The organism is Paraburkholderia dipogonis (assembly GCF_046027395.1).
Taxonomy (GTDB): domain Bacteria; phylum Pseudomonadota; class Gammaproteobacteria; order Burkholderiales; family Burkholderiaceae; genus Paraburkholderia; species Paraburkholderia dipogonis_A.
The window spans coordinates 56,872-113,201 of record NZ_JAQQEG010000019.1 but is presented as its reverse complement, the minus strand read 5'-3'; the positions used below and the strand labels follow the sequence as shown (position 1 = coordinate 113,201).

At 61.9% G+C, this 56,330-nt stretch carries 55 protein-coding genes and 2 pseudogenes (2 of these 57 only partly in view); 34 read left to right on the top strand and 23 right to left on the bottom strand.

Annotation, left to right across the window (positions count from 1 at the left end):
* On the bottom strand, positions 1–1,041 hold the 5' portion of the coding sequence (locus PQR32_RS20590) for an aminotransferase-like domain-containing protein (protein ID WP_408230896.1). Its footprint begins 294 nt before the window's first position; the window shows 1,041 of its 1,335 coding nt (coding positions 1–1,041); its start codon is at positions 1,039–1,041; the stop codon falls past the left edge of the window.
* A 164-nt stretch (positions 1,042–1,205) separates the two neighbouring features.
* Here PQR32_RS20590 and PQR32_RS20585 point away from each other — a divergent pair, with 164 nt between their 5' ends.
* The 3 genes from PQR32_RS20585 (at position 1,206) to PQR32_RS20575 (ending at position 4,316) form a co-directional block, all read left to right on the top strand.
* Positions 1,206–1,823: a DJ-1/PfpI family protein gene (locus tag PQR32_RS20585; RefSeq protein WP_408230893.1), complete on the top strand. Its 618-nt coding sequence runs from the start codon at positions 1,206–1,208 to the stop codon at positions 1,821–1,823.
* 550 nt (positions 1,824–2,373) lie between these two features.
* Positions 2,374–3,489 carry a glycosyltransferase family 4 protein gene (locus PQR32_RS20580; protein WP_408230891.1) on the top strand — a complete coding sequence of 372 codons (1,116 nt, stop codon included), beginning with the start codon at positions 2,374–2,376 and terminating at the stop codon, positions 3,487–3,489.
* Positions 3,486–4,316, top strand: coding sequence for a polysaccharide deacetylase family protein (locus PQR32_RS20575; RefSeq protein WP_408230888.1), 831 nt, complete (start codon positions 3,486–3,488; stop codon positions 4,314–4,316). Before PQR32_RS20580 ends, PQR32_RS20575 begins: the two co-directional genes overlap by 4 nt.
* On the opposite strand, the gene PQR32_RS20570 is transcribed toward PQR32_RS20575, so the two are convergent.
* The 4 genes from PQR32_RS20570 to ocd form a co-directional block, all read right to left on the bottom strand.
* Positions 4,306–5,076: a PepSY-associated TM helix domain-containing protein gene (locus PQR32_RS20570; RefSeq protein WP_408231056.1), complete on the bottom strand. Its 771-nt coding sequence runs from the start codon at positions 5,074–5,076 to the stop codon at positions 4,306–4,308. The two genes, PQR32_RS20575 and PQR32_RS20570, sit on opposite strands and share 11 nt — an antisense overlap.
* Positions 5,077–5,176: 100 nt before the next feature.
* On the bottom strand, positions 5,177–6,730 hold the full coding sequence (locus PQR32_RS20565) for a phospholipase D family protein (RefSeq protein WP_408230885.1): 1,554 nt from the start codon (positions 6,728–6,730) through the stop codon (positions 5,177–5,179).
* 93 nt (positions 6,731–6,823) lie between these two features.
* Positions 6,824–7,768 carry a citrulline utilization hydrolase CtlX gene (ctlX, locus tag PQR32_RS20560; protein WP_408230882.1) on the bottom strand — a complete coding sequence of 315 codons (945 nt, stop codon included), beginning with the start codon at positions 7,766–7,768 and terminating at the stop codon, positions 6,824–6,826.
* A 52-nt stretch (positions 7,769–7,820) separates the two neighbouring features.
* A complete protein-coding gene (ocd, locus tag PQR32_RS20555; RefSeq protein WP_408230879.1) occupies positions 7,821–8,882 on the bottom strand; it encodes an ornithine cyclodeaminase in 1,062 nt (353 codons plus the stop codon).
* Positions 8,883–9,109: 227 nt separating this feature from the next.
* On the opposite strand from ocd, the gene PQR32_RS20550 reads away from it, so the two are divergent.
* On the top strand, positions 9,110–9,541 hold the full coding sequence (locus tag PQR32_RS20550) for an Lrp/AsnC family transcriptional regulator (RefSeq protein WP_408230876.1): 432 nt from the start codon (positions 9,110–9,112) through the stop codon (positions 9,539–9,541).
* A gap of 75 nt (positions 9,542–9,616) precedes the next feature.
* Positions 9,617–10,930, top strand: a complete 1,314-nt coding sequence (locus PQR32_RS20545) for a replication-associated recombination protein A (protein ID WP_408230873.1) — start codon at positions 9,617–9,619, stop codon at positions 10,928–10,930.
* Positions 10,931–11,025: 95 nt separating this feature from the next.
* Here PQR32_RS20545 and PQR32_RS20540 read toward each other — a convergent pair whose 3' ends face one another.
* The 6 genes from PQR32_RS20540 to PQR32_RS20515 all read right to left on the bottom strand — a co-directional run bounded on the left by PQR32_RS20540 (position 11,026) and on the right by PQR32_RS20515 (position 17,239).
* Positions 11,026–11,973: a TauD/TfdA dioxygenase family protein gene (locus tag PQR32_RS20540; RefSeq protein ID WP_408230870.1), complete on the bottom strand. Its 948-nt coding sequence runs from the start codon at positions 11,971–11,973 to the stop codon at positions 11,026–11,028.
* Positions 11,974–12,034: 61 nt separating this feature from the next.
* Positions 12,035–13,408 (bottom strand): LLM class flavin-dependent oxidoreductase, encoded by a 1,374-nt coding sequence (locus tag PQR32_RS20535; RefSeq protein WP_408230867.1) that lies wholly within the window; start codon positions 13,406–13,408, stop codon positions 12,035–12,037.
* Between the two features lie 43 nt (positions 13,409–13,451).
* Positions 13,452–14,336: an ABC transporter ATP-binding protein gene (locus tag PQR32_RS20530; protein WP_408230864.1), complete on the bottom strand. Its 885-nt coding sequence runs from the start codon at positions 14,334–14,336 to the stop codon at positions 13,452–13,454.
* A 34-nt stretch (positions 14,337–14,370) separates the two neighbouring features.
* Complete coding sequence (locus PQR32_RS20525; protein WP_408230861.1) at positions 14,371–15,249, bottom strand: ABC transporter permease; 879 nt, start codon at positions 15,247–15,249, stop codon at positions 14,371–14,373.
* Positions 15,250–15,292: 43 nt separating this feature from the next.
* On the bottom strand, positions 15,293–16,153 hold the full coding sequence (locus PQR32_RS20520) for an ABC transporter permease (protein ID WP_408230858.1): 861 nt from the start codon (positions 16,151–16,153) through the stop codon (positions 15,293–15,295).
* An 18-nt stretch (positions 16,154–16,171) separates the two neighbouring features.
* Entirely contained in the window at positions 16,172–17,239 is a 1,068-nt protein-coding gene (locus PQR32_RS20515; RefSeq protein ID WP_408230855.1) for an ABC transporter substrate-binding protein, read from the bottom strand.
* A gap of 291 nt (positions 17,240–17,530) precedes the next feature.
* On the opposite strand from PQR32_RS20515, the gene PQR32_RS20510 reads away from it, so the two are divergent.
* The 9 genes from PQR32_RS20510 to PQR32_RS20470 all read left to right on the top strand — a co-directional run bounded on the left by PQR32_RS20510 (position 17,531) and on the right by PQR32_RS20470 (position 27,249).
* Positions 17,531–19,021, top strand: a complete 1,491-nt coding sequence (locus PQR32_RS20510; RefSeq protein ID WP_408230852.1) for an MFS transporter — start codon at positions 17,531–17,533, stop codon at positions 19,019–19,021.
* Complete coding sequence (soxC, locus tag PQR32_RS20505) at positions 19,021–20,298, top strand: sulfite dehydrogenase (protein ID WP_408230849.1); 1,278 nt, start codon at positions 19,021–19,023, stop codon at positions 20,296–20,298. Before PQR32_RS20510 ends, soxC begins: the two co-directional genes overlap by 1 nt.
* Positions 20,291–20,869, top strand: coding sequence for a c-type cytochrome (locus tag PQR32_RS20500; RefSeq protein ID WP_408230846.1), 579 nt, complete (start codon positions 20,291–20,293; stop codon positions 20,867–20,869). Before soxC ends, PQR32_RS20500 begins: the two co-directional genes overlap by 8 nt.
* A gap of 185 nt (positions 20,870–21,054) precedes the next feature.
* Positions 21,055–21,960, top strand: a complete 906-nt coding sequence (locus tag PQR32_RS20495; protein ID WP_408230843.1) for a TauD/TfdA dioxygenase family protein — start codon at positions 21,055–21,057, stop codon at positions 21,958–21,960.
* A 68-nt stretch (positions 21,961–22,028) separates the two neighbouring features.
* Complete coding sequence (locus tag PQR32_RS20490; RefSeq protein WP_408230840.1) at positions 22,029–23,081, top strand: ABC transporter substrate-binding protein; 1,053 nt, start codon at positions 22,029–22,031, stop codon at positions 23,079–23,081.
* 70 nt (positions 23,082–23,151) lie between these two features.
* Complete coding sequence (locus PQR32_RS20485) at positions 23,152–23,982, top strand: ABC transporter ATP-binding protein (RefSeq protein ID WP_408230837.1); 831 nt, start codon at positions 23,152–23,154, stop codon at positions 23,980–23,982.
* A complete protein-coding gene (locus PQR32_RS20480) occupies positions 23,979–24,857 on the top strand; it encodes an ABC transporter permease (protein ID WP_168794034.1) in 879 nt (292 codons plus the stop codon). Before PQR32_RS20485 ends, PQR32_RS20480 begins: the two co-directional genes overlap by 4 nt.
* Positions 24,858–25,165: 308 nt before the next feature.
* On the top strand, positions 25,166–26,572 hold the full coding sequence (locus tag PQR32_RS20475; RefSeq protein ID WP_408230833.1) for a selenium-binding protein SBP56-related protein: 1,407 nt from the start codon (positions 25,166–25,168) through the stop codon (positions 26,570–26,572).
* Positions 26,569–27,249 (top strand): hypothetical protein, encoded by a 681-nt coding sequence (locus PQR32_RS20470; RefSeq protein WP_408230830.1) that lies wholly within the window; start codon positions 26,569–26,571, stop codon positions 27,247–27,249. Before PQR32_RS20475 ends, PQR32_RS20470 begins: the two co-directional genes overlap by 4 nt.
* Positions 27,250–27,319: 70 nt before the next feature.
* Here PQR32_RS20470 and PQR32_RS20465 read toward each other — a convergent pair whose 3' ends face one another.
* Both PQR32_RS20465 and PQR32_RS20460 read right to left on the bottom strand, forming a co-directional pair.
* The gene (locus tag PQR32_RS20465; protein ID WP_408230827.1) at positions 27,320–27,700 is read right to left on the bottom strand and encodes a DUF1090 domain-containing protein; all 381 of its coding nucleotides are present in this window, start codon (positions 27,698–27,700) and stop codon (positions 27,320–27,322) included.
* Between the two features lie 235 nt (positions 27,701–27,935).
* Positions 27,936–28,385 (bottom strand): ester cyclase, encoded by a 450-nt coding sequence (locus PQR32_RS20460; protein WP_408230824.1) that lies wholly within the window; start codon positions 28,383–28,385, stop codon positions 27,936–27,938.
* Positions 28,386–28,815: 430 nt separating this feature from the next.
* Here PQR32_RS20460 and PQR32_RS20455 point away from each other — a divergent pair, with 430 nt between their 5' ends.
* On the top strand, positions 28,816–29,448 hold the full coding sequence (locus tag PQR32_RS20455; protein ID WP_408231053.1) for a superoxide dismutase: 633 nt from the start codon (positions 28,816–28,818) through the stop codon (positions 29,446–29,448).
* Between the two features lie 57 nt (positions 29,449–29,505).
* On the top strand, positions 29,506–30,009 hold the full coding sequence (locus PQR32_RS20450) for a DUF3455 domain-containing protein (RefSeq protein WP_408230821.1): 504 nt from the start codon (positions 29,506–29,508) through the stop codon (positions 30,007–30,009).
* Between the two features lie 44 nt (positions 30,010–30,053).
* Here PQR32_RS20450 and PQR32_RS20445 read toward each other — a convergent pair whose 3' ends face one another.
* The 5 genes from PQR32_RS20445 to PQR32_RS20425 all read right to left on the bottom strand — a co-directional run bounded on the left by PQR32_RS20445 (position 30,054) and on the right by PQR32_RS20425 (position 34,344).
* On the bottom strand, positions 30,054–30,326 hold the full coding sequence (locus tag PQR32_RS20445) for a hypothetical protein (RefSeq protein WP_408230818.1): 273 nt from the start codon (positions 30,324–30,326) through the stop codon (positions 30,054–30,056).
* A 36-nt stretch (positions 30,327–30,362) separates the two neighbouring features.
* Positions 30,363–31,364: an anti-sigma factor family protein gene (locus PQR32_RS20440; protein WP_408230815.1), complete on the bottom strand. Its 1,002-nt coding sequence runs from the start codon at positions 31,362–31,364 to the stop codon at positions 30,363–30,365.
* A 286-nt stretch (positions 31,365–31,650) separates the two neighbouring features.
* Positions 31,651–32,535 (bottom strand): anti-sigma factor family protein, encoded by an 885-nt coding sequence (locus tag PQR32_RS20435; protein WP_408230813.1) that lies wholly within the window; start codon positions 32,533–32,535, stop codon positions 31,651–31,653.
* Positions 32,532–33,077 (bottom strand): RNA polymerase sigma factor, encoded by a 546-nt coding sequence (locus PQR32_RS20430; RefSeq protein ID WP_408230811.1) that lies wholly within the window; start codon positions 33,075–33,077, stop codon positions 32,532–32,534. Before PQR32_RS20430 ends, PQR32_RS20435 begins: the two co-directional genes overlap by 4 nt.
* 193 nt (positions 33,078–33,270) lie before the next feature.
* Entirely contained in the window at positions 33,271–34,344 is a 1,074-nt protein-coding gene (locus tag PQR32_RS20425; RefSeq protein WP_408230808.1) for a catalase family peroxidase, read from the bottom strand.
* 106 nt (positions 34,345–34,450) lie between these two features.
* Between PQR32_RS20425 and PQR32_RS20420 the strand changes: the two genes are divergently transcribed.
* Positions 34,451–35,104: a universal stress protein gene (locus PQR32_RS20420; protein ID WP_408230805.1), complete on the top strand. Its 654-nt coding sequence runs from the start codon at positions 34,451–34,453 to the stop codon at positions 35,102–35,104.
* A gap of 88 nt (positions 35,105–35,192) precedes the next feature.
* Here PQR32_RS20420 and PQR32_RS20415 read toward each other — a convergent pair.
* A pseudogene (locus PQR32_RS20415) lies at positions 35,193–35,616 on the bottom strand (hypothetical protein); the annotation flags it as partial.
* A 420-nt stretch (positions 35,617–36,036) separates the two neighbouring features.
* Between PQR32_RS20415 and PQR32_RS20410 the strand changes: the two are divergent.
* The 11 genes from PQR32_RS20410 to PQR32_RS20360 all read left to right on the top strand — a co-directional run bounded on the left by PQR32_RS20410 (position 36,037) and on the right by PQR32_RS20360 (position 46,204).
* Positions 36,037–36,639, top strand: a complete 603-nt coding sequence (locus tag PQR32_RS20410) for a hypothetical protein (RefSeq protein WP_408230803.1) — start codon at positions 36,037–36,039, stop codon at positions 36,637–36,639.
* Between the two features lie 430 nt (positions 36,640–37,069).
* Positions 37,070–37,879 carry a type 2 periplasmic-binding domain-containing protein gene (locus PQR32_RS20405; RefSeq protein ID WP_408230800.1) on the top strand — a complete coding sequence of 270 codons (810 nt, stop codon included), beginning with the start codon at positions 37,070–37,072 and terminating at the stop codon, positions 37,877–37,879.
* A 262-nt stretch (positions 37,880–38,141) separates the two neighbouring features.
* The gene (locus PQR32_RS20400) at positions 38,142–38,963 is read left to right on the top strand and encodes a type 2 periplasmic-binding domain-containing protein (RefSeq protein WP_408230797.1); all 822 of its coding nucleotides are present in this window, start codon (positions 38,142–38,144) and stop codon (positions 38,961–38,963) included.
* Between the two features lie 15 nt (positions 38,964–38,978).
* On the top strand, positions 38,979–40,127 hold the full coding sequence (locus PQR32_RS20395) for a methionine aminotransferase (protein WP_408230794.1): 1,149 nt from the start codon (positions 38,979–38,981) through the stop codon (positions 40,125–40,127).
* Positions 40,128–40,130: 3 nt separating this feature from the next.
* Entirely contained in the window at positions 40,131–40,796 is a 666-nt protein-coding gene (locus tag PQR32_RS20390; protein WP_408230791.1) for a DUF2848 domain-containing protein, read from the top strand.
* Positions 40,797–40,809: 13 nt separating this feature from the next.
* Positions 40,810–41,223 (top strand): cupin, encoded by a 414-nt coding sequence (locus PQR32_RS20385; RefSeq protein WP_408230788.1) that lies wholly within the window; start codon positions 40,810–40,812, stop codon positions 41,221–41,223.
* Between the two features lie 11 nt (positions 41,224–41,234).
* Positions 41,235–42,503 (top strand): MFS transporter, encoded by a 1,269-nt coding sequence (locus PQR32_RS20380; protein ID WP_408230785.1) that lies wholly within the window; start codon positions 41,235–41,237, stop codon positions 42,501–42,503.
* Between the two features lie 2 nt (positions 42,504–42,505).
* Positions 42,506–42,808 (top strand): YciI family protein, encoded by a 303-nt coding sequence (locus PQR32_RS20375; protein ID WP_408230782.1) that lies wholly within the window; start codon positions 42,506–42,508, stop codon positions 42,806–42,808.
* 110 nt (positions 42,809–42,918) lie between these two features.
* Positions 42,919–45,123 (top strand): diguanylate cyclase domain-containing protein, encoded by a 2,205-nt coding sequence (locus PQR32_RS20370; protein WP_408230779.1) that lies wholly within the window; start codon positions 42,919–42,921, stop codon positions 45,121–45,123.
* A 44-nt stretch (positions 45,124–45,167) separates the two neighbouring features.
* Positions 45,168–45,437 (top strand): hypothetical protein, encoded by a 270-nt coding sequence (locus tag PQR32_RS20365; RefSeq protein WP_408230776.1) that lies wholly within the window; start codon positions 45,168–45,170, stop codon positions 45,435–45,437.
* 35 nt (positions 45,438–45,472) lie between these two features.
* Complete coding sequence (locus PQR32_RS20360; RefSeq protein WP_408230773.1) at positions 45,473–46,204, top strand: autoinducer binding domain-containing protein; 732 nt, start codon at positions 45,473–45,475, stop codon at positions 46,202–46,204.
* Between the two features lie 133 nt (positions 46,205–46,337).
* On the opposite strand, the pseudogene PQR32_RS20355 reads toward PQR32_RS20360, so the two are convergent.
* Together PQR32_RS20355 and PQR32_RS20350 are read right to left on the bottom strand one after the other, a co-directional pair.
* Positions 46,338–46,764, bottom strand: a pseudogene (locus tag PQR32_RS20355) (type VI secretion system ATPase TssH); the annotation flags it as partial.
* 1,001 nt (positions 46,765–47,765) lie between these two features.
* The gene (locus PQR32_RS20350) at positions 47,766–47,972 is read right to left on the bottom strand and encodes a hypothetical protein (RefSeq protein ID WP_408230770.1); all 207 of its coding nucleotides are present in this window, start codon (positions 47,970–47,972) and stop codon (positions 47,766–47,768) included.
* A gap of 348 nt (positions 47,973–48,320) precedes the next feature.
* Here PQR32_RS20350 and PQR32_RS20345 point away from each other — a divergent pair, with 348 nt between their 5' ends.
* Together PQR32_RS20345 and PQR32_RS20340 are read left to right on the top strand one after the other, a co-directional pair.
* Positions 48,321–49,571, top strand: coding sequence for a metal-dependent hydrolase family protein (locus PQR32_RS20345; RefSeq protein WP_408205488.1), 1,251 nt, complete (start codon positions 48,321–48,323; stop codon positions 49,569–49,571).
* A gap of 55 nt (positions 49,572–49,626) precedes the next feature.
* Complete coding sequence (locus tag PQR32_RS20340; protein ID WP_408230766.1) at positions 49,627–50,997, top strand: MFS transporter; 1,371 nt, start codon at positions 49,627–49,629, stop codon at positions 50,995–50,997.
* 120 nt (positions 50,998–51,117) lie between these two features.
* On the opposite strand, the gene PQR32_RS20335 is transcribed toward PQR32_RS20340, so the two are convergent.
* Positions 51,118–52,575, bottom strand: coding sequence for an NCS1 family nucleobase:cation symporter-1 (locus tag PQR32_RS20335; RefSeq protein WP_408230763.1), 1,458 nt, complete (start codon positions 52,573–52,575; stop codon positions 51,118–51,120).
* A 408-nt stretch (positions 52,576–52,983) separates the two neighbouring features.
* Here PQR32_RS20335 and PQR32_RS20330 point away from each other — a divergent pair, with 408 nt between their 5' ends.
* From PQR32_RS20330 to PQR32_RS20315, 4 genes are all read left to right on the top strand, one after another.
* Positions 52,984–53,451, top strand: a complete 468-nt coding sequence (locus tag PQR32_RS20330) for a FecR family protein (protein WP_408230760.1) — start codon at positions 52,984–52,986, stop codon at positions 53,449–53,451.
* A gap of 47 nt (positions 53,452–53,498) precedes the next feature.
* Positions 53,499–54,062, top strand: coding sequence for an OmpA family protein (locus PQR32_RS20325; protein ID WP_408230757.1), 564 nt, complete (start codon positions 53,499–53,501; stop codon positions 54,060–54,062).
* A 38-nt stretch (positions 54,063–54,100) separates the two neighbouring features.
* Positions 54,101–55,576 carry a CHASE2 domain-containing protein gene (locus tag PQR32_RS20320; RefSeq protein ID WP_408230754.1) on the top strand — a complete coding sequence of 492 codons (1,476 nt, stop codon included), beginning with the start codon at positions 54,101–54,103 and terminating at the stop codon, positions 55,574–55,576.
* A 203-nt stretch (positions 55,577–55,779) separates the two neighbouring features.
* On the top strand, positions 55,780–56,223 hold the full coding sequence (locus tag PQR32_RS20315; protein ID WP_408230751.1) for a hypothetical protein: 444 nt from the start codon (positions 55,780–55,782) through the stop codon (positions 56,221–56,223).
* Positions 56,224–56,299: 76 nt separating this feature from the next.
* Here PQR32_RS20315 and PQR32_RS20310 read toward each other — a convergent pair whose 3' ends face one another.
* Positions 56,300–56,330 carry the 3' portion of an NUDIX hydrolase gene (locus PQR32_RS20310; RefSeq protein WP_408230748.1) on the bottom strand. Its footprint extends 398 nt past the window's final position, so only the last 31 of its 429 coding nucleotides appear in the window; its start codon lies off the right edge, out of view; its stop codon occupies positions 56,300–56,302.

Sequence of the window (56,330 nt, the reverse complement as noted above, 5' to 3'; positions counted from 1 at the left end):
CTTCTCTATCTCCAGACGTGTGACGGTGCCATCGTCCAGCCAGCCGCAGGCAATGGCGGTCATCACCGCGGCGGTGTTCCAGGTGGTGGCCCGGATCGCACGCTCGATCGGTGCGACCCAGCGATCGGGCGCGGCAACGAAACCGACCCGCAGGCCGGTGGCGATGCTCTTCGATAGTCCCGAGACGTACACCGTCGTCTCAGGTGCGAGCGCTGCCAACGGGGGCGGCGGGTCTCCCGCCAGGAAGGCATACGCGGCGTCCTCGATGATGAGCAGTCCATGCTTTCTGGCAATCGACACCAACTCGTGCCGAAGATGCGCGTTCATGACCCAGCCTAGCGGGTTATGGAGTGTCGGCATCGTGTAGATGGCACGCACTTTTCTGGTTCGGCACAAGCGTTCGAGCGCGTTCAGGTCGGGGCCCTGGTCGGAAACCGGAAGCGGCGCCAGTTCGAGCCGGATGGTTTCGGCTAGCACCTTGAACCCCGGATAGGTCAATGCGTCGACCGCGACCACATCGCCAGGCTTCAGGAGCGCCAGAACAGTGGCTGTCAGACCATGCTGCGCGCCGTTTACGATCACAACCTGATCGCCTTTGACGGCTAGTCCTCGACACGACAGGTGACGCGCGACGATCTCCCGTTCATGCGTCCGGCCGCCGTGCGGCTGATAGCGCAATAACGCATCCAGATCGCCGGAGGACGCGAGCTGACGCAGAGCGCTTCTGAGAAGTTCGGCCTGGCCGGGGAGGGACGGATTGTTGAAATTGAGGTCCGTCAAACCCGCGGCGCCGGCATGCTGGTCAATGCCCAGGCGCGGAGGCAGGGAGATTTCTCTCACGAAGGTGCCGCGGCCGGTTTCGCCGCTGACCAATCCCATCGCCCCGAGCTCGGCATAGACCCGCGACGCGGTGACGAGCGCGAGTCCCTCCTTGGCGGCGAGCTGCCGGTGAGTCGGCAAGCGCGTGCCGGGCGCGAGGCGTCCGGTGCGAATATCGGCCGCCATTCTGTCGACCAGCAACTTGTACCGGGAGGTCGGCATGGGCAAATGTATCCATGACAATTATTTGATTGTATTGATTCTCGGCCATACGATCTCGCATCGCAACTCTGTTTTGCGCAGCTGTGGGGCTGGCCGGCTTTCATTGGCGTGGCTCCATGTAGCGGCGGCAAACAGCAAGCGCCCCTGGACTCGCGGAGCACATCATGCACATCGCCATTCTTACCTTCGAAGGCTTCAACGAACTCGACTCGCTTATCGCACTCGGCGTCCTCAATCGCGTCAGGAAGCCGGGCTGGCGGGTGTCGATCGCCTGTCCCGCCGCGCGGGTCAAGTCGATGAACGGCGTGGTCATCGAAGCCCAGGCTTCACTGCAAGAGGCTTGTGATGCCGATGCGGTGATCGTGGGCAGCGGCAGACAGACACGTGAAGTCGTCGCCGATAGTGCGCTGATGGCGCAGTTGCAACTCGACCCGTCAAGACAGCTGCTGGCCGCGCAATGTTCCGGCACGCTTGTGCTCGCCAAGTTAGGCCTGCTCGATGGCGTGCCGGCATGTACCGATCTGACGACCAGGCCGTGGGTTCAGGAAGCGGGTATCGACGTGTTGAATCAGCCCATTTTCGTCAGCGGAAACGTTGCGACCGCCGGGGGCTGTCTGGCTTCGACCTACCTCGCCGCCTGGATCATCGCCCGTCTGGAAGGAATCGACGCGGCGGAAAGCGCACTGCATTACGTCGCTCCAGTCGGAGAAAAAGAGGCCTACGTGTCCCGCGCGATGGGCAATATCATGCCGTTCCTGGAAGCGAAGGTGGCGACGGTGTAAGCGAACAAAGTAAAAGGGCAGCGCGGCCTATCGATTATTCCTCTTATGAAATCGGTCATTTGAGGTCGCGCTGCAGATTGCGGCGGTCCATCCACCGCAATACGACTAGCGTTCGAAACCGCAGTCGCCATCGCGGCAAAAACTGAAGGCATTCCCGACGCCCTCAACCCACGCTAAACGTCACCCCCAGTCAAGCGCTTTCTGCGTTCTCTCCCTTTTCCCCGCCGCTTCAACTGCGCAAAAACCAACACTTACCCGGCGACAACGTTTGCGCCGATTCAATCCGTCCGGATCAGTGTGTTTGGCTATTTACAAAACGGGAAGCTACCCAAATACTCCCGCCACAACTTGAAAGTTGAGTGTCAACGAGAAGTCATGCCAGTCCGTTTAACACGGACGTCATCCGTCACCGGCTGACGCAACTTCAAATTCGCTTCCCCCCATGAACACAGCGTTTGCCCCAAGGTCGCAGCAGTCCGGGGCAAATATTACAAACTATTACGAACCGGGTCGTCGTCCATAGGAAGGGCGCCGGGGAGCCAGTCAGCGCATGAAAGCATTAAGTGTTCTTCATAGTGAGTCGTCGCGGGGATGGGGGGGGCAGGAGGTTCGCACGCTCAAGGAAATGATCGCGTTGCGGGCGCTGGGCCATAACGTCGAGCTCGTTTGTCCGGAAGACGCGCGCCTTGGTATTCGCGCGCACGCTGAAGGCTTCCGCGTGCATCACGCGCGCATGCGGGCAGGGGCCGACGTTCGCTCCATGCTCACGATCCGCTCGCTGCTCGAGCGTCGTCGCTTCAATGTGCTGAATACGCACAGCGGCCATGACAGCCTCGTCGCCGGCATGGCGGGGCGGCTCGCGCGGACGCCGTTCATCGTGCGCACGCGGCATCTGGCGTTGCCGATCACATCGCTTGCCACGTACAACTGGATTCCTCATCGCGTTGTCGCGGTCAGCCATCATGTGCGGAAGTACCTGATCTCCGCGGGCGTGCAGGAACATCGCGTGGAGACGATTTACGACGGCATCCTGAAGCCGGAAGCCGGGACATGCTCCACGTTGCGCGACGAACTCGGACTGGACGCCGACGCGGTCGTCGCCGGCATGGTGGCGATAGTCCGCGAGAAGAAAGGCCACGAAGACCTGATCGCCGCCGTCCGGCCGATGCTGGCCGAGCGCCCCAATCTGCATGTCGTGATGGCGGGCGACGGCGTGTGGTTCGAGAAGATCAGGACGATCGTCGATGACATGGGCTTGTCCCAGCGCATCCATCTGCTCGGCTTTCGCACGGACATTACCAACGTGCTGCGCGGCTGCGATCTGTTCGTTTTGCCGACCCATCAGGAAGCGCTCGGACAATCGTTTATCGAAGCGATGGCGGTGGGTTTGCCGGTGATCGGCACGCGCGTCGACGGCGTGCCCGAGTTGATCGACGACGGCGTGAACGGCCTGCTCGTGCCCGCGCACGATATCGATGCATTGCGGAGCGCGCTGGCGCGTCTGATCGACGATGCGCCGCTGCGCGCGCGCCTGGGGCTTGCCGCGCGTCTGAATACCGATAGCCGTTTCACGGTGGACGCCATGGCGAACGAAACGATCGACTGCTACATGCGCGGCATCTATGCCCGGCGCGCGTACTACGGCGAACGGCGGGCGGCAGCATGACGAAGTTCGCACGCGCGGTGCCCGTGCTGATGTATCACCACATCAGCACCTCGCCAGGCATGATCACGGTGTCGCCGGAACACTTTGCCGCGCAAATGGCGTATCTGGCCGGCGCGGGTTACACGAGCGTCGGCAGCGCGCAACTGTCGGCCTATCTGGCGGGAGAACCCTTGCCGAAGAAGTCCGTCGTGCTGACTTTCGACGACGGCTATCTGGACAACTGGGTGCATGCGCATCCGGTTCTGCAGGCGCACGGATTGACCGCGTTGTGTTTTCTGGTGACGAGCTGGATCGGCGACGGGCCGGTCCGTGCGCATGCGCGTTCGGGCGGCGTGGTACCCGCGTTGCTCAATCACCGCGATGGCGAGGTGGCGATCGAAAACGGCGAACCCGATCGCGCCATTCTTCGCTGGTCGGAGATCGACGCGATGCGTGAAGCCGGCACGTTCGAATTTCACAGTCACACGCATAGCCATGTGCGGTGGGATCGGGTGTGCGCCAACGCAGACGAGAAATGCGCCGGGCTGACACGCGATCTCGCCAGCGCACGCGCCACGCTAGAGCAGAGACTGGGCGCCGTATCGGATCATCTGTGCTGGCCACAGGGATACCACGACGACGACTATCGGCGCATCGCGGCTCAGGCCGGCTTCCGGCACTTTTACACGTGCGAGACCGGTTCGAACTATGCGGGACGTCATGACGGCGCGGCTCGCTCGATCACCCGCCTGGAAGTGCGAGACCGGCCGGCTTCGTGGCTGGCTTCGCGGTTATGGGTGCATACGCGGCCCGCGATCAGCCGGGCGTATTTGAGGATCAAACGGTAACGCGCTGGAGTCTGACTTTTCGCCGGCGCCGCCATTGCCAAATCCCCGTCACCGCGATGGCGCTCAACGCCGAACCGCCGATCGCGAGCAAGCTCTCGAGCAGGGGTCCGCCCAGTTCGCCTGTGTGCAACGGGTACACCACGGCGACCGCGCGCGCTCCCGGATCGAGTGCGTCCCAGCGTCGTGCAGCGAGGACGTCGCCGGTAAACTGATCGATCCAGACCGACGTCAGGCCGTTAGGATGCGGGTCGTCCGGCAATTTCATCCGTATGCGAAGAGGGGCAGTGGGTTTCTCCGCGAGTTGGACGAGGCTGACGGCCCCGCGAGGGAATTGCGCCTGAGCCCGCGCGACCAGCCTATCGAGCGGCAGCATCGGCCGCGGCGCTCGTGACGTGTGCGGCAGCACCGGCACGGGCACGGCCCGGCCGCCGCTCAGTGTCGTGACGAAACCGCCGAGCGGCGGCCACGCCATATAGGCGCCCGTCGCAATCGATAGTGCGATCAACAGACCAGGCGACGCACCGCCGACGCGATGCAGGTCAAACAGTGCCCGGCTGAGTCCCCTGCGCAATTCAACGCGCAAGTTCGGCGCGCCGGAGCGCGGCCACCACAATGCAAGTCCCGAAATCAGCAGCAACAGGTAAATCAGCGCGACGCAGGCGAGCAACGCTTTACCCGTGCTGCCCATCCAGAGCGAACTGTGCAGCTTGAACAGCACATTGACGAAGCCCTGGGTTTCCGAGCGACGCCCAGAGGTCAGCGGCGGCGAGATGACGAAAGGGATGACTGGAAGACCGGCGAGGTGTTCTTATGGAAAACAGCGAACTACGGGACGCGCCGAAGCGAGCCGAGTCGCCCCGTCACAACTGCGACTCGATCGGCAACAAGCCGAGGAACCAGATGCCGACACGCTTCATGGTCGACACACCGGGCTCGTCGAGTTCGCTGACCTTGCCATCCGGCGCGGTGTCGATCCATACGATCCGGCTCTTGCCGTTGGCGTCCGTACGGGTTTCCAGCCGCCACGCGAGCTGATCCAGCTTTGGCTCGACGCCGTCCGCGACTTGCGCGGCGAGTGGGGTGCTTTCGCAGTACACGCCGATTTCCGTATTGAGAGTAATTGACCGAGGGTCGAGATTCATCGAGCCGATGAAGATGCTGCTTCTGTCGAACACATAGGTCTTCGCATGCAGTGAGGCTTTCGATGAACCCAGAATCGATTTCTTCTTCTCGCCGGCGTCCTCGTCCGGCGCAGGCTTCAATTCATACAGACGCACGCCGGCGTCGAGCAGATCCTTGCGATAACGTTGATATCCCGCGTGAACCGCGGCGACGTCGGTGGCGGCCAGCGAGTTCGTCAACACCGTGACGCGCACGCCGCGCTGTGTTTGCGCGCGCATCCATTCCACGCCCTTTTTGCCGGGGACGAAGTACGGGGAGATGATCAGCACTTCCTTCGTGGGTTCGATACTCAACGCATTGAACTGCGACAGCAGATGTCCCTGCGGATCGTCCGGAGAGCGAGTGATTTTCGCGGGATCGTCGTAGAGGAGGGTCGCCTTGCCCCAGGAGAAGTCGGTGTCGCGCGCATTCAGCGTTTCGCCAAGGCGTGCCTTGGCCTGCGTGACGTACGGCGAATCGCGTTCGGAGGCGATGAACGCCGTGAGCCTGGCGCGATAAGCCGGCAGCGAGTCCGCCTCGGCGGCATGTCCGGTCAGGCTGGCGATCGGATAGGCGGCATCGGAGTTCCAGAATTCGTCGAAGGCATTGGAGACCTTATGGACCACGGGTCCGAAAGTCAGCACGTCGAGGTCGCCAAAGTCGATCTCGCTGGATGCGCCGAAGTACTCATCGCCGATATTGCGGCCGCCGAGAATGGCGGCCTGGTTGTCCGCGATCAACGCCTTGTTGTGCATGCGCCGATTGACCCGGCTGAACTCGAGCGCCGTGCCCAGCTTCTTGAAGCTCCGGCTGGCGATCGGATTGAAGAGGCGTATTTCGATGTTGGGGTGTGAGCTGATGGCGAGCAGAACCTTGTCGTCGGCGCCCGTGCCCAGATCGTCCAGCAGAACGCGAACCCTGACGCCGCGATCGGCGGCCTTGAGCACCGCGTCGGCCAGGTGACGGCCCGTCAGATCGTCGTGCCAGATGTAGTACTGCAGGTCGAGCGTGCGCTCGGCTGCTTCCGCCAGCACGATGCGGGCGAGCAGGGCATCGACGCCGTTGGGCAGCAGATGGAACGCGCTGTTGTCGGGATGCTTGCGCTCCTGCGGGATGAAGGCGGTGCCAAGGCGCGTGGTGTCCGTGTCCGTCAGTGCATGCGTCGTGGTACGGCCGGTCTGCGGCGGCAGGCTCGCGCAGGCGGACAGCAGCGTGATCAGCAGGACTGCAACGATACCGCGGAACGTCGCCATGGTTGTGCCTTTCAATCGTGCGTGTCCGTAAGATAGCCGCAAGCGTTGCTCTCGTCGAGTGGAGCGCCGGTTGCACCGCCATCCGGAGCGCGTTCAGACGGGCCGCCGCGACAAATGAATTCCCCCCAGCATGCAGCGGACCGAGCCTCCGGCCATTTCGATGGTGGGAACGCGCAGCGGCAGCAGTCGGGCAGAGCGTTCGATCAGCGCTTTCTGTTGTGCCGTCAGGCACGATGCGCCCCGTTCCGAAAGCGCGAGCACGCGTCCGGCGCTGCCGGATAGTTCGAGCGCGTTCGCGGCGAAGTTGCCGATCTGTGAGGCGTCGAGATCGATCACGGTGCGTCCGCTTTCCATCAGACGCGCCCGCACTTCGGCGCGCCGACGTTCATCGGTGATCAGGTCGAGCCCGATCAACGCGAACTCTGTCGCGACGCTCATCATGACGTTGGTGTGATACACCGCGCGACCTGCCGAGTCGACGGCGTCGAAGCATACCGGCTCGAAGTTGAAGTTCGTGCAGAACCGTTCGAGCGCCACCGGATCCGCGCGGCGCGAGCGCGCCGTATAAGCAATGCGCGCGATGTGGTCCAGCACCATGGCTCCGGTGCCTTCGAGAAACACGTCGTCGTATTCGAGGCCCGAATAGTCGATGACGTCCTGCACGCGATACTGTGCCTTGAACATGTCGATCACGTCCGTTCTGCGCTCGCGCCGGCGGTTGACGCAGTGCATCGGATACAACGCGACGTGGCCACCGGGATGCGTCGAGAACCAGTTGTTCGGGAACACGGAATCGGGCGTGCTCCGTGTTCCGTCGTCCTCGAACAGATGAACGCGCACGCCCGCGTCTTCCAACGCCGCCGCGGCAGCCGTCACTTCGTCATAGGCGGCGGCCGCGAGCGGCTCCGCTTCCTGGTGATCTGTGAGACCGCTGGTGCGCTGAAACGCGTTGTCGCTTGCCGTCTCGGGGTTGGGATAAAAGCAATGCGGGCGGATCACGACGACAGCGGATGGCGCCTGAATCGACAGAAGGCTCATGGATAGGGACCGCGGGAGTAAGAGGGCGTGCGCGTCGAGGGCGGGCTGCGCGTCAGGCCGACGCCAATGCGTGTTCGGCACGAGCCTGCGCCATGGCGGCCGGTGCGAGTTCGCCGAACAGATCCTTCGGATCCGCAGCAGGCGGAATCAGCGCGACTTCGATGCCGACATGGTGTGTCTGTGCCAGCGCATGCAAATAGCGCAGTGCCGAATAGTCTTCGAGCGCGAAGCCGACGGAGTCGAATACGGTGACCTGCTGTGCGTTTTCGCGTCCTTCGATCTCGCCGCGCAACACGCGCCACAGTTCGATCACGGGCGAGTCGGCGGCCAGTTGCTGAATCTCGCCTTCAACGCGGGTCTGCGGTTCGTACTCGACGATCACGCGGCTCATGTTCAGCACGTCGGCATGCAGTTCGGTCTTGCCCGGACAGTCACCGCCCACGGCGTTCAGATGCATGCCCGGTTCGATCATGTCCGGCGTGATGATCGTCGCGCAGGCCTTGTCGGCGGTCACGGTCGTGACGATATGGGCGCCGCGCACCGCCTGCGCAGCCGACGTCGCGCGGATGATGCGCAATTGCGGCCACGCCGCGAGATTGCGAATGAGTTTGTCCGTGGCGTGGCGGTCGACGTCGAACACGCGAAGCTCGTCGATACCTAGAAGCGTATGGAACGCAATAGCCTGAAACTCGCTTTGCGCGCCATTGCCGATCAAGGCCATTCGTCGCGAGTCGGGCCGCGCCAATGCTTTGGCCGCCAGCGCCGAAGTTGCCGCCGTGCGCAGCGCGGTGGTCAAGGTAAGCTCGGAAAGGAACAGCGGGTAACCGGTATCCACCGAGGCCAGTGCGCCGAACGCCATGACGGTTTGCATGCCGCGCTCGGCATTGATGGGATGGCCGTTCACGTATTTGAAGGCAAACAGTTCCGCGTCGGCCACGGGCATCAACTCGATGACGCCGAGTCGCGAATGACAGGCGACGCGCGGCGACTTGTCGAATTCGCTCCAGCGCAGATAGTCGGCACGGATGGTCTGGGCAAGTTCGTCGAGAAAGCGCGGCACGCCGATATTGGCGACGAGCCGGTACGTTGCAGGTACGTCGAGGAAGCGGGTCATGGTGATGTCTCCGTTGTTGTTGCAGGCCCCGAAGCGGAGCGATAGCGAAATTATTCCCTGCCCCCGCGCCAACAAAAAGACAACAAACATTGCAGTTTTGCGCTCCGAAGTGTCAAGATGCGCACTCGGAATGCGCGTTTTGTACCATCCGCGCTTCTTTCTGCCCCCAGGTTTGCTCGGAGCAGCCTGAACGGAACCCGGCCGGAAACCGGCGTAGGCACAAAAAAATGATCGATCTCGATGACATCGACCGGCAGTTGATTGCTTTACTGCGCGACGACGCGCGCATGTCCGTGGTGACGCTGGCGAAGCACTTGCGGGTCGCTCGCGCCACGGTCCAGAACCGGCTGACGCGGCTGGAAAAGAGCGGCGTGATCGTGGGCTATACCGTGCGCGTGAAGCCCGCGGCGGAGGCGCACCGGATCCGGGCGCTGATGTCGATTGCGGTCGAAGGCAACCGCGCGGCCGACGTGCTCAAGGTGCTTCGTGGCCATCCCAACGTCGCGACGATCCACAGCACCAATGGGCGTTGGGATCTCATCGCGGAGTTGCGGGCGGATTCGCTGGAAAACTTCGATAGGGTGCTCGGCGCGATTCGCCTGATCGACGGCATCGCGAGTACTGAAACGAGTATTCTTCTGTCGACTCACAAGATATAAGGGCGTGTTTTTGCGACCATTCAAATCCGTGGGCCCGCACGCCTGCCACGGAAAAAGCCGCTCACTATCCGCACCATGACCGACCTCTTTGCCACCCAGCCTCGCGCGCCGCTTGCCGAGCAGCTTCGGCCCGAATCGCTCGACGACGTCGTCGGGCAGTCTCATCTGCTGGGCCCGGGCAAGCCGCTGCGGCTCGCACTCGACTCCCAACGTCTGCACTCGTTCATCCTGTGGGGACCGCCCGGTGTCGGCAAGACGACGATTGCGCGGCTTGCCGCGCGGGCGTTCGACTACGAGTTCATCGCCGAGTCGGCCGTCGCCGCCGGCGTCAAGGAACTGAGAGAGGCCGCCGCGCGTGCCCAGCAGATGCTCGACCACCGGGGCCGCTCGACCGTGCTGTTCCTCGATGAAATTCACCGGCTCAACAAAAGCCAGCAGGACGCCTTGCTGCCGCACGTCGAAACGGGCCGGCTGACGCTCATCGGCGCGACCACGGAAAATCCCAGTTTCGAGGTCAACAGCGCGCTGCTGTCGCGCGCCCAGGTGTATGTGCTCAAGCCGCTATCCGACGAGGAATTGCGGCAGCTTTTCAAGCGAGCGCAGGCGGTGTTGGGCGAGCTCGAGTTCGAGCCATTCGCGCTCGACGCCGTCATCGGTTTTGCCGACGGCGACGGCCGCAAGTTTCTGAACCTCGTCGAGCAGCTCGCCAATGCCGCTACGGCAGCCGGGCTGACACGTATCGATGCGAGCTTCGTCAGCACCGCGTCCGCCACGACGACACGGCGTTTCGACAAGGGAGGCGAGGAATTCTACGACCAGATTTCCGCGCTGATCAAATCCGCCCGCGGCTCCGATCCGGATGCGGCCTTGTACTGGATGGCGCGAATGATCGACGGCGGCGTCGACGTGCGCTACCTCGCGCGCCGCATCATCATCCTGGCGAGCGAGGAGGTGGGCAATGCGGATCCGAGAGCATTACAGGTCGCGGTGAACGCGGCCGAAGCCTATGAACGGCTCGGCTCCCCCGAAGGCGAACTGGCGCTCGCCCAGGCGCTCGTGTATATCACCGTCGCGCCGAAGTCGAATGCGGTCAGCATGGCGTGGCATCAGGCGCTGTCATTCGTGCGCGGCGACCGCACGCGAGCGGTGCCGCTGCATCTTAGGAATGCGCCGACGCAACTCATGAAGGATCTCGGCTACAAAAAGGACTATCGCTACGCGCACGACGAACCGGATGCGTACGCAGCGGGTGAGCATTACTTTCCGGAAGATGTCGCCGAACAACGCTGGTATCAGCCCGTGCCGCGCGGACTGGAATCCAGGATTGGCGACAAGCTCGAGCACCTGCGCGAACTCGACGCGCAGGCGCGTGGGAAACAGAAGCCGTAGACGCTGTCGATCCGACCGACAGCGTGGGTCAGGGTGGCGATTTCTTTTTGCGGCGCGCGCTGCCTGCTATCTGCTCGCGGGGCGCGCCTGCGTCCTCAGTTCAACGCGACCGCCGCGGCGGCGCTCACCGGCGAGCCTTCAATCCCCACCGATTGCGCGCCGTCCGGGCCAACGGGCACGTCGCCGACGAGTGTCGTGCGATACAGTTGCCGGTCGAAGTCGAGATCGAAAATATCCGTGGGCGCAAGGTGAGCCGTCGCCCGGTTGTCCCAGAAAGCAACGCTGCCTGCCTCCCATTTGAAGCGCACGGTGAACTCCGGCCGCGTCACATGTTCCCAGAGCAGTTCGAGCAACACCTGGCTTTCACGCGGGCTCACGCCGACGATCGACTTCAGGAAACTCGGGCTCACATAGAGCGCCCGCTCGCCCGTTTCCGGATGAACTCTGACCAGCGGATGTTCGGTGACGAGCGTGCGTTGCTCGACGGCTTTGTTAAACGCCTCCGTGCCACTCGCGCCGGCCGGCGGCGTGAAACGGTGCAGCCCGCGCAGACCATCGACGAACGAACGCAGCGGTGCGGAAAGCTTCTGATAGGCGGCCACCAGGTTGGTCCACTGCGTGTCGCCGCCGTAAGGCGGAATCGTCACGCCGCGCAGGATCGACGCCCACGGTGGATTGAGCGCGGCCGTCACGTCCGTATGCCAGCCGGTCCACGGGCGTTGCAGCGTTTGCCCTTCGAAACGCGTTGCCTTGCGGTACTTCGAAATCGAGTAGATCTCTGGATGACCGTCCACGTGGCCGAACACCGGATGCCCCAAGGTCAGTTCGCCGAACTGCGCCGAGAACGCGACGTGCTGCTCATGCGTGAGGAACTGCTCGCGAAAGAATACGACGCGCCACTTCAGAAGCGCGGCGCGAATCTCCGCGATCTGTCGCGCATCCAGCTTCTGCGTGAGATCGACACCATGAATCTCCGCGCCGATATGCGCGGAAAGCGGCGTGACCTGAATCGACTGTACGTCCTGCACTGCGGCTGCACTCATGAAAAGCTCCTGAATTCCTGATGAAGAGAACGTGTCCGACGGCGCGAATGCCGTCGCCTGATCAGCTCGCTATGGCGGCGACGTGCTGCGTCGCCGACGCATAGCGATTCACGGGGCGCGGCAGCCCGAGGTTGTCGCGCAGCGTGCTTCCCTCGTATTCCGTGCGGAACAGTCCACGCCGTTGCAACTCCGGCACGACCAGTTCGGTGAATTCCGTCAACCCGCCCGGCAACCATGGCGACATGATGTTGAAACCATCGGCGCCTTCTTCTTCGAACCACTGCTGCAACTGGTCCGCAATGCTCGTCGGCGTGCCGACCACCTGCTGATGGCCGCGCGCCCCGGCGATGCGCAGATACAGATCGCGGATCGTCAGGTTCTCGCGCCGCGCGAGATCGAATAGCAGCCGTTGACGGCTCTTGCCGCCATTCGTTTCGGGTAATTCAGGCAGCGGCCCGTCGACGGGATACTGGGAGAGGTCCACGCCGCCCGACATGTTCGAGAGCAGCGAGAGACCCACGGTCGGATGAATCAGGTCCTGAAGCGCGGCGAATTTCTCCTCGGCTTCCTCCTGCGTGCGGCCGACAATCGGGAAAATGCCCGGCATGATCTTCAGATGATCCGGCGCGCGCCCATACTTCGCGAGACGGCCTTTGACGTCGCGATAGAACGACTGCGCTTCGTCGAGCGTCTGATGCGCGACGAAGATCACCTCCGCGGTCTGCGCGGCGAGTTCGCGCCCCGCCTCGGACGCGCCGGCCTGCACGACGACCGGCCAGCCCTGCGGCGAACGCGCGACGTTCAGCGGCCCGCGCACCTTGAAGTGCTTGCCCGCATGGCCCAGCACGTGCAGCTTGTCCGGGTCGAAGTAGACGCCGCTTTCCTTGTCGCGAATAAACGCATCGTCTTCCCAGCTATCCCACAGGCCCGCCACCACATCGTAGAACTCGCGAGCGCGCTCGTAGCGGACCGCATGATCCGGATGGCGATCGAAACTGAAATTGAGCGCTTCGGATTCCGTGCTCGACGTGACGAGATTCCAGCCCGAGCGGCCGCCGCTCAGATGGTCGAGCGACGCGAATTTGCGCGCGAGGTTGTACGGCTCGTTGAATGTCGTGGAGACCGTCGCGATCAGGCCGACGTGTTTCGTTACGACCGAGAGGGCCGACAGCAAGGTCAGCGGTTCGAAATGATCGGCGCGCGCGGTGCGGGATAGCGAGGGCAGATTCGTGTCGCGCACGCTCACGCTGTCGGCGAAAAAAATCGCGTCGAATTTGGCGCGCTCGGCGATCTGCGCGAGTTCCGCATAGTGCGCGAAGTCGAGGCCGCCGGTCGCATGTGCATCAGGGTGTCGCCATGCGGCGATGTGATGGCCTGTCTCCATCAGGAAGGCGCCCAGTCTGATCTGGCGCTTCTGCTGTGTTTCGCCGCTCATCGTCTGCTCCGTGAAGGTTTGTTGTTTGGGGAGAGCGCGTGCGTCACCATGCCAGCCGCCATTCGGTGATCGGCGGACTTGCTACTGAAATGCGCGTGCCGCCGTGCGGTCTGTCATCACCACGGTCCTCGCGATCCGCGCGCGATTCGCGTTGCGTGCCGTCTTGCTCGGCGAAATCGGCCAGCACTTCGTCGCGCAACCGGATGAAGCGCGGATCGTTGCGCTCGCGTGGTCGCGGCAATGCGACGTCAACGATCCGCTTGATGCGGCCCGGCCGCGGCGCCATCGTGACGACGCGGTCGCCGAGGTAAAGCGCTTCATCGACATCGTGCGTGACGAGGATCATCGTGATGCGTTCGTGTTCCCAGATGCGCTGCAACTCGTTCTGCAAACGGCCGCGCGTGAGCGCGTCGAGCGCACCGAACGGCTCATCGAGCAGCAGCACGCGCGGACGATTCACGAGACCGCGCGCGATCGCCACGCGCTGCGCCATGCCGCCCGACAGTTGGTGCGGGTACGAATTTTCAAAGCCCTTGAGCCCGACCAGTTCGATATGTTCCGCCACGGCTTCGCGTTTCTCTCGCGCGGAAAGCGGCGCGTTACGCAGCGCGGCGAGAATGTTTTGCGACGCCGTGAGCCACGGAAACAGCCGGTGGTCCTGGAACACGATGCCGCGTTCGAGCGACGTATCGCGGACCTTGTCGCCAGCAACGACGATCTCGCCGCTATAGTCGGTGTCGAGTCCCGCGATCAATCGCAGCAGCGTGGATTTGCCGCAACCGCTCGAACCGAGCACGCTGACGAACTCGCCGGCGCGCACGCGCAGGCTGATGTCGTCGAGCACCGCGAGCGGCGTGCCGCCTTGCTGCGCGTAGTGCTTGCTGACGTGAAGAATGTCGATGCTGTCGGAGAGCGTGGAAGAAGTCATGAGCGGGCCGGAGAGTGAATGTTCATCTACAGGTTCAGCGCGTGGCCGACTGGAACCGGCGCGCAAAGATCGCCCGTTCCACGGCACGCGCCAGCGCGTTCAACGCCCAGCCCGTCACGCCGATCACGATCACGCCGAACAGCACCAGATCCATGCGGAACTGCTCGCTGCCGTCGATCAGCGTGTTGCCGATGCCGCTGCCGGCCACCAGCAGATATTCAGCGCCGAGCGTAGCGAGCCACGAATAGATCAAGGCGAGGTAGATGCCGGTGAAAATCGACGGCAACGCGGCCGGCAGAATCACGGCGCGGATGAGCTGCCACCGCGAGTAACGAAAGGCGCGTGCGACTTCGATATAAGCGCGCGGCACCGCGTGGATGCCGTCGCAGGTATGCGCGGTGACGGGCAGAAGCGCGGCGAGCGAGAGGAACACGACTTTCGCCACGTCGCCGAGACCGAACCAGACGGAGATCAACGGGATCCACGCAAACAGCGAGATCTGTTTGAAGGTGTCGAAGCTCGGTCCGATCATGCGTGTCGCGAGCCGCGAAAAGCCGAGCACGCTGCCGAGCAGCAAACCACCCAGTGTGCCGATCACGAAGCCGCTCGCTTCGCGCGCGAGCGATGCCGAGAGCGCCTTCAGCAGCGCGCCGCTCTCGATCTGCTGCCATGCGGTGGCGAGAACCTGCGCGGGACTGACGAGCAAGCCGCTTTTGATCACGTGCGCTTCCGAGACGGCCCACCAGATCACAATTGCGATGACGGGCAAGACGGCGCCGCGCCAGTCGACCCGTGTCAGCAACGGCCGTTGCGCTCGCGCGGCGCGCCGGAAAGAAGCGGGCGCGTCGCAGTCGCAGGACGCGTCGGCGGACTGTTGTGACTGATTGGAACGCTTGAAGAGGGCGAGACTCATCGTAGTTACCTCACGTGTAGCGCCACGGGTGCGTTTGATGCGATCACTCGCGAAATGCCGACGGCTGTCCCCGCCGCAAACGCGCTTCGAGCGCATCGAACGACCGGTTCACCGCGTAGCCAATCGCACCGACCACGACCACCGACGCCATCACCAGATCGAGCTGAAAGAGTTGCCGTCCGTAGACGATCAGATAGCCGAGCCCTTCGGAAGACGCCACCAGTTCGACGACCACCAGCGCGAGCCAGGCTTTGGTGAACGCGAGCCGCACGCCCGTGGCGAGCGTCGGCACCGCGGCGGGCAGCACGAGATAGACAATCCGTTGCCAGCCGCTGTATTCGAACACGCGCGCGACTTCATCGAGCGCGGCGGGTGTCTGGCGGAATCCCTGCAGCGTGCTCAACGTGACCGGCACGAGCGCCGCATGCGCGATCAGAATGTATTTGAGCGGCTCGCCCACGCCCACGAGCAACAGCAAGAACGGCAGCCATCCAAGCACCGGAATCTGCACCAGCGCATTGAAGCTCGGCAGCACATAGGCTTCGAGCGTGCGCGACAAACCCAGTGCCGCGCCGAGCGCGAAGCCGAGCAGCGTGCCCGCGCCGAAACCGAGCAGCACGCGTTGCAGGCTGATCAGCGTATTGCGCGCGAGGTCGCCGCTCGTGGCCAGCTCGACCAGCGTCTCGAACACGCGCTCGGGCGGCGGCAGAATCTGCGGCGCGATCCAGCCGCGCTCGCAACCCACGGCCCACAGCGCGAACAGCAGTGCGGGCAACACCCACGGCGCAAGCCGCCACGCAATCGCGCGCAGGCGCGGCTCGCGAAACAGCGGAACGTGAGGCGCTTGCGGCGTGGTGGACGACGCGAGCCGTTCGCGTTCGACCTGGATTGCGGTGTCGCTCATCGTAATCGCTCCGGTGGGTTAGCTGAGCGGTTTGCCCGCAGCGTCGTAACGGGTCCAGTAGTGGTCGAGCTTCTGCGTGCGCAGTGCGTTGTCGAGATATTTCGTTTCGAACCAGCTATCGACCTCGACCGGCTGGCGGATCAGTTTGAGGTTCAGCGCATCCGTCGCGACGGATTTGTAGCGTCCGACGATGAACGGATCGATCAACGGCGAGTTGCGGTCCTTCAACTTCTGATTGGCGAACTCGGCCTGCCACGATGAATAGGGCACGCCGCTTTTGGCCCACAGTTTGAAGAGCGCATCGCGGTTCGCTTCGTCGGAGGACCATTGCGCGCCTTGCACGAATACGTTGACGACGCGCTGCACGATATCCGGATGCGCATGATCGAAGTCGTCGATGACCAGCAGATGCGACTGCCGCGTGAATTGCGGACCATCGTTCTGCGATTCGTAGACCACCTTCGCGAGGCCCTGATCGCGCAGCTTGTACACGTGGTAGTCATTGACCGACGCGTCGATGCCCTTGGACGCCAGCGCCGCGAGCGAACTGGCGGTGTCCAGATTGATCACGCGCAGGTCGCGTTCGTTCAATTGATTCGCGGCAAGCGCGTTGTCGGCGACGAGTTGCAGATTGGTGCCGCGAAAGATCGACACGCGCCGGCCCTTCAGGTCCTTGATCGAATGCACGTCCGAATCGGCCGGTACGGCGACCTTGATGCCGGTGCGCACGCCCGAGGCGAGCAGCAGGTGCGTTTTCAGGCCGTTCGCGCGGGCGAGCACCGCCGGGAGATCGCCCTGGAAGGCGAAGTCGAGCGATTTGTCGGCGATCGCTTCGTTGACCGCCGGGCCGGCGCCCTTGAAGAATAGCCACTCCACCTTGATGCCATCGGCAGCGAACTCTTTTTCCAGCGACTGCTGCAATTGCACGGTTGCCGCCGGCGAGCCGCCGAAGGAGGGCGGGTCGCCGGTGCCTTGTTGCGCGACGCCGATGCGGATCACCGCGGGCTTGTCGGCGTAGGCATGGGCCGCGGCAAGCGAGAGGGCCGCCACGGCGACGAAAGACTTCAGCAGACGGAAATAGCGCATGCGCAAATACCAATCGAGGAGTGGGAGCGGGTGTAAAAGCTCGGGTTGACGGATAACCGGTGCGCCGGCCGCCGGAACTACACGGTAGATTCGCGTGCGTCCGAATCCAACCAATCATTGCAGATAAGAAAATCTGCAGAAGTGCGAACCGTGCTGCCGGCAACGCCGCTCTATGGCGCACCATGACGCAAGCGCGGAAATCCCGATTTGCATAGTTAAATTCGTCGTTTTGCCGGCGCGAATCGCATGGCTACCATGCAACGCTTCAGCCATTCATGCGAAGCCCGGATCATGTCCACAGTTGCTTTTCCGTCGACCGCCGTCGACGTTCAAACGCCCGCCGATGGCGCGGCGCGGCCCGCCGTCATCCGTAGCGCGCAAGACGTTTCGCGCATCGTCAACGCGGGCGCGGCGAACGGTAGTAATGCGCGAATCGTGATTGCGATCGCGCTCGGTGGCGTCTTTCTGGATGCTTACGATTTGACTTCGCTCGCTTATGGGATCAAGGACATCGCGCGCCAGTTCTCGCTGTCGCCGGTACAGGTGGGTTTCGTTTCGTCGGCCATTACCTTCGGGGCGATTCTCGGCGCGCTGTTCGGCGGCTATCTGACGGACCGCATCGGCCGCTATCGTGTGTTCATGGCCGACATGCTGTTCTTCGTGGTCGCCGCGATCGCGGCCGGTCTCGCGCCGAATGCGTGGGTGCTCGGCGGCGCGCGGTTTCTGATGGGTTTCGGCGTGGGTCTCGATCTGCCGGTGGCGATGGCGTTTCTCGCGGAGTTCTCGCGAGTAGCGGGCAAAGGCAACAAGGCGGCCAGTGTCGCCGCGTGGTGCCCCGCCTGGTATGCGGCTACGAGCACCTGCTATCTGTTGATTCTCGGCCTCTACGCGATTCTGCCCGAGCATCAGCTCGGCTGGCTGTGGCGTCTGACGCTGGCTTTCGGCGCCGTGCCCGCCATCGCGATCATTCTCGTGCGCAGCCGCTATATCAGCGAATCGCCGGTGTGGGCCGCAAATCAGGGCAATCTCGACGAAGCCGCGCGCATCCTGAAGCGCTCGTATGGCGTGGATGCTGTGGTGGAGCAAAGCGACGTGCCGGTTAAAGCGCCGCGCGCCGCGTCGTGGCGCAACTACGGCGTGCTCTTCAACGCGACGTATCGCCGTCGCACGATTCTCGCCGCGGTGATCGGCAGTGCTTCCTCGTTCGGCTACAACGCGATCATCTTCGGCTTGCCGGTGATCATCACCAGTTTCTTTCATCAAGGTCCGCTCACGACGATCATCGCCGCGCTGGCGCTGAATCTGGCGTTTGCATTTGTCGGCGGTCTGATCGGCGTGCGCACTGCGCCGACCATCGGCGCCTGGAAAATGACGGTGCTCGGACACGCGCTGCAATTCGCTTCGCTGATTGGGCTCGCGCTGATCGGCAAACCTAGCAGCGGCGCGCTCGTCATAGTGGCGATCCTGCTGCTCGGCGGCTATCTGTTCGGCCAAGGTTTCGGACCCGGTTCCCATTCGATGACGTATGCGTCGCTGAGTTATCCCACGTCCTTGCGCGGGATCGGCGTGGGTTTCAATCAGACGCTGGTGCGCTCCGCCTCGACGGTTTCGCTATTTCTCTTTCCGGTGCTGGCCGCCGCGTTGGGCACCAAAGTGTTCTGGCTGATCGCGATCGCGCCGCTGAGTTCGCTGCTCACGTTGCTGGTGATTCGTTGGGAGCCGTCGGGCTATGACATCGACGGCGAGGATTACGCGGAATCGGCCGTGGCGGGAACGCGTTAATGTCCGCGCGCACCGCCCCGCCGGATACGCCGCCGTCGCGCGCTCGCCGTCGAGTGCTTGGCCGTCTTGCGCTCGGCGGCCTGGTTGCCTCGCAAGCCGCGGCGGCAAGTGAATTGCTCAAGCCGCTGGAAGTCGCGCCGTCGAGCCGCGTACCCGGCGCGCCCATTCTCGAGCATCCGTACGGCGTGCCGTCGCCGCATGAGGCGGAGGTCGTGCGCCGCAGCGCACGCGCATGGCCGCTGCCCGGCGCGGCTTCGTCGATGACGCCGCTCGCCGATTTGCACGGTACGCTGACGCCCAACGGTCTCGTCTACGAACGTCATCACGGCGGCGTACCCGACATCGACCCTGATCAGCACAGGCTCGCGTTTCACGGACTCGTGCGGACGCCGAAACTCTTCACGATGGACGACCTGCTGCGCCTGCCGTCCGAATCGCGCATCCATTTTCTGGAATGTTCCGGCAATACCGGCAATGAATGGAACGGGCCGAGCGGCATGCCCGTGCAACTCACACATGGTCTGCTGTCGTGCTGCGAATGGACCGGCGTGCGTCTTTCCACCCTGCTGGAAGAAGTCGGCGGTGTATCGGTGTCCGAAAGCGGAACACAGGGCGGCTGGTTACTGGCAGAGGGCGCCGACGCCGCTGCAATGACACGCAGTTTGCCGCTCGAACGGATACTCGACCGCGCGCTCGTGGTCTACGCGCAAAACGGCGAACGCTTGCGCCCGGAAAATGGTTATCCGTTACGGCTGATCGTGCCCGGCTTCGAGGGCAATACCAACGTCAAGTGGCTGCGTCGGCTGAAGGTGGTTGGCGCGCCGTTGCAAACGCGCGAGGAAACCTCGAAATACACCAGCCTGCTCGCGAACGGCACCGCGCGTCAGTTCGCGTTCGAGATGGACGCGAAGTCGGTGATCACGCGGCCGTCGCCAGGGCATCGGCTCACCACGCACGGTTATTACCCGATCACCGGTCTGGCCTGGTCCGGGCGCGGCACGGTCCGCAAGGTCGAGGTCTCGACCGATGGCGGGGCGACGTGGCGCGCCGCGCGTCTCGTCGGCGCGATCCATGATCGCGCGTTGACGCGCTTCGAGGCGGACTGGCGTTGGGACGGCGGCGCTGCCGCGATTCTCTCGCGCGCCACCGATTCGACCGGCTATGTGCAGCCGACCCGCAGCGAACTCGTCGCCGCGCGCGGGCTAAATTCGCAGTACCACTACAACGCGATCCAGCAGTGGCGAGTGGAATCAAGCGGCGAGGTGCGCAATGCTTGAGAAGCTTTCGCGACGCAGGCCTGCCCGTGCGGCGCTGGCCGCGCTGGTGTCGCTAACCACGCTGGCATCGTGTTCATCTATGACGCCAGATGCTCGCAACGCCGAGGCGAGCCACGACATCGGCACGCCGATCACCGCCCAAGACCTTGCCGCCTGGAACATCGACGTCGCGCCGGACGGCCGCGGACTGCCGCCGGGCAGCGGCGATGTCGCCAGCGGTGCGCACATCTTCGCCGCGAAATGCGCGGCGTGCCACGGCGCTCAGGGCCAGGGCGGTCTCGGCGATCAACTCATAGGCGGGCAGGGGACGTTGACCAGCACGAAGCCGAAGCGCACGGTGGGCAGCTATTGGCCGTACGCGACCACGCTGTTCGACTATATCCGCCGCGCGATGCCCTACAACGCGCCCGAATCGCTCACCGCCGATGAGGTCTACGCGGTGAGCGCGTTCCTGCTCAACCAGAACGGCATCGTCCCGGCAAATACGCGGCTCGATGCGGCGTCTTTGCCGCGTGTGGTCATGCCCAATCGCGACGGTTTCGTGCCTGATCCGCGTCCAGGACAGCTTTGACGGGGCCTCGCGGGGACATATCAGGAACCGGTCGGCTGCCCGCAGCGCGTTAAAGCATCGGGTTTATCACTCCAGCAGATAACAGTATCGGATTTGCTTCGTTGTCGGCGCGCGCTCACGCCGGTAAATTCGTCTGACTGCGCCCTTGCCGGCGTTTCCGAACAGATTCGACGAAGAGTTTTCCTGTGACGACTGCCTTTGCACCTACTGCCGCCAGCGAGTCTGGCCGCACCCATCAAGCCCAGCCCATCGAGATTCGCGCCTTCGGCCCCGTCGGCGCGGAAGTGCTGGGTCTCGATCTCAGCCAGCCGCTGAGCGACGACGATTTCCGCCGCATTCACCGCGCGCATCTGGACCATCACGTGCTGGTGTTTCGCGATCAGCGCATCACGCCGGAGCAGCAGATTGCCTTTAGCCGCCGCTTCGGTCCGCTGCAGATTCATGTGCTGCACCAGTTCCAGTTGCCCGGCTATCCGGAGGTGCTGGTGGTCTCGAACATCGTCGAGAACGGCCAGCCTATTGGTCTCGGCGATGCCGGTCATTACTGGCACTCCGACCTGTCGTACAAGGAGAAGCCGAGCCTCGGTTCGCTGCTGCACGCGCAGGAATTGCCGTCGGAAGGCGGCGACACGCTATTCGCCAACATGCATCTGGCGTACGACACGTTGCCCGCGCATTTGCGCGCCGCCGTGGAAGGGCGTTCGGCGGAACACACGTATCTCGCGAAATACGCCGAGCTGCAAAAACGCAGCCCGTGGCGCCCGAATCTCTCCGACGAGCAGATCGCCCAGGTGAAGCCGGTGGTGCATCCGATCGTGCGCACGCATCCGGAGACCGGACGCAAGGCGCTCTTCGTCAGCGAGCATTTCACAACGCGTGTGGTCGGCTTGCCGGAAGATGAGAGCAAGCAGTTGCTCGAGGAACTCTTCGCGCATAGCGTGCGCCCGGAACATCTGTACCGGCATCAGTGGGCCGAACACGACATGGTGTTCTGGGACAACCGCTCATTGATGCATCTCGCAGCCGGCACGCCGGATCATCTGCGCCGCAAACTGTATCGCACGACGATTGAAGGCGACGTGCCGTTCTGACGGTAACGTAGCCCGCTTGACCACTGCATTTACCACAACTACACGCACACACGCTGACCGGAGTTCCGATGCTCGCCATGTTTCGCCCGACCGCTGCGCGGTCGTCCTTTGCTCGTCGATTGACCGCGACGTTGCTGACTCTGTCGACGGCTGCGGCCGGCCTCGGCGCCGCCGTGCCCGCGCACGCCGAGGGGCAGATCCGCGTGGCCGAGCAGTTCGGCATCGTCTATCTGCTGCTGAACGTGGCGCGCGATCAGCAGTTCGTCGAGAAAGAAGGACGCAAGCAGGGGCTCGATATCAAGGTCGACTGGGTGAAGCTCTCGGGCGGCGCCGCCGTCAACGACGCGCTGCTCTCTGGCGCGGTGGATATCGCCGGCGCGGGCGTGGGGCCGTTGCTCACGATCTGGGATCGCACGCATGGCAAGCAGAACGTGAAGGGCGTGGCGTCGCTCGGCAATCTGCCGTATTACCTCATCAGCAACAATCCCAACGTCAAGACGATTGCCGACTTCACCGAGAAGGACCGCATCGCGGTGCCGGCCGTCAACGTGTCGGTGCAATCGCGCGTGCTGCAATACGCGGCGGCGAAACGCTGGGGCGACAAGGATTACAACCGCCTCGACAAGTTCACGCAGGCTTTGCCGCATCCCGACGCGGCGGCAGCGATCATCGCGGGCGGCACGGAAATCACCGGCCATTTCGGCAATCCGCCGTTCCAGGAGCAGGAGCTGGCGGGCAATTCGAAGGCGCATATCGTGCTGAATTCATATGACGTGCTGGGCGGACCGAGTTCGGCAACCGTCCTGTACGCGACCGAAAAATTCCGCGACAACAATCCGAAGACCTACCGCGCGTTCGTCGACGCGCTGGCGGACGCCGCGCGCTTCATCACGGCGAATCCCGATGCCGCGGCCGATATCTACATCCGCACGAATCAGTCGAAGATCGACCGCAATCTGCTGCTGAAAGTCATCAAGGATCCGCAAGTGCAGTTCAAGGTGGCACCGCAGAACACGTTCGGACTCGCGCAGTTCATGCATCGCGTCGGCGTGATCAAGAACGAACCGAAATCCTGGAAGGACTATTTCTTCGACGATCCGGCGACCGCCGCGGGTAGCTGAACATGAATGCATACGCGAGCATCGCCGGATATTTATTGGCCCGAGTGGTCGGCTTACAGGGAACGATCTGATGGTGGCCAATCCTACTGTGCTGTTTCCGAACCGCTCTGAAGCGACCGCGCCGGCGACCAGCGAAAAACTGCTCGCCGTCGAAAACGTCAACCTCGAATACCGCACGCGTGAGCGGATCGTGCGCGCGACCCACGACGTGAATTTCGACGTCTACGGCGGCGACCGTTTCGTGCTGCTGGGACCGTCCGGTTGCGGCAAGTCGACTCTGCTCAAGGCGGTGGCCGGCTTTATCGAACCGACGTCCGGCAGCATTTCGCTCGACGGTCAGGCTATCCGGGGTCCCGGCGCCGATCGCATTGTCGTGTTTCAGGAGTTCGACCAGTTGCCGCCTTGGAAGACCGTCCTGCAGAACGTCGCCTTTCCGCTGCGGGTCGCGAAGAAGCTCTCGCGCGCGGAAGCAAAGGAACGGGCGCTGCATTATCTGGAGAAGGTGGGGCTGGCGTCGTTTGCCAACGCTTATCCGCATACGTTGTCGGGCGGCATGAAGCAGCGCGTCGCGATTGCTCGTGCGCTGGCGATGCAGCCGCGCGTGCTGTTGATGGACGAGCCCTTCGCCGCACTCGACGCGCTGACTCGCCGCAAGATGCAGGAAGAGCTATTGCGTCTGTGGGAAGAGGTGAACTTCACCTTGCTGTTCGTCACGCACTCGATCGAAGAAGCGCTGGTGGTGGGCAACCGCATTCTGTTGCTGTCGCCGCATCCTGGCCGTGTGCGCGCGGAACTCAACAGCCATCAATATTCGCAGGACAGTTTCGGGCGCAGCGATTTTCAGCGCAGCGTCGCGCGTATTCATCACCTGTTGTTCGAAGAGACGGAGGCCGTGCAATGAGTTCTCCCGCCACCTTGTTGCCGCCGGTTCGCGAGGAGTATGAACGTCCGCTCGAACCGCTCGGTGAGCTCGTGCTTGAGGCGCCGCTGCCGCTCGGCAAGCGCATCTTCGCGCAGAGCTGGTTGCGCAAGACGCTGATTGCGCTGGTGTTGATCGGCATATGGGAAATCGCCGCGCGCGCAATCGACAACGATCTGCTGCTGCCGACTTTCGGCGCGACGTTCAGCGCGTTCGTACAAGGCGTGTGGTCCGGCGAACTGCTGCAGAAAACGGCCGTATCGATGTCCGTGCTGCTGCGCGGCTATCTGCTGGGCGCCGCGCTCGCCTTCGTGCTGACGTCGCTCGCGGTGTCGACGCGTCTGGGCCGTGATGTCCTGTCGATGTTGACGGCGATGTTCAACCCGTTGCCATCCATTGCGCTGTTGCCGCTCGCGTTGCTCTGGTTCGGCCTCGGCACCGGTAGCCTGCTGTTCGTGCTGGTCCATTCGGTGCTTTGGCCGCTGGCGCTGAACACCTATTCCGGCTTTCAGTCGGTGCCGGCGACGCTGCGCATGACGGGCCGTAACTACGGGCTCACCGGCATGCGCCATGTCCTGCTGATTCTGGTGCCGGCGGCGTTGCCGGCGATTCTGGCGGGCTTGCGGGTGGGCTGGGCGTTTGCCTGGCGTACGCTGATTGCGGCGGAACTCGTGTTCGGCGCGAGTTCGGGCAGCGGCGGCCTCGGCTGGTACATCTTCCAGAATCGCAACGAGCTGTATACGGACCGCGTTTTCGCGGGCCTCGCCGCAGTGATCGTGATCGGCTTGCTGATCGAGCACCTGGTGTTCGATACGCTCGAACGCGTGACCGTTCGGCGCTGGGGCGTGCAGCACTGAGGGATCTTCCGGGCGCTGACCGCGCACGCCGTATGGGACGGGCGGCGGCGCATCGCGTTGGCGAGTACGATAGCGCAGTAGGGCGCTGGCGTACGACGAGCGCTGCGCCGCACAAAAACCTGGCGAAACTCTCGGTTGCTCTCGCTGCCGACGTGAACTACAAATCTAAGGCTGCGCCACGGTCCGCCGCCATCGGGCCGTGCTTCTCATTGACACACGATGTTTCGTAACAAGGCGAGCGGCCCGTCCGTGACGGTGAATACGCGAACGCCCTGGCCCCGAATCAGATAGACAAGGAGACCCCCGCCATGGGTATGCGCCCAGATCCCACGTTCCATGCATCCCCGAGACTCGCGATGGATGCGCCCGCGGAGGAGTACGCGTACACCGTGCTTCTCAGCCCCGATTTCTCGCAGCCCGACGCGCTCGCCGTCATCGACGTGAAGCCCGGCTCGCCCACGTACAGCCAGGTGGTTCACACCGTTCCCGTGCCGTACAAGGGGGACGAATTCCATCATTTCGGCTGGAATGCCTGCTCATCGTCGCTGTCGCCGCTGACCGGCCACGCGTTCCTCGAGCGGCGCTATCTGATCATTCCGGGCATGCGTTCTTCACGCATTTACATCGTGGACACCCATCCGCATCCTACCCAGGCGAAGATTCACAAGATCATCGAGCCCGAGGAAATTTTCCGCAAAACGGGCTACTCGCGCCCGCACACGGTTCATTGCGGGCCAGAAGGGATTTACGTCAGCACGCTAGGCGGCGCGGGGGAAGATGGCACCGACGGGCCGCCGGGCATCTTCATCATGGACTGCGAAACGTTCGAGGTGCTGGGCCGCTGGGAGATCGACCGCGGGATGCAGGAGAAGCACTACGATTTCTGGTGGAACCTGCCGCGCGACTATATGGTGTCGAGCGAATGGGCGTTGCCGCCGCAGTTCGAGAACGGCATCGTCCCCGAGGATTTGCTGTCGAACAAATACGGGCACCGTATCCACTTCTGGGATCTACGGGGCCGGCGCAACGTGCAGACGCTCGACCTCGGCGCGAACCATCAGATGGCGCTCGAAGTGCGGCCCGCGCACGATCCGAGCCGGGAGTACGGCTTCATCGGCGTCGTGGTCGATACGACGAATCTGGAAGGGTCGATCTGGACGTGGTGGCGCGAAGGGGGCGAGTTTCACATCGAGAAGACCGCGACCATTCCGCCGGAACCCGCGGCCACCGAACAGTTGCCGCCGTTGCTGCAGGGTTTCGGCGCGGTGCCGCCGCTCGTCACCGACATCGATCTCTCCATCGACGACAAATTCCTGTACGTCGCCTGCTGGGGCACCGGCGAGATGCGCCAGTACGACGTGACGGAACCCCGCAAGCCGAAGCTCGCGGGATCGGTTCACATCGGCGGAATCGTGCGGCGCACACCTCATCCGAGCGGCAAGACCTTCGCGGGTGGTCCGCAGATGGTGGAGATCAGCCGCGACGGCAAGCGGGTCTACTGGACCAACTCGCTCTATTCGACCTGGGACAACCAGTTCTACCCGGACGGCGTGCCGGCGGCGCAGGTCATGGCGCGGGCCGAACCTGGCGGCGGCCTCGCGTTGGCCGACGATTACTGGGTGACGTTTCCGGACGGATACCGGGCTCACCAGATCCGGCTCGAAGGCGGAGACTGCTCGACCGATTCGTTCTGTTACCCGTCGGTGGGCGTTTGATCGGGGGAGGCTGGTCGCAGACCGGCCTGTGGCTGGCCATTCTGGCGAGCGGTGTCTATCACGGGATCAACCCGGCGATGGGATGGCCGCTCGCCGTGTCGAGCGGGCTGATGGAGCGCCGCGCGCGGGCGCTGTTCAGCGCGCTCGTCTATCTCGCGGTTGGGCACGTATTGGCCGTGTTATTGGTGATGCTGCCGTTCGCCATGCTGACCATCCTGCTTGCCTGGCAGCGCGAGATCCAGATCGGCGCCAGTGTGCTCGTGATTGGCTTCGGCGTTTTCCTGCTGATCTGGCGACGCCATCCGCGTGTCCTCGTGCGGATTCCGCCGTCACGGCTCGCGCTGTGGTCGTTCGCCGTTGCCATTGCGCACGGCGCCGGATTGATGCTCGTACCGATCTACCTCGGACTGTGCAGCGCTTACGACATGGATCGAGGACACCGTGCCGCGCAAACCCTGATCGAAGCGAATCTGGGCATGGCGCTGCTGGTCTCGGGGGTGCATGGTTGCGCGATGATGCTTGCCGGCGGGCTTCTGGCCTGGCTGGTCTATCGCTACCTGGGGTTGAAGTTCGTGTCGCGGAGCTGGTTCAATCTGGATGCGGTCTGGGCATTGAGTCTTGTTCTGGTTGGCGCGCTCTCGTTGGCGCTGAATGCCGCGGTGGTCGGCGAGGCGTGATAGGGCGCGTGTGCGTTCCTTCACGCCGACTCTTGCCGCCGCCTTCGATCTCTCTTCAGGCCGTGCTCGATTACTGCGACGCTTCCAACTGCACTCTTTCGAGCTCCGCATGCGCCTCATCGACCTTGCGTTGCCGCTCGGCGATTTTCTTCGCGCTCTTGCCGTTGGTCTTCGCTTCCTGCAGGTCGTGCTCGCGCTCAGCGAGTTTCTTTTGCGACGCGGCCACCTTGCGTTGCGCGTCGCTGCGCAGCACGGCATCGGTGCAGTTCGCGTTCATTTGGGCGAGCGCGGTTTCCAGACCATCGACGCGCTTCGCATTGCCGTGCGTTTGCGCGTAGGCGATTTCTTTTTCTATCGAACTGCGCTTCGTATCGCAGCCGTTTGTTTGAGCGGAACAGACCATCGGATAGACAACCATGCCGAGCAGGAATACCTTGACCGCGGTTTCCATGAGAGACCTCACAATCGTGTTTTGTTGTTCTTCCACCGTGCGTTTTGCCGCGATGCTGAAGCTTTCATAATCCGAAACCGATCAATCTTGGTGCCCAGGGCAGACTTTAACCTGGTTGATCAGAGTTTGATTGTGTTACGGCGCAGTCAATCGAAGCGACGGGCAACGTTGTCGCTTTGAATGACTGCGCCGCAAACTCCTGGTTGACATTCACGGTTGACGCCCAGGTCATCGATCACACTGGTTTGATGAGTCCGAGTTGCTGCAGGGCGGTGACGCCGTCGTCCAAGCCGATTTCTTCAACGATCATTCCGTCTTTCAGCCGTAACACGGTCGTGCCGGTGAAGCGCATGGTCCGGCCGGTCGCCGCAGGCAACGATCCGATGAGGAAATCGCTGAATGCTGGACCCGTATGTGTGCCACCACCCTCCCAACGGCCAACGACGTAGTCCCCCTCGGCGATGAGATCGGCGGCGCCCCAGAAGTTGAGGTCCGGGAACGCCTCGCGGAAACCGCCCATGAAAGCCTTGATATCTTCGCGGCCACGGCGCGGCTCGTGCAGCGAGTATTGAAGAAGCATGTCAGGAGCGGCGAGTTCGTCGACGATCCCGAGGTTGCAGGTCTTGCCCCAGAAATCGGTAAACCAGCGGCCCACGACGGCCTTGTTGTCATCTTCTTTGGACATGGTGAATTCCTCATTGACTGTGGTTGAACGAGGGAAACGCAATCGCTTCCCTCTGCCTGAACAATATGGGCGCGAGCAGTCGGCCGCCTGCCGTTTCTTGCTGCAATACTCGCGGATGTGCTCATGCCCCGGCGCGCACGAACGAAAGGCGTTGCGACACGATGTGGCCGGAATGAGCTGCTACGCCTGTTATTCCGCCGACAGCCGCGCGGGCAGATTGCAACGCGACGTGGAATAGATCGCAATGACGAGGTGTTGTATCAGCAGACCGGGTGAACCGGTCGCCCACACAACAACAGGTTCAAACATGCTCAACTCCTTCATTTCCCGGCGACGTCTGATGGCGGCGGGGTCCATGGCGTCATTCAGCGTGCTGTTCTCGAAGATTGCGTACGGCGCGACCGTTCCCGACGCCGAACCCGCCGCAAGCATGGCGACGAGCGTCGTTCCGGCATTTCTCGGCTCGTCGCCGCAAACGCTGCCGCCCCTGCCATGGGCCGACAATGCGCTCGAACCGACCATTTCGGCGCGCACCATCGGCATTCATCATGGCAAGCATCACCGGGCGTATTTCGACAATCTGCACAAGCTCCTTGCCGGCACGCCGCTCGAACAGGCATCGCTCGAGCAGGTCATCATGCAGTCGCATGACCAGCCCGCGCTCGCCGACGTCTTCAACAACGCCGCGCAAGCATGGAACCACAACTTCTACTGGAACTCGCTGAGTCCGGCGCCGAGCGCGCCGAGCGCGACGCTTCAGGCGGCGATCGCCCGCAAGTTCGGTTCCGTCGAGGCGCTCGGCAAGATGCTCGTCGCGACTTCGGCATCGCAGTTCGGCAGTGGCTGGGGATGGCTCGTGCTCGATCGCGGAGAACTCGCGGTCGTCAAGACGAGCAACGCGGAAACGCCGTTCACGCGCGGGCTCGTGCCGCTGCTCACCGTCGATGTATGGGAGCACGCGTACTACCTGGACTATCAGAACCGCCGGCCGGACTATCTGGTCGCAACGGTCTCGCGTCACCTGAACTGGGCGTTTGCCTCGGCCAATCTCGACCGTGTCTGACGAGGGACGGGAGCGGTTGCAGGGTTTCATCGTATCGGGTCAAAAAGGAGCATCGCCATGATTCGCTTGTCACGTAGAACGCGCCATTCGATTGGCGCCGTATGGTTGTTGGCGGTAGTCGGCACGTCGGCTGGCGCCGCGCCGATCGACCCGCCCGATGCGCGAGCGCTCCTGAGCGCGACCGCATCCGGCGTCCAGATTTACTCGTGCGAATACGATGCGAATCACACGCTCGGCTGGGTATTCCGCAGTCCGCGTGCCACGTTGTTCGACTCCAACGGGACCGCGGTGATCGAGCATTCGGCGGGACCCGCCTGGGAAGCCCGCGACGGCAGCCGGATCGTGGGCCATGTCCTCGCGCAGATGCCAAGTGAAATGCCGAACGGCGTGCCGCAGCTCCTGCTGGAAACACATTCGACGGGTGCGAAGGGCATGTTGAGCGAGGTGCGCTACGTGCAACGCACGATGACCGCAGGCGGAGTTGCGCCGGCAGCGCCTTGCACCGTCGAACATGCGGTGGGCAACTCGCCGTACATCGCCACTTATATTTTTTTCAAGTAGCAAGCGGCGGCAGACGTTACCCCTTGCGGTCATGATCTGTTAAATTAATTTGGATTACTACAATTGAAAAGCCCGGCGCGCAGGGGCACGACGCCTTGTCGCGGCGACAGAATCCGATCGTCGGCGCGCGAGGACTCGCCCGCGCCGAACGCGAACACGTTGCCCGCGCGCACCACGGCGACGGGAGAATCCGCGCTGACAAGCGTCCCGGCCGCGCGTGCCGGCGAGGACAGCGCAGCCAGCAAGACGATACTCAAGGTCCATGCCCGCAGTCGATAAGCCATGTGCTTTGCTCGGAAGTTGACGATGCCGGGCAACGCCGGTCTCTTCAACACGACAGCGAAGCGGTCGAATCAGTCCGCGACTGGAAGAAGCGGCGTGTCGAGGGCAGCAAGCGGAATGGGGGCGGGCAGGGAACCGAACAGCGGCGCGGCGCGGTGGCTGGAAATGCTGTTGCCGAGCGCATTCAGATCGATGCCGTCGCGCGGGCCGATCAGTGCGTAACCGAGTTCGGACTGACGCCAGGTGACGACGGTCATCGACGCAACCTGTTGCGTTGCCGTGCGCGCGTCGGGCTTAACCTCCTTCATCACGCACAATGCAACGGGCGCGCCTCGTTCGGGCAGGTAGACGATCTGAACGAGCGGCTTGTTGTTGAAACGCAGGCGCTGCACGCGCTTGAACGTGAGGCCGTAAGCGCTCAGATCCGGAATGTGAACGGCGAGGCCATCGTTGTCGCGAATCTGCTCGGTGGTTTTCGCCACCAGCGCAGGATCGGCTTCGATGTTGGCGAGCGTGTCGCGAGAATAGAGCTGCTGATAGCTGGCGGCGGCTGCAACCCAGGGCGACACCCCCGTTCCCACCGACGCCAACGATGCGCCTGCCGTCGACGCGGGCCCGGCGCCGCTTCCGAGGCGCAGCACGAAGCCGCAGGCAAACGCACCCGCGACGAACGCGACGGCAAGCCACGCGGGCGCAATTCGCAGGCGCGAGCGGATCGGCGCTGACGCCGCGGCGCCAACAGGATGCGGCACGACGGCGTCGTTGGCGCTCGCCTCGCGCCCGACCGGCGCGGCCGTGCCTTGCGGGCTGGGCGGCTCGTTCCACGCGAAATCCTGTGCAGGCATTTTCGCCGCACGTGCCATGTCGCCAATTCGCGCGCTCAGGCTTTCGGGCACCGGCGGCAGAGCTTGCTGCGCGAACGCTTGCGCGTACGGCAGGCGCGACGTCCTGAGCCACGCGACGCGTCGCGTGGCCTCGGCAGAGCCACTCAGCGCGCGCTCCACGGCTTCGCGCTCGCGGGCCGGCAGCGTGCCGTCCACGTAGGCCATCAATTCGATGTCGTCCGGATTCATAGGGCCTGTCTTCGCTCTTTCGCGGAATGGGACGCATCGCCCAAACCCGCATGACGCCATAAGGGCTAATGACATAACACCCGTGGCTCGACATTATTCCGTCGGGCCCTCAAGATTCTGTTCGGGCCGCGCGAGCGCGTTCGCCGTTGAGCGGCGGGGTCGCGGCTGCGTTTTGGCCGCGCCTGAGTATGTCGTCTAACGCGCGCCTGGTGCGGTAAAGGCTTACCGCGAATCGCCGCGCCACGGCCCGAAGCGCCGCTGTCACGCGACGCACTCGGGCATGCCGTCATCCGGACGTGGGACGCGCGATCGGCGAGGCATCGCTGAAGAGCGGGGCCATGTCGAGATTGGAGATGCGCTTGCCGAGCGCGGCGAGATCGACGTCGCCTGACTGTCCGATGAGCGCATAGCTCAACTCCGCTTGTCGCCACGTCGCGACTTCCATTGCATCGACCGTCTTCGTCGCGACCGGCTGGTCCGGCTTCGAGTCTTTCATCACGCACAGTGCAATGGGCGGGCCGTTTTGCGGCAGATAGACGATCTGCACGAGCGGCTTGTTGTTAAAGCGCAGGCGTTGCACCGACTTGAACGTCAGCCCTGCACTGGTCAGGTCCGGAACGCGCAGGGCGAGCTTGTCGTCGCTGCGGATATCTCTGACGATCTTCGCGGCGGCCTCCGGATCTTCCTCCGAGTACGAGAGGGTCTCGCGCGTGTACAGCTTCTGATAGCCGACCGCCGCCGCCACCCACGGCGATACGTCGTTGGCGGCCATCCGCGCGCCGCCGCCCGCAAGCGGGCCGAGCTGCACGAACAGGCCGCAGGCGAAAGCGCCGGCGACGCAGGCCGCGGCAAGCCAGACCGGCATGCCGCGCAGGCGCGAGCGCACGGGTTCGGGGGGCGTTTTTTCGCTGGCAGACGGGACCGGGTCGTTCGATTCCCGGGCGCGATGCGCGCGGACCATCTCGTCGACCTTGAGCTTCAGCGAATCGGGCACCGGCGGGAGATTCTGTTGCGTAAAGGCGTCCGCGAAATCGAGCCGCGAAGCGCGCAGCAGCGTGACCTTTTCCCTTGCTTCGGCGGACTCGCGCAGTTGCGCTTCGACCGCGCTGCGATCCTCGGGCGACAGGCCGCCGTCCACGTAAGCGAGCAGTTGAGCGTCGTCAGCCATCATGCGATTGAATCCTTTTGTGTCTTCGCGGGCCGGGCCTTCGGCGTCTCGCCGCCAAGCAGCGCGCCGACCGCCTGGCGGGCGCGCGACAGGCGGCTCATGACCGTGCCGATGGGCACCTCGAGCACGTCGGCGGCTTGCTGATAGCTCAGGCCTTCCACGGCGACGAGCAGCATCACGATCCGCTGCGCCTCCGGCAAGCGTTCGACTGCGTCGATGATCTGCCCGTGCATCAATTGCGTTTCGGGACCCCGGTCGACGGGGTCGGGAAGATTTTCGAGGAAGTCGTCGTCCCAATCGAAACTGGACCGTCTGCGCACACTGCGGGCACGCAACTCGTTGATCCAGGTCGAATGCACAATCGAGAACATCCAGCTCAACGGAGCCGTGTCGGGCTGAAGCTGATGGGCGCGTTCGAGCGCGCGCAGGCAGGCGCGCTGCACGAGATCCTCGGCGTCATGCTGGTCCCCCGACAGGCGAAGCGCGAACGCCCACAAGCGCGGCAGCATTTCGGGAAGCATGCCTGGTAAATCCACACCGTTCATTGAACGAAAATCTCCCATGTTCCCCGGGACGTGTTCGACAGCGTTGCGAACCCGTCGACCTCGCACAAAAAATTGCACTATCGTTCGCCATCGTTTTTTCGCTACGAGGTTCGAACGGTGTAGTTTAACTTGAGACCGCGCAACGTGTGAAAGCGGTCTTTAATGCGTCGAGGAGGTCTCGATGCCACCCGTTCTAACGGCGATGTGTGCCAATTCCCGCCTCTTCGCGCGTGCGCCGGTTGAACGACACCGCGTAGGCCGCCGAGCGCGCGGCGAGCAGCGGATCGTCCGAGGGCGCGATGCCATAGGGAAGGATCAGCGGATCGAAATTGATATCGCGGCAGGCGCCGTCGATCTGGCTTTCGGCGCGCTCGATCACGATCGTGCCGGCGTCCACCCGATGCAATTCGCGCTCGGCCGGCCATGCGCGCGTCGCGTCGTCGACCGGGTCCCCCGGGCCTGCCGGCGTCAGCATGAGGCGCCAGGAAACGGGGCCGGCCTGCAAACGCAGGTCGAGATCGTGCGCGAGAAAGTCGGGATCTCGCGCCGGATTGGTGCGTTCGTTCGACGGCGCATAGGGCGTGTCGGGAACCACGCTCCAGCGGACGAAACGCGCGTTGCCATTGGCATCGACGAAACGGAACGCGTCGATGCTGAAGTAACTCGCGTTATAGAAAGCCGTGGAAGGCGGATGGGTATCGACCCACTGGTGAAAGGCCGTTGTTTCGGGGTGCTTCGCAAGAAACGCGTTCAGTCTCGCGGGATCCGGCCGGCCGGTCCGCGCATCCGGGCGCAGCGCCACCAGTTGCTCGTACAGCGCTTGTGGCGTGGCGACCTGAAAGATCGGCACGGAGTTCATTGCAGTGCGCCATTGCTCACCGTTGCGCACCGAGAAGAGCAGTGCAAAGCTGCGCACGGATGCGTCGGCGTCGTCCTGGGCGGGATTGCCGCCCGGTGCTGAGAGGCGGCCGATCACGGGCATGCGGCCGCGCTCGAACACGCTCGCGCGCGAAAGCGCAGCGCCGTTTCCGTTGCTGTCGAAATAGCCGCTCACGCATACGCCTTTGGCATGATTGCGGCGAAAGCCGGGGTGCCGGCCCATGCTGTTCTCGAAGGCGTCGATCATCCGGGCGGGCGTCAGTGCCGGCTCGCTGCCCGGCCAGTGAATCCAGCCCGCGACCCACGCGAACGCTCCTGTGACAGCCGCAATGACGATCACGATGAGGGCGTAGCGGAGCAGAAGCGCCGATGGCTGGGGTCGGGACATGATGCAGCGTGAAAGCGAACGCGCCGATCCAGAAAGTTGACGAGTATAGAGCAGGGTACGTTTCGGTGCAGGGGCCGCGCAATGGAATCTATTCGCGGCGAAATGCGTGTTTCGCTATCTCGCGACGGATTGCCCGATCTCTTTGGCGCTGAATCGTCTTCGTCCGAACGCCTGGGGTTGCGGTTTTATTCCGTCACGGCAAATAGCCGCGATCGAAAGAAACGTTGCGCTTTTCTGGAATACCTCGTCGGCTGCAGGTGTTATGGGAATGCCAGAACCGCCGCCACTCCCTTCGTCGCTCGATTCGAGGATCCCCATGCCTGACCACTACAATCTGCTCGTCTACTACGATGGATCGCCTGAATCCAGATCAGCATTATTGCGCGTGACCCGTTTGGGATATGCGTTGACCGCTACTGTGCATGTACTGTCGGTAGTGGACATTGGCGCGGCTGTCGGCGGCAGTCTTGGATACCTATCGGACATGGCGTGCTCACAGATGGAGGGCACGGCAAAACAGACTTTGCAGGAAGCGCTGGATCATTTGAGAGAGAGCGGAACGGTTGCACGCGGCTATGTCGCAGTGGGTAACGTGGTCGATAGCATGACTAATTACGCAAGCATGCTCAACGCGGACCTGCTCGTGCTGGGTCACCGGAATCCGCGCGGAATGGCAAGATGGTTAGGTCAGCCATCCAACCACGCGGAGCTGGTGAAACGCGCGGCGGGGCGTGCTGTCATTACCGTGCCGTTGGACTAGATGATGGCGCGATCGCCGGCATGGATGTGTGCAGATACTCGGCGATATCCTCCGTCGACCAGTTGCCCAAACCGGTGTACGGAGTGCCCGTAATCTCCGGTGCGTACCATCCCTGCAGCGCGCCGCCTTGCAACGCCGCCTTGTCGCCGCCGAGGAAGTTCTTCGCGCTGTGGCACGACGCACAGTGACCGAGCCCTTCGACCAGATACGCGCCGCGATTCCATTCCACCGACTGCCTGTCATCGTTTTTAAACGGCGTCCTGTCGAAGGACAGCAGGTTCCAGCCGAATGAACTGCGCATCGGTCCAGTTGCCGATGCCGCTTTCCTTGTCGGGCGTGATGTTGCTCGCGACGATCTTGCCGAACGGCGTTTGCAGCGGCAGTCCGCCCGCGAAGGGCTGGCCGCCTTCGGCCGTGTGACAGGCGATGCAGTCGCCGGCGCGCGCCAGATAGAGGCCGCGTTTGACGGCGTCGGCGTCGGCGTCGGCGGAAGCGAGCGGTGCGGCCTTCGGAGAAGGTGCATTGAGTATGCTCTGCGGATTGGGCTTGTCCTGCGCGTGCGCATTGCCCGCATGATTCCACGCGACGAATCGGCAGTGCACCATTTGCACTTGAGCAGATCGTATCGCCAGGCCTGACGCGGCTCGCTGATCGCCTTGGCGATGACGCTTTACTTCACGCGGCAGTACGGAGTGCGATATGCCGGTTACCCGGCATCTATTGCTGGCGATGTACCTGTTCGGGACGCGAGACCAATTCGAAACGAGCCCGCGGCGTGTCCCTGAGGACGAGCTTTTGATCCCGACGACGAGATCGATGGTCGGGCGGACGGAGCAACCCGACGAGCCCGTATCAGCAGGCCCACGCGCGATACACCGCCGCCGGATTCGGGACGAACTCGTGAGGAACCCGAACACGACAATCGAGGACCTGTGGCGCAAGGCGTATCGCATCACGTCATGGCTTTACGACCACGATCGGACCTGGTTGCTGGCAACGCTCTCATTGCCCTACGCGGCAACTCCTCCGGTACGTCTGCTGTGATCAAGGTGTCGCCGGAGGACGAACGTTTTGCGGCACACGTCGACGCGACAGCCGCCACGTTGCTCAGCCAGGCTGGCAAACCGCAACAGGTGACGAAAGAACGCCTGCTCGCGGCATTGCCCCTTCGCGTGGCCGACACGCCCGCGTATCGTAAGCGCTACCCGAATACGCTTGCACGGGTGACGGAGAACAGGGAATCGACGTGGCATTTCCGGGCGCGCCGAGCCTGGTGGGCGTACGGGGTACTGAGTGCGCGGGGTGATCCACTTTCTGTAAACGAAGCGGCGGTCCTGTCAGGTGTTGGGTATAACGCCGTGCTCGCCATCGTTGAGCACTGTGGCTGGACGTCGTTGCTGTCACGCACTGCACAGCACGATGTGCTGCAAAAGCTTGCTGAGTTGGGCATTACGCAGAAATGGGATGGTCCACCGGCGTGGCGAGGTCGAGCGATTGGCGGCCGTGCCTATCAGCGCGAGATATCGGATCTATAGATGGGCGCGCTCACGGCTTCGGTGAACATGCTCCATGCTAAACGTGCAGCATGAATCTTGTCGCTTGTTTCCCATCGCAGCCATGTTGCACGACACCCAGAGAACGGAAGGAGAGAGTGTGTGAATAATTTTCAGGGCAGGCTCAGACCGGACTTCTCTGATGGAAAGCTTCTTGAGAATTCGTTGGCGTGGCTTCAGCACAATAAAAAGGAAAGCTCCGGATTTCCCGTTTCAAACGAATTGTCTAGATCCGGTGGTTTCGTCATCGGATGACAGCGATCAGCTTGTCATTGAACGACCGTATCAGAGGAATCGGGTTCTACCCCGTTTGATGCCGAAAGTCAATCACAAACCACACCGGTGTTTTCGTGATCTCCCGTGTGTACGATGCGCTAAGACTAGGCGACATCGCCGCACGACAGGGCCAACCATGCACTTCACCTTTGTGACTGAGTTCTCTCCGGCATCGTTACCGGCGCAAGCCGTGTGGATTTTCGCCGGCATATTCAATGAGCCGGACGAGGCGCTCTTCAATGTTGTCCCTTTGTACGACTGGGAAGCCTCGTCTCTCAATATCCTGAAGGAAGTGAGCGGCGGGAAACTGGACGGTGCTGCAATTCTCGCAGATCACTGCCAGTATGCACCCAGCGACGGCGGAGATGCGGTGTCGCGGTATGCGCCGAATCGGGGCAAGTCTGCAAGCCAGTCGGTTGCGAGCGACTCGATAGTTTTACTCGCCAACGCCGCGGCACCGGCTGGAGGGCTTTGGACGAAACGCGCCATCACGAGCATGGGTGACCTTCAGGGCGCTCGAGTGTGCGCGTTTGATGTTGAGTCGAGTGTGTTGCTGCGGCAGCTCGGCGCGGAGCCGGTGACCACTGATTGGTGGCATGTAAGAGAGCGCGTGGCCGCTAAGGAAATAGACGCGGTGCTGTGTTCTGGGGACGGGGCGGCTTCTCTTTCGCTATCACAGCATTTCCGTTACTTTTCCGCGGTTCGTTATCCCGGATCTGCATGCGCTCTGCTGATCTCGGCACGCTCGTTTACGCGGCTATCGACAACACAACAGGATGCAGTTCGTCAGGCGGGTAGGTCAGTCGAACATCAACTCGCGGCAGTGGCATTCTATCAGGAGCAAATCATTTTCGAGAATATGCATGACCTTGGGGTGCATGTGGACTCTCAACCTTCGGCGGAGCTAAGCGCAGCATTCGCTGGCAGTCCATTGGTCGTAGCGTGATGCCGAGCAATTGGCCACCGGGAATCGCCCAATCATTACCTATCCCCTTCCAGTTCGGCAATCGATTGTCAATGGGAACTGGATGCAGTGATTTCCTGGAGACCTGCCCCTAAACTTCGGCGCGCACGGCAAACCCGCGAAGCACTCGAAGCACTCGAAGCACTCGAAGCACTCGAAGCAATGTGCGCCGATACCCTCAGGAAATGATATGCGCTTGATATTTGCAACGGAGTACCCCCGGGAGACCTTGCCCGGCGAAGCAATGGCAGTTCTTGCTGAACTGGTGAACGACGCCGGTGGCTCTGACCTGACAGTCGAATCGCATTTCGAATCAGATCAGTCCCTCTTTGCTGCAGACGCCCCTGCACTCGGCGGGATTGTATTCGGCGCATCCTTGTTGCAGCATGCAAAAGAGTTTGAGCTTGCCGCTATACCGCGGGGTGAGAAGGGACATGCATCCGAGCAGGACGTAAAGCGTTTTCAACGTATCTTCGACGACTGTCTGCGTCGCGAAGGGTTTCGCCTGCTTGCTACCGTGCCCATGCCGCCAACGGGCGTGTGGTCTTCACGGGAGATCGATAGCGCGACGAGCCTCGTCGGGTTGCGGATCAGGTCGTACGACGCCCTGTCGCGCGAAGTCTTTTCGTCGATTGGCTGTGCCGCAACTAATTTGCCATTTTTCCGGTTACGCGCCGCGCTTGAGGCGGGAGAATTTGACGCGGTCCTGTCCTCGGGAGACGGAGCTGCGGGGGACCTTCTGGCCAGTCACTTCGGGCACTACCTGCCCGTCGCCTACAGCACGCCTTTGTGCTTTCTCACTGTCCAGGATGTGAGTTTCCGGGCGCTATCGATGCGTGGGCAGCGGACCCTGAAATGGGCCGGACGGGAGGTCCAGTTCCGGTACTGGACGCGTCAGACCGGTCGAGAAGAAAAGAATCTGAGGGCGATACAGGACCGCGGCATACGAGTGAGTCGCAGTCTTCCCGGAGACGTCATGGAATTGCTGGAGAAAAAGATGGAACTGATACGACGTCGGCTAATTGCGGAGCATGCCTTGGCCGACGTACTCGTACCGATTGCCTGAGTAAGGAGTGCGACCGTGTCGTCGATTGTTTCTGATTCAAGGCTTCCGCACATCAAGGGTTCCATCTTTGCGACGATGGCCCGCGCGGCAAAGAAGTACGGTGCAGTGAACCTATCGCAGGGGTTTCCGGATTTTGCTCCTGACCAACGGCTGCTGGATGCGCTTTCCGAGGCGGTCCAGGGCAACCACAACCAGTACGGCCTTCCCGAAGGCTCTGAGACATTGCGTCAGTCCATCGCGCACATGTTTCAAAACCTCTACGGACTCGGGTTATCCGCTGAGACCCAAATCACCATCACTGCAGGCGCGACGCAGGCCATCTCGGCGGCGATCAGCAGTCTCGTTCACGCTGGAGAAGAAGTAATTTTCTTATCGCCTGCGTTCGAATCGTACGCGCCCGCCGTTCTTCTCGCCGGTGGCGTTCCCGTCTGCGTGGAGCTCAGGGCTCCGACGTTCGAAATCGACTGGGATGAAGTCGAAAAGAGCGTGACGACGCACACGCGGATGATTGTCGTGAACAGCCCACACAACCCGACGGGTCGGTGCTGGACGGCGATCGATGTGGACAGGCTTGCGCGGATCGCTGACCAGTACAACCTTCTCGTGCTGAGCGACGAGGTCTATCACAACATCGTCTTTGCCCCACAACAGCACATTACAGCAATCTCGGATGCACGACTGCGCGAGAGAACTGTTGTGGTGGGCTCGCTCGGCAAAACAATGCACGTTACCGGCTGGAGAATCGGATACGCAATCGGTGCGCCAGCCTTGACCAACGAAATCCGCAAGGTTCTCCAGTTCAACACGTACGCTGCGCCCACGCCGCTGCAGCAAGCTATGGCTGCCGTACTGGATGACGCCGCGTATTCCGATTTGCCGCAGCTCTTTCTTCAGAAGCGCAATCGCTTTCTTGAGGGACTGGGTAGCTCGCGCTTCAGCTTAATGCCAACCGGCGGCGGCTATTTCCAGATGCTCGACTATTCGGCGATATCCGAGCTTCCGGATACGGAGTTTGCCAACCATCTCATCCAGTGCCACGGTGTTGCCGGGCTGCCGATGTCCGGGTTCGGTTCTCAGTATGCGCAGTCGAAGCTCCTGCGGTTCTGTTTTGCCAAGAAAGAAGAAACACTCGACGCGGCCACCGCCATTCTCCGCGCAGTCTAAACCATGAACGTACACGAAATCACCGAACAGGGCGGCCGCAGCCACGCGATACAACTGGTGGCGAAGGCTCTCACCATTGCCGGATGGACCGGCCGGAATCCGGAGGCCGTTCAACACCACATTGATGAACTCGTGGCGATTGGCATTGCGCCGCCTAAACAGATTCCGACGCTTTATCGCGTGGCTCGCGCCCTGCTCACGACTGAACCGGTCATCGAGGCCGTCGGGGCAAGCTCAAGCGGCGAGGCGGAGTTTTGCCTTTTTAACACAGACGGCCAACTGTACGTCGCGGTGGGCTCAGACCACACTGACCGGGCGCTCGAGACACATGACGTGGCGCTTTCCAAACAGGTCTGCGCAAAGCCCTTGAGTGGTGACTGCTGGCGATTCGATGAAGTGGAGGACCATTGGGACCAACTGATCCTACGCAGCTTTGCCACAACGGATGGCATCGAGCGGTTATATCAGGAAGGGTCCGTAGCCGAGTTGTTGCACCCGCGGGAATTGCTCTCAAGGATTGGGGTGCCATTCGACCACGGCAATGTCCTTTTCGGAGGCACCGTGCCCGTCAAGGGCACCATGACTGGCGCCGGGTTCTTCCGCGTCGAACTGCACGACCCGGTACTGGGCCGCACTCTTGCCTGTGAATATCAAATCAAAGTTCTTTGATAGGAGAACATCAATGCTGAAGCCACATCTTGAGTTTGTCTCGCTGGACCTGACTGAAGGCTGGAGTGTGCCCCCGGGCTATCCGCAAGGAATCGAGGAAAAAGTTCTTTGTGGCTCCCTTTCCCCGCAAACGAGCGCCGGCTGCAGAACCCGACTGCTTCGCTTCGCAGCGGGCATTTACACGACCGCACCGTTTGTGCATGAGTACTGGGAAGAAGTCTACCTCGTGCAGGGTGACCTGACGGTTGGTAACGACGCGAACGGGCAAGGCGGAACACCGTTTGGTCCGAACACATATGCGTGCCGCCCGCCTGGCGCGTTTCATGGCCCGTTTAAGTCGGAAAACGGCTGCATGCTCCTCGAAATCCACTACTACGCGAAAGAGCACGCTATTGCAGCGGCGGTACCGGCCGCGGTGGCGGCGTGAAAGGATCCGCTATGGAAGCGAACGCCCAACGAAGACTACGACTCGCACAGTGGACAGCATTCTGGCTCACCATTGTGGCATACATGGTGTCGTTCTTTCATCGAGTTGCACCTGCAGCACTATCGATTGAGCTACAAAAGGCATTCTCCGCTACGAGCACGGAACTCGGATCCATCACGGCAGTTTTCTTCTTTGCCGTGATGGCCATGCAGATTCCGACCGGCGTTATTGCCGATACCTTGGGGCCGCGGCGGATACTGGTGGTCGGCTGCGTGACGGCGGCGCTCGGCGCTTTTGTCTTCGCGAGCGCTCACACGGTCGAAGTCGCGTGCGTCGGACGTGGGCTTATTGGTCTCGGCGCCGCCGTCCCGTTCGTCGCGCTGCTGCGATTGAACGCGTCGTGGTTTTCGGCACGGCAGTTTGCGACGCTGAGCGGACTTACCCTGCTCTTTGGTAACCTGGGATCAATATTGTCGACGGCGCCGCTGCAGATGATGTCGCAGATCGTTAGCTGGCGCGTCGTCATTGGCGGCATCGGCGGTCTTACCCTCGTAGCCGGAGCGCTCATCGCGGTGTTCGTGCGGGACAAGCCCGCCGACCTTGGACTGCCGCATCCGGACGGCCAACGCAGCGTTCCTCCGTATTCCCGTCCGTCGTGGGTCCGGCAGTTGCGCGATGTCGTTACGAACGCACGTACGTGGCCGTGCTTTTGGGTGGGATTTGGCATCTGCGGGACGTTCTTCGCATTCACCAGCCTATGGGCAGTACCGTATCTGGTCAAATTCATCGGTCTGAGCAAGGGCGAAGCATCCATGCATGTCCTGGTCATGATTCTCTGTCATTCGGTCACGGCGCTCTTCTTGGGGCGGGCGTCCGATCGGCTGGGTAACCGCAAGGGCCTGCTGCTGATCCTCGGAGCTGTTTATCTCGTCTCGTGGATGCCCATGTTGGGGCCGATGAACGCGTTCTCTGGCGAGAGCTATGTCGTATTCGCGATTCAGGGAATGGCCTCCACCAGTTACACGCTCATCTGGGCCATCGCCAAAGAGGTGAACGATCCGAATTCGGCGGGCATGGCTATCGGAGTCACGAATACCAGCATGTTTATGGCTGCGACGATCCTGCAGCCGCTCATTGGTTCTCTGATAGACCGGTTTGGTATGCAAGGGATGCCCTATTCCATCGCACTATTGGCGGCGGTATCCGGAGTCGGTCTGCTTGCCGGGATGTGTCTGGTCGAAACGCGAGGAAAAAACATTTACGTAGAGAGGGCCATATAACGATGCTTTACTCGTTTTATAACATCGACGCGCCAGGCACAGACCTGAGAGCGACGCTACGCCCAGCACACCGCGAGTACCTCGCGAAATTCGCCGAACAGTTTGCCTTCGCTGGGCCGCTGCTGGCGGAAGACGGGGTGACTCCAGTTGGTAGTTTGCTTGTGCTCGATTTTGAGACTGTCGAGGAGGCGAACGCTTTTATTAAGGCGGAGCCGTACACGGTCGCAGGGCTTTATGCGAGTGTCAGTATGCGGCCGTTCCTCAACCTATGGCAGCAGCGCAAGGGCTTTCCCGAGCCTCGTTGACGAGCTTTAGCCTGTGCCCGGCAGATGCTCCTTGCGGTGGGGCGCTTCTCACCAGAATCGCTCGGCGCATTCTTTACAATCGCCAGAGCGCGCACCGAACGATTGACGACATGTCCACAAACCCTCCCGTAAAACGCCGGTTTCGAAGCGTTATCCTGATTCCAGCCGTGGGCGTCCTGGTACTCGCCGCCGTCTGGATTGGTGTGCTGACCCGGCTATCTACGGAAAGGGTGGAGGTGTTACAGGCGGCTCAGTCCAAGGCGGATGTCTTGGCTGATGCTCTGGTTCAGCACACGGAGACCACGATTCACGATGTGGATGTCATCGCGCTCGTGGTGAAACTTCAGTTCGAAAAGGACCCAGCGTCAGTGAATCTGAAGGCACTGCAAGACGCGGGGTTTTTCACGAGAGAAACCGCAGCCCAAGTCTCGATTGTCGACGCCGCCGGACGTATTTTACAAAGCACCATCCCTTACGCCGGCGGCGTATACATTACCGATCGCCAGCACTTTGCGGTCCATCGGACAGCTGGCGTACCGGGACTCTATATCAGCAAACCAGTGCTCGGCAGGGTCTCCGGGAAATGGACCATTCAACTGTCGCGCCGGCTGGAGACAAAGGACGGGGACTTCGCGGGCGTGGTAGTCGTCTCCGAGGATCGGCGCTACCTGACGCGCGGCTTTACTGACGTCGCTGCGCTCGGCGAGAACGGCTCGGCGGCCGTCTTCCTACAGGACGGCTCGAAGCTCTCGGATGACGCGACCGAGGAGGAAGCAACAGGCAGGCAGGCTAAAGGTCGCGATAGTCGAGAATCTACGAAGACAGTTGCCGACCAGATAGCTGCGCGGCGTACCGTGCCGGGCTACCCGCTTCACGTCGAGGTGTCCCTTCGTCGTTCGGACGCGCTGGCGGCCTATAACAACATGAAATCGGTGTATCTGACGAGCGCCGTCGTGCTATCGATCTTTTTCGCGATGTTCGTGAGCGCGATATCGGTACTCGTACATCGCCTCTTCAAGAGTCGCGACCGGCTTCGAATCCTCTCCGAGACCGATACGCTCACGGCTCTGTGGAACCGCCATGGCTTACTCGCGCGGTTAAACGAGGAAATTGCAAGGCAGTCATGCGTGAACCACGTCGCTGTCGTCTACATCGACCTTGGCAATCTTAAGCAGGTGAACGACACGCTCGGCCACGAAGCGGGTGACCAGTTGTTGAAGAAGATCTCCGTGCGACTCAGGCAAGGGCTGTCGCCTCACACCGTCGGGCGGTTTGGCGGTGATGAATTCCTTGTGATTGTGACGCCTGACGATAGCGATGCGGACGTCTATCCTGCGACACAAAAGGTGATAGATGCGATCGTCACCATATTTGAGGCGGCGATCACGTTGCGCGGAAACGTCTTCAATATCCGGGCAAGCATTGGAGTCTCGATACGTGCATGCAGTGAGAATGGCGTTTCGACGCTTATTCGCGAGGCCGACGAGGCGATGTACGCCGCCAAGGCGCAGATGGTGAGTACGCACAAGACCAACTGGCGATACTATTCAAACGAGATGCGCGAGAGCGGGCGTCTCGCGGTTGAAAACGAACAGCGCTTGCGCATCGCATTGAGCGACGGTAGCCTCCGGCTTACCTTCTACCCTATCCGTGAGTTGCACAGTAAGCAGGTGGGAGGCTTTCGCGTTGCAGTTGCCGTCCTGGAGGAGAAGGGCAATCTGGTGCCTGTGAACTCCTCCCTGTCAATCAACGAAGAAAATGGGCTACTTGGACCGATAACTGAGTTCGCCTTTGCTCAGCTCTGCCTCACCCTCTTGAGTTGGAAGGAAGATGGGGCAGCGCCCGCACGGCTTACGTACCCACTGGACAAAGAACAATTTCTCAATGTCGACTGCGCCCGCATTATCCGCGAACTCGTGCGGAGGTTTGAATTTGTGCCGGACGCATTCGTGCTGGAAGTACCGGAAATAGCGTTTTTTGACGAACCCGTCCTCGCGGCAGAACGCGCCATTGCACTTGCCAGCACAGGGGTGTGCCTGATGCTTGGCTCCTTCTCGGGTGGCTTTGATGCGTTTAAGTTACTCGAGAATAGTCTGATCCGAGGTGTGGTAATTGGACCCCAGTCATCTTCGGCTGATATATTGGCCTCGGCGGTCGAGTGCGTAACACATTCAGGCCGGACAGTTATGCTGGAGTCGGAAGAGCTATCTGCAAAGGTAGCCCCTAGCTCGTCGGTATCAGTAATAGATTTTCTCGACGCCCGTCTCGACGCAAACGCAGCCATTCGATTATTGAGACAGCTGTCGAGTCCTTGAAGAAGGTAAGCTTACGTAAGTGAGACTCATGGCCGACTCAGCAAGTGAAAAATCGGGAAATTGTTGTTTATGCGGCTGAAGTCGCAGTCGGACGCGAGCGCGTAAGCGTTCGACTGCTGGTACGTGAAGCACTGATGCTCCTTGAGCGGGAGCTGATTCAGGCGGATGGCACATGCTTCATCCACTCCGTTTCGGTCGATGTTCACGCCGCCACGTACGACTATTTGATTGCAGACCCGTATTTCACGCAATTGGAACGGCACTATAGTGCAATTCAAGAGAAAATTCGCCAGCTTGTAAACCAAGAGGAATGAGCGAACCTAATATTTTCTGAGAGGCTGTGGAGGGAATGCAAGTGAATATCGGGAAAGTACTGGCCGCAATCAATGTGCTCGGCGAGTGCGGACACGACATGGAGCTTCATCCGCGGCTCAGAGCCATTTTCTCGCAGCTCCAAGTTCCCTCGTTTATCTTCAGTTCCTTCCGCGTGGACACGAACGGACCCACGACCGATTATCGCTTCCTTGTTGGATGCAACCCGGAGTGGATTCAGATCTATCAACACCGCCACTGGTACAGCAATGACCCGTATCTCCAGTACGCGCGGTTCAATGCGGTGCCATCTCGCGGCAGTAGCATCCAGATAACGAGCGCGGGGCAACGCGATATGCGCGCTATGGCACGTCAATACGGGTTTCGGAGCAACCTGATCGTCCCCGCGCATTCACGCGCAACATCGCTTCTCGGCGTTTTGCATGTGGCGAGCGAAATCGAAGTTGAGGACGGTGGGGAAGCACGATTGTTTGAATGGCAAGCGCTCTTACGCGCAATGGCGATGACGCTTCTTGATGTACGCATGATGGCGCAGCGCAACTTGATGGTCGCAAAGTTTGAACTCGATGACCGCGACCTGACTGCACTTCGGCTTGTGCTGGTAGCGGAACCAGCACAGGAAGTAGCGAAGAGCTTGGGACTCTCGGTCGCGAGTATCTATTCCATGTACTCGCGGATAAACGAGAAAATGGGCACAAACCGAATCAACGAGGCTGCGCGTCTAGCGCAACAATACGATTTGCTGTAAGTGGCTACGGCACTGTTATTCCGCGACTTTAGCCCATTCGGCCGGTGTAATAGTCATTTAGCAGATTTGCGATGCCGTCCAGACCTGTTTGGTCCTGCAAGGCTATCGTGTGACCTGCTTTTGCCTCAGCCTTTGGTGTTGTTGCGATAGCGCCGGACGTCTTCCCGGGCACTTCTGGTGCGAATGCACTGTTGTCGTACGCCGCGTCCGGCGTTTCCAGGGAGCCGTCGATCCACGCCGTCAGCGCTTCATCAAGGCCTTCAATCGGTATTTTGCCGAAGGAGGTGAGAACGATAGCAGCACGCGACGCAACTCTGGCGTCGTCAGAAGTGCGGCGAGAATCCATGCGCTGCGAATTCGCTGATCGCTGTAATCCGACATGGCGAGCGACCACGGTGTTCGATCAAGGACTCAATGTGATGCGAGAAATCCCTGATCGAGCTCGCACCAGCGGGCAACGCAGCAAGCGCACGCGCGGTATCACGATCCAGGTCATCACGCTTGATCCCGGCGTGCCTGACTATCCGGTGCAGATCACTGCCCGGGAGTTGCAGCAGTTGTAAGTCGACGCAACGCGCATCCCTCTTGAGCAACATGAGCAGATCGGCGGTCAGGTCATTTTTCAGCGATTAGCACCTGCGCCGGCGAAAACGCACTATCACACGAACGCCGTGACAATCCGCTCCCCTGCAATTATCGAGAGACTTGTGGTATGGGTGCCGCTGTCACGCGCGCCGTGTGCCGCTCGCAGGTCAACGCGAGATCTCCTCAACGCTCGCTCTTGATTGATCCGGCAGTTTCCGAACCTGCACATAAGGGCGTGGGCAGATCCATGACGCGACGCTGCCGCGCCTCAGCCGTTCGTCAAAGTCACAAACCGGTGTCGCCTTACCATCCAACACGAACCTGTTTGAACGCATGGGCGATGCCAACACGTCGCCGTGTACGTCGCCCAGCGCCGCGACCGTTCGGTTGCGCAGTTGCGCCAAGCCTTATCGCTACGCAACCGCATCGCGAACTGCTGAACGCCGCTCCGTCGCAGGGTGAGATTCCATTTCTTTTGTGTCAAACTTTATTGTCACGAGTTCCTTGCGTCCATTGAGTCGAGAGGCGTTTGTGTCGAACTCTATTTGCACGGACCCTAGTCAGGAAAATCGCTAGGTGTCTGATTTTATTGAACGCCTTGTGTCAAACTCTATTGTTTGTTCACAGGAGGCCGGCACCCACCCAGATCACGACGAATCCGCAAACGATGAACAACACAAGCAGCGCGTGCACGACAAGCACCGCGTTGGCTAGCCAGTTCATGATCGGCTTTCTCGTGACCTGCCCGCTGCGGGTCCGATTGAATCAAACAGGTCTTCAGCGCCTGTGGCGCATCACTTCCCAGCAGTCGCGATGGTCCATCCGCCTGAGCTGCCGACGCCTTAGCCTCTCGCGCCAATAGTGTCCGGCGACCATCAGCACGGCGACACTCAGTCCACACAGACCCACGACGATTCCAGCGCCTGATTCGGCCATGCAACACTCCTTGACTGTGCAACTGATCAAGCGATACGTGTCATTCGTCGTTCAGGATACGAGCGGCGGCCTTCAGAAATATCTGTCCGTCATCGGTAATGAGAGGGCGTTGCTGTCCGGAAGCGAGGTCTTCCAGCGTGACGAGTTGGCGCTCCAGAAGCGCTTCCAGATCGGCACCGTCCAGACTCAGTAGATCCGGTGCATCCTTGAGCAACATGAGGGTCGCGAATTCGTGTGGACTGAGCATCGTTGTCTCCTGGCTGAGCTTGCTGCTTCGCTGGGAACCTGATCCGTTGGCCTCGCTTCGCGAGCAGGATCAATTCGGTGTGGCGGCGGCCGCGGGATCTCACCTCGCGTTCGCGTGGCATGTCGCGCGCCGAGGTGCCCATCTTAATGCTGACGCCTGCAATAGATCAACATGTGGGAAAAGCTTTTTTTCGATCCGCTTTGCGGCATGCGTTGGTCAGCGCCATACTTGATGCGTGCGAGACCTGTCCTGATGAATATCCTGGCAGCGCTTCCATACGCCAGCCTCCATACTCGACGCGAGGCCCGTATGCCGGCCGCTGCGATCGAAACCTGAAGGAGATAACACTTGACCAGCTTCCTCCTACGTAACGGCGCGCTGCTCGATCCTACCCATCCTGATCTGCTGGAAGGCTTTGAAATCCTCATCGAGGACGGCTTCGTCCGCGAAGTGTCCGATAAGCCGATCAAGAGCAGCAACGCGCGCGTGATCGACGTCAAGGGCAAAACGATCATGCCGGGTCTGATCGATCTGCATGTGCATGTCGTTGCAATCGAGTTCAATCTGCCGCGCGTGGCGACGCTCCCCAATGTGCTCGTCACGCTGCGCGCCGTGCCGATCATGCGCGCGATGTTGCGCCGCGGCTTCACCACCGTGCGCGACGCGGGCGGAGCCGGGTATCCATTCAAGCAGGCGGTCGAGTCGGGGCTCATCGAAGGTCCGCGCCTTTTCGTATCCGGCCGCGCGTTGAGCCAGACGGGCGGTCATGCCGATCCGCGCGCCCGCTCCGACTACATGCCGCCCGATTCACCTTGCGGATGCTGCGTGCGCGTGGGCGCGCTCGGCCGCGTGGCGGACGGCGTCGATGAAGTGCGCCGGGCCGTGCGCGAGGAACTGCAGATGGGCGCCGACCAGATCAAGATCATGGCGTCGGGCGGCGTCGCTTCGCCCACCGATCCGGTCGGCGCATTCGGGTACTCCGAAGACGAGATCCGCGCGATCGTCGCCGAAGCTCAAGGGCGCGGCACGTATGTGCTGGCGCATGCTTACACGCCTGCGGCGATTGCGCGTGCCGTGCGTTGTGGCGTGCGCACGATCGAACACGGCAATCTGATCGACGAGGAGACCGCCCGCCTCGTCGCGGAGCACGGCGCGTATGTCGTGCCGACGCTTGTCACTTACGACGCGCTTGCAAGCGAAGGCGAGAAATACGGGCTGCCGCCCGCCAGCATCGCCAAGGTCGCGGACGTGCATGGCGCCGGTCTGCACTCGATTGAAATCATGAAGCGCGCCGGCGTCAAGATGGGCTTCGGCACGGACCTGCTCGGCGAGGCGCAGCGGCTGCAAAGCGATGAGTTCCGGATTCTGGCCGACGTCATGTCGCCGGCCGAGGTGATTGCGAGCGCAACCGTGGTTGGCGCGGAAGTGCTCAATATGCAGGACAAGCTCGGCAGAATCATGCCGGGTGCGCATGCCGATGTGCTGGTGGTCGATGGCAATCCTTTGAAGTCCGTCGATTGCCTGTTAGGTCAGGGCGAGCATATTCCGCTCGTGATGAAGGATGGCCGGATCTTCGTCAACGAACTCGAAAGCGCTTGACCTTGAGAGCCCGCCCGCGTCCGCGGTGTCCCACAGTCCTAATCGGAGCTTGTCCATGTCGATGATTGCCGCCCGCATCGAGCGCTTGCCGTTTTCAGGTTTTCACCGCCGTTTGCTGTTGATGGGCGGCCTCGGCTACACCTTCGATGCGATGGACGCCGCCGTGCTCGCGTTCCTGCTGCCCGTGCTGCGCACGCAATGGGGGTTGACGAGCGTGCAGACCGGCGTGCTGGGAAGCGGTACGTTCATGGGCTATTTCGTCGGCGCGATGCTCGCGGGCATGCTCGGCGACATCATCGGCCGACGCAAGGTCATGATGTATGCGCTCGTGATTTACTGTGTCGCGTCGCTTGCGAGCGCACTGGCGAACGACTGGGGATTTTTTCTGGCGACGCGCATCGTCGCCGGGTTGGGGACGGGCGCGGAAAGCGCCATCGTCGCGCCGTTTCTCTCTGAGTTCGTGGCGCGGCGATATCGCGGCAGTTTCACCGGCAGCCTCGCGGGATTTTTCTCCTTTGGCTTCGTGGCGGCTGCACTGCTGGGCTATCTGGTGATCCCGCTCGCACCCGATGCATGGCGTGCGGTCATGGTCATCACGGCGCTGCCCATTGTGATGCTGCTCTGGTGGCGCCGAGCGTTGCCCGAGTCGCCGCGCTGGCTCGAGGCACGCGGCCGGCACGCGGAAGCCGATGTGATCGTGTCGCGGATGGAAGCGGAGGTGACGAAAGCCGGCATACAGTTGGAGCCGCTGCCTCCCGTGCGCGAGGGAGCCGTTCCGCTCGCCGCCGGACGGGCCTCGATCATCGCCAACGTCAAGGCGTTGTGGGCGGCGAAGCTCGCGCGCATCACGGCCATGACGTGGCTGATGTGGCTATCCATCACGTTCAGCTATTACGCGTTTTTCACGTGGATTCCCGGCTTGCTCGTACAGAACGGCATGACGATCACGCGGAGCTTTTCGTATTCGCTCGTGATTTACATCGCGCAGATTCCCGGATACTTTTCGGGTGCGTGGCTCAACGAGAAGATCGGCCGGCAGGCGACGATTGCGTCGTACATGATATTGGGCGGCATCTCGGCGCTCGGGCTTGCGTTGACGGGTACGGATACAGGCATCATGGTGTCGGGCATCCTGCTTTCGTTCTTCATGAACGGTACGTATGCCGGCGTTTATGCCTATACCCCAGAGGTGTTTCCGACCGACGTGCGCGCAACGGGCACCGGGCTCGCTTCGTCGATTGGCCGGCTGGGCGCGATTGCCGCGCCAATCCTCGTCGGGTACGTCTATCCGCTGCTGGGCTTTGCCGGGGTTTTCGGCGCGACGACGCTCGTGCTGCTGATCGGCGCGATGGCGGTGTTGCTCATGGGCGTGCCGACGCGCGGAAGATCGCTAGAGGACATTGCAGCAGGGCAGATCAACCAGTGAGAAAAGCAAACCCGGCTATCGCGACGAACCGTCCGCCTGCAGGATGCAGCGCGCGCTAATGCTTGACTCCGCCTCATGGAGCTGAACGCGGATCACCGCGTCCAGCTCCACGAAGCACCCTTAAGCGCGGGTCGTCACAATGGCCGTACGTGGCCGCAGCGTCGCCATGATCAGATAGGTGCCGCCGCCGATCAGCACGCCGAAGAACCAGCCATAGGTATTCCACCAGACCGGCAGCAGGTTGGTGAAGTTCGGTAGAAAGGTCGAAAACACGCTGCCGATCGCCGCCGCGATCAGCGCGTTGACGTTCCAGCCGCCTTCGTAACGGTACTCGCCATGCTCCTGATAGAGCGCCGCGACGTTGATGTTCCCCTTGGCCACCAGATAGTAGTCCACCAGAATGATCCCCAACAAAGGGCCCATCGTCGCGCCGATCGCGTTGACGAAGTGCGCGGCGTTGCCTTCCCACGGAGCGAACGGGTAGAGCACCAGCGCGATGGCCGCGGCAATGTAGCCGCCTTTCTTGAAGCTGATCTGTTTGGGGAAAACGTTGGAGATGTCGAACGCGGCCGAGACGAAATTGGCGACCACGTTGATGCCGAGCGTGGCGACCGCGAAGGTCAGCGCCGCGATCAGCGCCAGTACCCAGCTGTCGAATTTGGCTGAGATCTGCTCGGGGTGCAGCAGGACTTCGCCGTACACCTTGAAGGCGGCGATGGTGGTGATACCCGCGACCAGCGAAAACGCGATCAGGTTGACCGGCAGGCCCCACAGATTGCCTTTCTTCACGGCGTCGCGATTCTTCGCATAGCGCGAGAAGTCGCAAAAGTTCAGGTACAGCGCCGCGAAGTAGGTGATCCAGGTCGCGCCCACTGCCATCAGCGCCCAGAACGAGCCGGGCTCGCCGCTGACACCGGCGTCTTTGGTTTTCTCGAGCAGCACATCCATCGGAATGCCGTGAGAGAACGAGAAGCCGCCGGCCTTCACGCACAGGCCGATCGCGAGAATCAGCATCGCGACCCACACCGCCGGGCCGGCCCAGTCCTGAAACTTGCGCACCGTCTCCATGCCCTTCTGGATGATGAGCAACTGCAGCGCCCAGATGACCACGTAGCAGATCACCTCCAACCCTGAGTGGCCGAGGAAGTGCGTGCCCTTGTAGAAGGTCATCAGGCTGTCGTTGCGGATCAGCAGCGCGACCAGCGCGCCCGCCGCCGCGGCCGTCTGCGCGCCGTACCAGAAGCAGGCCACCACGGCGCGCACCAGCGCCGCGAGGTTGGCGCCCCACACGCCGAAGGACGCGCGCGCCAGCACCGGGTAGGGCACGCCGGTCTTCTCGCCGGCGTAGCCGATCAGGTTCATCAGCGCGAAGATCACCAGCGAGCCGATCCCGATCGCCAGCACGAAGTTGGTAAACGTGCCGCACAGCAGGAACAGGCTGGCGGCGAGGTAGTAGCCCCAGAGGCTGTGCACGTCCGAGGTCCAGACGTTAAAGATGCTGAAGGCACCCCAGTTGCGGACCCTGGCAGGGGCGAGATCTTCGTTGTAGAGGCCGGGGGAAGGGTTGCGGATTTCCATCTGTCTTCTCCTTTGAGTTCGTGGAACTGAGGAAACACCGCCGGAAGTCCCTGGGCGGCAATACCCCCACGTCTGAAGCAAGCTCGTATGCAAGAACTGTATGCACTTTGATGCGCAGTTCTGAATGGGTTAACCCTTAATCGAGAGACATGCCGACGCAAACCGGCGCCTAAAGAAGTGTCTCGTGGCGATATGCGCGGAAGCGCACAGAGTCGCCTGGGCGCACGGCGCTAGTCTGATGGGTGCCGTAGAAAAGTCTCCCCAGCTTCCAGGCGCAGTATTTCTGCAAGTCCTTCGCAAGCCCCAGCTCTGCGAGCGGTCAGGGAATGATTGCTCATAACACCAGGTCGACATCAGGGAGCCGCGCTGTCCCGCGGAATGCAGCGTTTACGCCATCAGGTGCCACCGATGCGTCTCCAAGCCGCTCAATATGCGTTGCTTCTAGCCTGCGGATGCATGGCCATCGCGAATGCACTTGCCGACGACGCTGCCGGCGTCGTCAAGACGGTCAAGGGCACGGTGCAGATCGAGCGGTCCGGAGCAAGTTCGGGCGCGGCCGTCGGCAGCGAGGTGTACGGCAGGGATCGTATCGTGACCGGCCCGCAGTCCTCCGTCGGCATCACGCTGCGTGATACCACCCAACTCTCGGCCGGCGCCGATACCATTCTCGACCTCAACAAATTCGCGTTCAATACCACGACCCATGACGGCGTGCTCGACGCCTCCGTCAAACGCGGTTCGCTGGCCGTGATTTCCGGCAAGCTGGCGAAGGCGAATCCGGATGCCGTCCGTTTCAGCACACCGACGACCACGCTCGGCGTGCGCGGCACTGAGTTCATCATCGAAGTCGGCGATAAAGGGGAGGGCGCACGTTGAAGGCTGCAATTCGACGTCGCGGGCTGGCATGGGCAGCGGCATTCGTCATGCTGGCATTGCTCGCCGCGTGTAGCACTCCGGACAAAATTATTCTGTTGCCAGATCCCGACGGCAAGGTCGGCGCGGTCGTTGTCCACAGCGCAACCGGAGAGCAGACCCTAGACAAGGCTTACGCCGGAGTCGACGTCACCAAGGGCGGCGCCATCGAAAAAACGCTGGATAGCCAAGCCAGTGTGCAGACACGATATGGCGAACTGCTCGCGGCCCGGCCGCCTCGGCCCATGACATTCACGATCTTTTTTCTCTTCGACTCCGCCACCGAGCTGGCCCCGGAGTCGGCCGCCACGGTTCAGAAATTGAAGACCGTCCTCGCGACGTGGCCCGCGCCCCAACTCGTGGTGGTCGGTCACACCGACCTGGCTGGCTCTCAGGAATTCAATGACAAACTATCCATGCAGCGGGCGCAGACGGTGGCGGCGTTCCTGATCAAGCAAGGCATTCCTGCCCGACAGATAGAGATCGCCGCCCGGGGCAAGCGCGAGCCATTGGTCCCCACGGCGGATGGCGTTCCCCATCGCATGAACCGGCGCACGGTTATCACCATCCAATGACCCGCGCCAGTCATCGGCGCTGATTGGCCGTTCCGTCGATGAAACGCTATTTCGACCTATGGATCGCCCGGATCAGGCATCTGCTGAAGGCGGCCCAGGGGCGTCCGGTGGCGCTGGCGTTGTTGTTCGGCCTGAGCCTGCTCAATCTGACCAGCGAATGGCCGAGCGACATACCGCGTCCGGCTTTTGTCGACGCGCTCGACGCGGCGCTGCCCGATTCCTTCAAAACCGCCCGGCAAATTCTGTTCGATCAGTATCAACGTCACTTCCCGCGGGTTCCGACCGCGCAGCCCGTGACCATCGTCGAGATCGACGAGGAGACGCTGGCGACCGTCGGTCAATGGCCGTGGCCGCGAAATCGGCTCGCGAGCCTGGTCGACGCCATTGACGCACTGAAACCGCTGGCTATCGGTCTCGACATTTACATGCCCGAGCCGGATCAGACCTCGCCCGACAAGGTGGCCGCCAATCTGCCGAAATCGGCTGCCGCTCTAGCCGCCGGCTTGCGGGCGCTGCCGAGTCACGAAGCCATTCTCGCGCGATCGTTGCGCGCCGCGCCGAGCATTCTGGGCGCCGCGCCACTCGATCATGCCGGTTTCGCCACCCGCACCGACATGCGCAGTGCGCCGATTCTCGTGCATGGCGCCGATCCGCTCGACTCTGTGCAACGGTTCGACTATGTGCTCGCCAGCTTGCCGGAATTGCAGGCGGCGGCTCACGGACAGGCGATGCTGAGCGTGGCGCTCGAACAAGGCGTGGTCCGGCATATCCCACTCATCATGGGGTTACGGGAGAAGTTGGTCCCCAGTCTGCCGATGGAAATGCTCCGCCTCGCCACCGGCTCATCGGCGATCGATGTCTTTGTGGACGCATCGGGCGTGCAGGCGGTGGGCGTCGCGGATGTGCAGGTGCCCACTCAACCCGGCGGCGACATCTGGCTGCATTTCGCATCCATCCGCTCGACGCTGAGCCGCTACGTGTCGGCACGCGACGTCCTGCAGGGGACAGTCGACCCCGACCGGATCCGCAACAAGTTGGTGCTGGTGGGCCTGACCGGCGCCGGCGTGACCGACATGCGCACGACCGCCCTGGGGGAACTGGTGCCGGGCATCGAGATTCAGGCGCAAGTCATCGAGACGATTGTCGAGGGGCGTTTCCTGCGTCGGCCCACCTGGTTGAAGTGGGCGGAAAGCGCCTTCATCATGACGTTCGGGCTGCTGATCATCTGGTATGTGCCTCGCCGGCAATCGCGGCTTGCGGTGTTCATCCGCGCCGTCCCGAAGGGTTCCACCGTTCTGGGCTTACTTCTGCATCTGCTGAATGTCTTGTGCTGCTTCCTGATTTTTATTCGTTTCGGGCTGCTGGTCGATGCGGCCTCGATTTTCATTATTCTGTCCGCCGTCATGGGCTGCTTTCTTACGCCCGCGTTGCTTCATGTCGACGAACCAGGCAGAACAGAAAGCGCGCTCGCGCCGGGGCGTGAAGAATCGACGAAAAAACCCGATGCAGCTTGAGCGCGCCCGCCTGAATGATGTCGGCTTGCAGCGCATCCGGCTGCAATTCTACGAGTCATCCAGGCGAGCACGTAACGTCATTATTCCATCGAATCATGGCGGCTGGGTGACCGCACACGTTAGAGCAAGCCCTACGTCCACGACTCACACCGCAAGATAACCGTATATACTGTTTATACCGTTAATTTTTGCATGGAGATCCGATGAAGGAACCCAGCCTCAAGAAGGCAACGAAGAAGACCCTTCACTTCCAGAAGGGCGCCGGCGCCGCCCCCGAAAGTGAGAGCGACGTTGCCGAACCAACCGCGACCGTCGCGGTAAAAAAGCAGAGCGCAAGCGCAAAGAAAGTGTCGAAGGAAAAGACGGTTGCAATTGACGACGCCATGCCTGTCAATGCCACTGTGGCGGTCAAAGACAAGCGCACGAAGAAAGAGAAAGTCGTGCGTGACAGCTTCACGATGCCGAAATCAGATTACGACAAAATTGCTGCGCTGAAACAGAAATGCCTGGCGGCTGGCGTGTCCGTGAAGAAGAGCGAAATCCTGCGCGCTGGATTGTTCCTGCTCGAATCCGCAGCGCTACAGCGTCTCCTTGCAGCAGTGTCCGCTGTGGAGCAAGTCAAGACGGGGCGGCCTGCAAAGTTGTAGGCTCCGACCAGCTTTAATTCGCTGTAGATGCCGCCCCTTCAGGTCGTTATGGCTATGCTGCCCCGGGGCGGGTTCATCACCGAGAGAACTGGGCTCCGATATCGGCT

What these genes read in the sequence shown, in the direction of transcription:
- PQR32_RS20535 (WP_408230867.1), bottom strand. Translation starts at nt 13,408, where the DNA reads ATGAGCGGCGAAACACAGCAGAAGCGCCAGATCAGACTGGGCGCCTTC.
- PQR32_RS20520 (WP_408230858.1), bottom strand. Translation starts at nt 16,153, where the DNA reads ATGAGCGACACCGCAATCCAGGTCGAACGCGAACGGCTCGCGTCGTCC.
- PQR32_RS20490 (WP_408230840.1), top strand. Translation starts at nt 22,029, where the DNA reads ATGCTCGCCATGTTTCGCCCGACCGCTGCGCGGTCGTCCTTTGCTCGT.
- PQR32_RS20525 (WP_408230861.1), bottom strand. Translation starts at nt 15,249, where the DNA reads ATGAGTCTCGCCCTCTTCAAGCGTTCCAATCAGTCACAACAGTCCGCC.
- PQR32_RS20500 (WP_408230846.1), top strand. Translation starts at nt 20,291, where the DNA reads ATGCTTGAGAAGCTTTCGCGACGCAGGCCTGCCCGTGCGGCGCTGGCC.
- PQR32_RS20405 (WP_408230800.1), top strand. Translation starts at nt 37,070, where the DNA reads ATGCACTTCACCTTTGTGACTGAGTTCTCTCCGGCATCGTTACCGGCG.
- PQR32_RS20315 (WP_408230751.1), top strand. Translation starts at nt 55,780, where the DNA reads ATGAAGGAACCCAGCCTCAAGAAGGCAACGAAGAAGACCCTTCACTTC.
- PQR32_RS20350 (WP_408230770.1), bottom strand. Translation starts at nt 47,972, where the DNA reads ATGCTCAGTCCACACGAATTCGCGACCCTCATGTTGCTCAAGGATGCA.
- PQR32_RS20580 (WP_408230891.1), top strand. Translation starts at nt 2,374, where the DNA reads ATGAAAGCATTAAGTGTTCTTCATAGTGAGTCGTCGCGGGGATGGGGG.
- PQR32_RS20545 (WP_408230873.1), top strand. Translation starts at nt 9,617, where the DNA reads ATGACCGACCTCTTTGCCACCCAGCCTCGCGCGCCGCTTGCCGAGCAG.
- PQR32_RS20455 (WP_408231053.1), top strand. Translation starts at nt 28,816, where the DNA reads ATGGCGACGAGCGTCGTTCCGGCATTTCTCGGCTCGTCGCCGCAAACG.
- PQR32_RS20540 (WP_408230870.1), bottom strand. Translation starts at nt 11,973, where the DNA reads ATGAGTGCAGCCGCAGTGCAGGACGTACAGTCGATTCAGGTCACGCCG.
- PQR32_RS20575 (WP_408230888.1), top strand. Translation starts at nt 3,486, where the DNA reads ATGACGAAGTTCGCACGCGCGGTGCCCGTGCTGATGTATCACCACATC.
- PQR32_RS20530 (WP_408230864.1), bottom strand. Translation starts at nt 14,336, where the DNA reads ATGACTTCTTCCACGCTCTCCGACAGCATCGACATTCTTCACGTCAGC.
- PQR32_RS20360 (WP_408230773.1), top strand. Translation starts at nt 45,473, where the DNA reads ATGCAAGTGAATATCGGGAAAGTACTGGCCGCAATCAATGTGCTCGGC.
- PQR32_RS20320 (WP_408230754.1), top strand. Translation starts at nt 54,101, where the DNA reads ATGAAACGCTATTTCGACCTATGGATCGCCCGGATCAGGCATCTGCTG.
- PQR32_RS20385 (WP_408230788.1), top strand. Translation starts at nt 40,810, where the DNA reads ATGCTGAAGCCACATCTTGAGTTTGTCTCGCTGGACCTGACTGAAGGC.
- PQR32_RS20465 (WP_408230827.1), bottom strand. Translation starts at nt 27,700, where the DNA reads ATGGAAACCGCGGTCAAGGTATTCCTGCTCGGCATGGTTGTCTATCCG.
- PQR32_RS20510 (WP_408230852.1), top strand. Translation starts at nt 17,531, where the DNA reads ATGTCCACAGTTGCTTTTCCGTCGACCGCCGTCGACGTTCAAACGCCC.
- PQR32_RS20515 (WP_408230855.1), bottom strand. Translation starts at nt 17,239, where the DNA reads ATGCGCTATTTCCGTCTGCTGAAGTCTTTCGTCGCCGTGGCGGCCCTC.
- PQR32_RS20440 (WP_408230815.1), bottom strand. Translation starts at nt 31,364, where the DNA reads ATGAATCCGGACGACATCGAATTGATGGCCTACGTGGACGGCACGCTG.
- PQR32_RS20390 (WP_408230791.1), top strand. Translation starts at nt 40,131, where the DNA reads ATGAACGTACACGAAATCACCGAACAGGGCGGCCGCAGCCACGCGATA.
- PQR32_RS20400 (WP_408230797.1), top strand. Translation starts at nt 38,142, where the DNA reads ATGGCAGTTCTTGCTGAACTGGTGAACGACGCCGGTGGCTCTGACCTG.
- PQR32_RS20450 (WP_408230821.1), top strand. Translation starts at nt 29,506, where the DNA reads ATGATTCGCTTGTCACGTAGAACGCGCCATTCGATTGGCGCCGTATGG.
- PQR32_RS20330 (WP_408230760.1), top strand. Translation starts at nt 52,984, where the DNA reads ATGCGTCTCCAAGCCGCTCAATATGCGTTGCTTCTAGCCTGCGGATGC.
- PQR32_RS20375 (WP_408230782.1), top strand. Translation starts at nt 42,506, where the DNA reads ATGCTTTACTCGTTTTATAACATCGACGCGCCAGGCACAGACCTGAGA.
- PQR32_RS20480 (WP_168794034.1), top strand. Translation starts at nt 23,979, where the DNA reads ATGAGTTCTCCCGCCACCTTGTTGCCGCCGGTTCGCGAGGAGTATGAA.
- PQR32_RS20425 (WP_408230808.1), bottom strand. Translation starts at nt 34,344, where the DNA reads ATGTCCCGACCCCAGCCATCGGCGCTTCTGCTCCGCTACGCCCTCATC.
- PQR32_RS20550 (WP_408230876.1), top strand. Translation starts at nt 9,110, where the DNA reads ATGATCGATCTCGATGACATCGACCGGCAGTTGATTGCTTTACTGCGC.
- PQR32_RS20485 (WP_408230837.1), top strand. Translation starts at nt 23,152, where the DNA reads ATGGTGGCCAATCCTACTGTGCTGTTTCCGAACCGCTCTGAAGCGACC.
- PQR32_RS20430 (WP_408230811.1), bottom strand. Translation starts at nt 33,077, where the DNA reads ATGAACGGTGTGGATTTACCAGGCATGCTTCCCGAAATGCTGCCGCGC.
- PQR32_RS20335 (WP_408230763.1), bottom strand. Translation starts at nt 52,575, where the DNA reads ATGGAAATCCGCAACCCTTCCCCCGGCCTCTACAACGAAGATCTCGCC.
- PQR32_RS20340 (WP_408230766.1), top strand. Translation starts at nt 49,627, where the DNA reads ATGTCGATGATTGCCGCCCGCATCGAGCGCTTGCCGTTTTCAGGTTTT.
- ctlX (WP_408230882.1), bottom strand. Translation starts at nt 7,768, where the DNA reads ATGAGCCTTCTGTCGATTCAGGCGCCATCCGCTGTCGTCGTGATCCGC.
- PQR32_RS20475 (WP_408230833.1), top strand. Translation starts at nt 25,166, where the DNA reads ATGGGTATGCGCCCAGATCCCACGTTCCATGCATCCCCGAGACTCGCG.
- PQR32_RS20565 (WP_408230885.1), bottom strand. Translation starts at nt 6,730, where the DNA reads ATGGCGACGTTCCGCGGTATCGTTGCAGTCCTGCTGATCACGCTGCTG.
- PQR32_RS20460 (WP_408230824.1), bottom strand. Translation starts at nt 28,385, where the DNA reads ATGTCCAAAGAAGATGACAACAAGGCCGTCGTGGGCCGCTGGTTTACC.
- PQR32_RS20585 (WP_408230893.1), top strand. Translation starts at nt 1,206, where the DNA reads ATGCACATCGCCATTCTTACCTTCGAAGGCTTCAACGAACTCGACTCG.
- PQR32_RS20370 (WP_408230779.1), top strand. Translation starts at nt 42,919, where the DNA reads ATGTCCACAAACCCTCCCGTAAAACGCCGGTTTCGAAGCGTTATCCTG.
- PQR32_RS20435 (WP_408230813.1), bottom strand. Translation starts at nt 32,535, where the DNA reads ATGATGGCTGACGACGCTCAACTGCTCGCTTACGTGGACGGCGGCCTG.
- PQR32_RS20325 (WP_408230757.1), top strand. Translation starts at nt 53,499, where the DNA reads ATGCTGGCATTGCTCGCCGCGTGTAGCACTCCGGACAAAATTATTCTG.
- PQR32_RS20380 (WP_408230785.1), top strand. Translation starts at nt 41,235, where the DNA reads ATGGAAGCGAACGCCCAACGAAGACTACGACTCGCACAGTGGACAGCA.
- soxC (WP_408230849.1), top strand. Translation starts at nt 19,021, where the DNA reads ATGTCCGCGCGCACCGCCCCGCCGGATACGCCGCCGTCGCGCGCTCGC.
- ocd (WP_408230879.1), bottom strand. Translation starts at nt 8,882, where the DNA reads ATGACCCGCTTCCTCGACGTACCTGCAACGTACCGGCTCGTCGCCAAT.